Origin of the sequence: Tolumonas osonensis, assembly GCF_014202415.1 — a bacterium.
GTDB classification, from domain to species: Bacteria; Pseudomonadota; Gammaproteobacteria; order Enterobacterales; family Aeromonadaceae; genus Tolumonas; species Tolumonas osonensis.
On sequence record NZ_JACHGR010000005.1, the window covers coordinates 173,014 to 230,684 of the forward strand.

Here is a 57,671-nt window from a genome sequence, read left to right on the forward strand (position 1 = left end):
GAAATGACGACCAAACTGGTCTATTCCCCACATCACATTGAAATGCTTACATATCTCACTTAACGATTTCACCGCTTCCCGCTGATGAAATATGGCGTTTTCCGGAATCTCTATCGCAATACGACGGGAGAGCCCGTGGTTTTTTATAAAGAAATCATTCAGATAATTCAGAAAGGACAGAGAAGAAATACTGCCAATGGTCAGGTTGACCGACAAACTCATACCTGGATTTGCAGACAACACAAAAACCGCATGTTCGAGCACATAGCGATCCAGTTTTTCGCCCAGCTTAAACATTTCAACAGCCGCCATAAACTGAGCCGCACTGAAGCGTTGCCCCTGATGCCGGATTCCGGTAAATAATTCGGATGGCAGCGCTTTCTCTCCGGTCAGCATGGTGACCGGCTGAACACGAAAATCAAACTGATCATGTTCCAGCGCTTCAAGAATAATATCTTTCCAGGCCAACCGGCCAAGCGTATCCGCCTTTTCCGCATGCTCGATTGTCACCGCACCTAAACGTTCACTTCTGGCCCGACGTAATGCACTATCCGCTTTGGTCAGCAAAGCCGATAAATCCTCATCTTCATTTCTGACTGCAATACCAATGACTGAAAATGCCGAATCCGTCTCCAGCGGATTCACAATCAGTTCAGCGATAGCATCATTCAGAATATGCGCCGTTTCCAGTAAGTCTTCGCTGGTCAGGCCTGGTAACAGCACTGCATATTCTGTCGCGCTGATACGCGCAATAGCGGCACTGTCCAGATAAGCCAGTTTGGTTTGCAGGGCATTGGCTATCTGCCTGACCATCTGATCTCGTGCCCCATAACCTTCGATACGGTAAATCTCATCTAATGCATCGACAGCCACCAGCATGATGCCGCCAGTACCATGCTCTGCGATCCACGCATTAATCTGACCAATAAAATAGGCTCTGTTACCCAGACCGGAAACCGCATCTCTGAACGCCCGTTCTCTTAATAAATCTGCGGCAACCGCTTCTTCTTTAAATTGTTTGGCCAGTTTTACTGTCAGTGTATTAATTGACTGAACGACTTCCCTGAGCTCCAGCGTTTTCGGTAAGGGAATGGATTTATTAAAATGATGTTTCTCAATTTCAACCGCCTGTCTGCGGATGAGGTTTAAAGGCCGCAATAAGAAATGTAATGCCGTAACAACCAGAACGGAGACAACAATAAAACAGGCAATATATGACCAGAACAGGTTCGACATTGTCCGCCAGAATTGAAAATAGGCATCTCCCGGATGTCCTTTTACCTGTAACTTGCCGAGTTGCAACCACCCGGATGTCAGGATTGATTCATACGTTTCACTTTTGAAAAGATTAAGCTGAATAAACCAGCCAGGCACACCTTCAATTTCTTTCTTATTGGTTTTTTCGATTGTTTGTTTGGATGCCAGAAGATCAAGATGTATCTCCTGATAATAACCACCATCAAACGCGGCATTTATTATTGACTCTGCGCCGACCTTATCACCGGTTTCCAGATAAGGCGTTAATGCAATCCCGACAGAATTCGCAGTATTAATGACGGAAACCCGCTGCTGTTCGGCCAGGTAATCTCTGGTGGACTGAAACTGCACTGCATAAGCAATGATCAGCAAGCCGGCAAAAAGAAATATCACAAAAGCGAGAATCTGCTTATAGAGAGTCATGGTTAATTATCCAAATTTAAAATTGGCCGGTTAAAATTCTGAGCGCTGAGCCTTTTTTGTAATCCTGACCATAAACTTAACCGCCCAGATGATCCCGCCAGTTGCCCCTGACCTTTAGCCTTCATCAACCACAGATGACTACCATTAAAACTATAGACAGGAACCAGGTCTGTCCGCAAATTGGCAGGTTTAAGAACAGGATCAAGGTTATCCAATATCACTGGCATAGAAGATGGCGTCGCATAATTGGCTACAACCATATGGAATTGATTATAATTAATCGCTTTAACATAAATAAGCCGTAAACTTTCATCAGTAAATCCCATTTCACGTAATGTAAAATATTTGGCAATACTGAAATCCTCACAATCACCACCGCCAACTGCCAGAAATTCAGCGGGTGATGCCCAATAATCGTTCTGACCCCACAGCTTGATATCATCAATAAATATCTGGCGATTAAAAAAGCGGTTCGTTTCTTCCAGCGCCTGCTGTTTACTCCACTGTTCTGCATTGGCGCGCTGAATTAATAATCGCCAGTCAATCACCCTGCGCGCCGCTCTTGCACCATATTCAGCCTGTATTCGATCCGCCAGCTGACGCTCTTTTGTATCAAGCGCATCGGCCAGTAAAAACGACGAACTCCCGCTGAGAAACAGTACTCCCAGAAATAACAGAGCACTCCATCCCCAGCGGGAGCCAGACCCTGATATGGTCAGAAAAGTCATAATTACTTAATTATTTTCTTTCTGCCATTCAGCCGGTGCTTTAAAACTGACACTATCCAGCAATTTACCAGTGGCATTCAGTATTCGGTATTCCGCATACAGTGCATCATAATCTGTATTTACTGAACTCTGACGTGCTTCAAACAGCTCATTTTCTGTGTTCAGCACATCCAGTAAAGAACGGGTACCTAACAAGAACTGTTTCCGATATGCCATTACTGTGTCATAGCTGGCCAGCACATGCTGTTGCATGAACTCTTTTTGCTTCAGCAAAGCCTCTCTTGCATTCCAGGCCAGGCTCAAGCCTTCCTGCACCTGACGGGATGCATTCGTTTTCACATCTTTCGCTTCCGCCATCTGAGATGCGGTCGCGCGTTTCTGGGCAATATCGGCACCACCATTAAACAGGTTGTAACGCGCCATCAGCATCACCTTGCCGCTGTCGATACTTCCCTCACGACCATCGATATCCTCATAAAAGTTCTGATCTGCTTCCAGAGAAAGCTTAGGATAAAAGTTCGCTTTAGAGCCTTCATACTGATAACGGGTTGCTTCAATATCCTGATCTGCCGACAACAGTGTAGGATGCACTTTCTGTGCTGACGCCAGAGCATCAGGCAATGAGGCAGGTAAATTTCCGGCTGCTGGTACTGGTTGAGTCAGATCCATTGGTTCAGTATTGGTGACACGGAAATATTCCGCTTTAGCATCAAGCATGTTGTTTTCTGCAGCGGACAAATTCGCCTGAGCCCGGGCTACACGACCTTTGATCTGCATATAATCAGCGGTAGACCCAACGCCTGAATCTGTTCTTTTACCGATATCAGCCATGATTGCCTGATGAGTAGCCAGGTTTTCTTTTGAAAGCTGATATATTTCCTGCGTCCGCAGTACATTCAGATAAACTTCTGTGACACGCAAAGCCGTATTGTTTGCCTGCGCAAACAAGGCATGGTTTTGCGCCAGCGCTTCCGCTTTTGTTCTGTCGACATTGCTGCTGGTTGCAAAACCGTCAAACAACATCTGAGTCAGAGAAACACCCATTTGCTTGCGGGTTAATGTGTGTCCGTCATAATCCACATCATCATTGTCATATTTCTCTTTCCCGATACCGGCACTCAGATCAACCTTGGGGTAATAACCGGCTTCCGCCTGCCCGACCAGATGTGTTCTGGTCACATAGTTATCATATGCCTGTCTGACTTCCGGATTATCCATTAACGATTGGGCTATTGTTGCTTCCAACGATGCAGCGCCTGCGGTACTCGTGAACAAACTGATAAACACGGCCAGCGCAGATAATTTACATATTTTGTCCATAGTTATATCCCCTTCCTGTTTCATCGTTCTCGCAGTGCTGATTGTTTGGCACGCAGAATAGGTTTTAACAAATATTCAAGAACACTTTTTTTCCCTGTAACGATATCAACTGTTGCCATCATCCCGGGAATGATTGGCAACGGCGCCTTTTCATCACCCAGAAAACTACGCTCCGTCCGCACCCGGACCAGGTAAAACGAATTACCCTTATCATCCTGGATTGAATCTGCGCTTATATGTTCAAGTTTCCCGTCTAATCCTCCATAAATAGTGAAATCATAGGCAGTAAACTTCACCATTGCCTTCAACCCCGGACGTAAAAACGCAATATCCTTGGGTAATACTTTAGCCTCAATCAAAAGAGTGTCTTCCGTTGGAACAATTTCCACGATGTCCATACCTGGCTGAACAACACCGCCAACCGTATTCACCTTCAGTGTTTTTATCGTCCCTTTGACCGGGGACGTGACACTGGTTCTGGAAACCCGATCGCGTAATCCGACCTGACCCTCTTTTAACTGCGAAAGCCTGCTCTGTTTTTCTTCCATCTCCTTCTGTGCATCCACTCGGAACTTAAGAGCGACATCTTTCCGTTTAAGAATAGACTCTCTTAGCAAAGAATTCTGTTTGGGTAACAATAATCTTGCATTTTCTAACTCACCCTGCATGTCATTGAGCTGTCTTTGCATTTTCAGGAGATCAACCTGGGAAACGATACCTTCTTTCACCAAAGGACGATTGATGGCGACCTCTCTGCTGGCCAAACCGACGCTGCGGCCATATGTCCTGATTTTGTTATTGATCTCCAGAATCTCGTTTTCTTTCTGCTCAATCTGCTGCCCCATGATGACCAGCTGGTTATTGAGGTTATTAATATTGACCTGCAGAGCGCTCCGCTGCCGGGCTGCGTTTTCGGGAAAGGATTTTTCATAATCATCCGGGAAAACAATGGTCTGTTCTTTAAGTACAGCCTGCTCCCGCCAGGGCAGCGTGGAATCATTAGACACCGTAATACTCGCTATCTCTGCTTTCAGGCGGGCGACGTCGCCCTGCAGACTGATCAGTTCCTGCTGCCTTTCCCGGAAGTCTGAACTGAAACGGGTATCATCAATGCGCAGTAATTCCTGCCCCTGTTCAACCTGCTGTCCTTCCCGGGCAAATATTTCTTTTACAATGCCCCCTTCCAGATTCTGGATCACCTGCAACTGCTTCGAAGGAATAACCTTGCCTTCACCTCGGGTCACTTCGTCCAGTTCTGCCCAGGCAGCCCAGATAATGGCAACAATAAAAAACAGAAAACAGGCCCAGAGTAATGCTCTGGCGCCACGGGGGGTTGTCAGCAAGACGGCAGCAGAAGCATCATCAAGCAGATTTTGCTGCTTTTGACTAAGTCCGGAATTCGCCATTACAATGCCTCCTTCGCCCGAACTTTACCTTCTTTAAGTTGCTGTAATACCAAATCTTTCGGACCATCAGCAACGACCACTCCCTGCTCAAGCACAATGATCCTGTTTACGATATCCAGCATTGAGGTTCGGTGAGTAATCAAAATCATGGTTGTGTCAGCAGATAAACCGGCCAGCTCCCGTTTAACTATACCTTCAGAGCGGTTATCCATATTGGCGGTGGGTTCATCCAGAATGAGAATCGGCGGATCAAGCAATAATGCCCGGGCCAGCGCAATTGACTGTCGCTGACCACCGGATAAGTTTCTGCCACCTTCCCCGACCTGCCGATCCAGACCGTTAGGATCATGGTTGGTAAACTGGCTGACACCCGCCCGATGAGCCGCACGTAATATTTGCGCATCCGTGGCCTGAGGATGGCCAAGTTGAATGTTCTGACGGATTGTCCCGTAGAACAGTGCAAAATCCTGCGGAACACACCCGATATTATTTCGGATCGTGGAAGGGTGAAGCTGGGGCAGTTCAAATCCATCCAGACGAACAGCCCCTTCCAAAGGTTTGTAGAGACCAAGGATGAGCTTCTCGAGGGTAGTTTTTCCGGCGCCGATGCGACCTATCACCGCCACTTTTTCACCGGGCTGGATCTTGAGAGAAACATGCTTCAGCGCCGCCTGTTCAATACCCGGGTAGTTGAATGACACGTCGTCCAGTTCGATGCGCCCGGACAGACGATCATAATCAAGATAATTTCTGTCATCTTCTCTTTCTGACGGGCTTTGCATGATAGTTTCAAGCAACAGCAAGGCGGATTTAGCCTGGTTATAGCGGGTTGATAAGACAGATAACTGGATCAACGGACCAATTGCACGGCCGGAAAGCATCACCGCCGCAATCATGCCACCCATCGACAGATTGCCTTCGGATATTTCATATACCCCGAGAACCACAATCGCAACCATGGTCATTTGCTGAACATAGCTTGCCAGTCCCCCTACCATATTTGTGATCTTGCGGGTTTCGATGCCGACATTCGCCATATGGCTGACCGCCTGCTCCCAGCGATGCTGGAACTGACCTTCCGCATTATGGATCTTGACCGATTCCAATCCGGCCAGCGCTTCTATTACCGTGGCATATTTTTGTGATGCCAACCGGCTGCTTTCCTCGATGCTCTGCCGTAGCGGCGCCTGAATATAGAGGCTGTAGACAATCATAATGATGATGGCAACCAGGGGAACGACCGCCAGTACCCCGGCAAATATCCAGATAACCAGCAGAAACAGGAAGGCAAAAGGCAAATCCACCAGTGCCGAGACGGTGGCTGAAGTGAAAAACTCCCTGATGGATTCAAATTCCTGCAGATGACGGGCAAAAGCTCCCGTTGAGATAGGTCTTGACTCCATACGGATACCAAGAACCTTGGCAAAGATTTTTGCCGAAAGCAGTAAATCCGATTTTTTACCTGCTATATCAATGAAATAGCTTCTTAATTGCCGGATGATAAGGTCAAAGGCAAATATCAGTGAAACACCGATTGCCAGAACCCAGAGCGAATCGAATGCCAGATTAGGTACGATCTTGTCGTAAACATTCATGATAAAAATCGGACTGGCAATGACGAAGATATTGATCAGTAATGACGCCACCAGCACATCTTTATAGATAGGCACAGACTCAAGCAACGTACTCCAGAACCAGTGCCCGCTCCGGGGTTTCAGTACTTCCGGTGCCCGCGCATCAAATTGCAGACGACGTTTGATATAAAATCCGTTACCTGAAAATTCGCTTTCCAGAACAGAAAAAGAGACAGATTGCTGACCAACACTACCTACCGGATAAAATAGTACAGCCTGCGAAGTTTCTTTATCCAGAGATAACAAGACGGCTGCTCGCCCGTCTTTCATCAATAAAACACACGGTAGCAGCAAGACAGGAACAGATTCAAAAGAAGAAGCAAAATAATCAACAACAAAACCGGCTCTGTGCGCGGCACGGGGAAACAGTTCCGGCGTCAGCACACCATTTTCCAATGGCAAACCGGCGGTCAACGCCTCACTCGTGTTACTCATGCCATAGTGCCGGGACATGAACAGTAAACACTCCAATAACGCATCCTGTTGCCTGCTAGCCATTGCCATAGAGTCCTTTTTTATTCAGATAAACCTGAAAATCAGAGCTCAAGAATCCGGAAGAGCCCTTTTGAGTATCATTAATTCACCTATAACAGTACTACAAAATAAACTTTTTGCTTTATTAAAGAATAAGCTAGGCAATAAAAAAGCGCCTGCATTGCAGGCGCTTTTCTTTAAAACTCAGAGGAAACTCTGAAATTACAGTACGTCGATCGCGTTCAGTTCTTTGAATGCCTGTTCCAGACGGGCAATCATAGTTTCCTGAGCTTTACGCAGCCATACGCGTGGATCGTAGTATTTTTTGTTTGGTGCGTCTGGGCCTTCTGGGTTACCCAGCTGACCTTGCAGGTAAGCTTCTTTGTCTTTGTAGTAGTTCAGGATACCTTCCCAAGTAGCCCACTGGGTATCAGTATCGATGTTCATTTTAACTACGCCGTAGCCTACAGACTCTTCGATTTCCTGCTGAGTTGAACCTGAACCACCGTGGAATACGAAGTTCAGAGTGTTAGCTGGAACACCGAATTTTTCAGAAACGTATTTCTGAGAAGCATCCAGGATGCTTGGAGTCAGTTTAACGTTACCTGGTTTGTAAACACCGTGTACGTTACCGAAAGAAGCAGCGATGGTGAAACGTGGGCTGATTTTGCTCAGACGCTCGTAAGCGTAAGCAACGTCTTCTGGTTGGGTGTACAGAGCAGACTGATCCATGTGGCTGTTGTCTACGCCATCTTCTTCACCACCAGTGCAACCCAGTTCCAGCTCCAGGGTCATGCCCATTTTCGCCATACGTTCCAGGTATTTGCAGCAAATGTCGATGTTCTCTTCCAGAGATTCTTCAGACAGATCCAGCATGTGAGAAGAGAACAGTGGCTTGCCGGTTTCAGCGAAGTGTTTTTCACCCGCGTCTAACAGACCGTCGATCCATGGCAGCAGTTTTTTAGCAGCATGGTCAGTATGCAGAATTACAGGGATACCGTAAGCTTCAGCAACTGCGTGAACGTGTTTAGCACCAGAGATAGCACCGATGATAGCGGCTTTCTGACCTTCCAGTTTCATGCCTTTACCAGCGATGAATGCAGCACCGCCGTTAGAGAACTGAACGATTACTGGCGCTTTAACTTTAGCAGCAGCTTCCAGTACAGCGTTAACTGAATCAGTACCAACACAGTTAACAGCAGGCAGAGCGAATTTGTTCGCTTTAGCTACTTCAAACACTTTCTGTACGTCGTCACCGGTAATAACGCCTGGTTTAACGAAATCAAAGATCTTAGACATTTCAAAGGTCCTATCAGGTGTTTAGCTACGAACTGCGGAGCTAAACGAGTTGCTACAAAAAATTAATCACTGCCTGTTGGCAGAAGAACGGGAGGCTATTGGGCCTCCCGTCATATCATTACGCTTTAGCGCGCTCTTCCAGAATCGCAACTGCAGGCAGTTTTTTGCCTTCTACGAATTCCAGGAATGCACCACCGCCGGTAGAGATGTAAGACACTTTGTCAGCGATACCGAACTTGTCGATAGCAGCCAGAGTGTCACCACCGCCAGCGATAGAGAATGCTGGTGATTCAGCGATCGCTTTAGCGATGATTTCAGTACCTTTAGCGAACTGGTCGAATTCGAATACGCCTACAGGACCGTTCCACAGAATGGTTTTCGCGTTCATGATGATGTCAGCCAGTGCTTTCGCAGAATCAGGGCCGATATCGAAGATCATGTCGTCGTCAGCAACTTCAGATACAGACTTGATAGTAGCTGGAGTTGATTCAGAGAATTCTTTACCAACAACAACGTCAGTAGTTGCAGGAATAGAAGTTTCAGCAGCCAGTTTCTTGGCAGTGTCAATCAGGTCGTGTTCGCACAGAGACTTACCAACATTGTGGCCAGCAGCCGCGATGAAGGTGTTAGCGATACCACCACCAACTACCAGCTGGTCAGCGATTTTAGACAGAGATTCCAGAACGGTCAGTTTGGTAGAAACTTTAGAACCACCAACGATAGCCACCATTGGGCGAGCTGGTTTGTCCATTGCTTTACCCAGAGCTTCCAGTTCACCAGCCAGCAGAGGACCAGCACAAGCAACAGGAGCAAACTGAGCAACACCGTAGGTAGAACCTTCAGCGCGGTGAGCAGTACCGAAAGCGTCCATTACGAATACGTCACACAGTGCAGCGTATTTCTTGGCCAGCTCTTCAGTATTTTTCTTTTCGCCTTTGTTGAAGCGGCAGTTTTCCAGAACAACCAGTTCACCCGCTGCAACTTCAACGCCGTCCAGGTAATCTTTAGCCAGACGTACTGGGCAGGACAGTTTGTCTTTCAGGTAGTTAACTACTGGCAGCAGAGAGAACTCTTCGTTGTACTCGCCTTCAGTCGGACGACCCAGGTGAGAAGTGATCATCAGCTTGGCGCCTTTTTCCAGGGCCAGTTTGATGGTTGGCAGAGTTGCAACGATACGTGCGTCAGAAGTTACTTTACCATCTTTCACTGGTACGTTCAGGTCAGCACGAACCAGTACGCGCTTACCAGCCAGATCCAGATCAGTCATTTTGATAACAGACATGTTAGTCCCCTATATTTTTCAGACATATAACGAAGTCAGTGCCGTGGCCTTATTAATCTTCCTGATAAGGCACAATGAATAAAGTTAGCAGGTCAACCGGAAATAGCGGAATAAACTTCAGTGGTGTGTGTTGTTTTTTTCCTGACGCAGAGTCAGACACTGAAGCAAACTCAAAACGGTTATATGTGACTTGCTAAGCGTTTCATTCAAACGCAAAGAGTTTACTGTGCTTATGCATCAAACGCGATACTTGACACAGATTTTCTGCGAAAAAAACGGGAGCCGAAGCTCCCGTTTAACATTGCATTTACGCTTGGAACAAACTTTCAACAGTTTGCACTACATTTTCTACAGTAAAGCCGAACTCTTTAAACAACAATTCAGCCGGCGCTGATTCGCCGAATGTACGCATACCAATGATTTTGCCGTTCAGACCGGCGTATTTGTACCAGTAATCCGCGATACCTGCTTCTACAGCGACACGTTTGGTCACCGCTGATGGCAGTACGGATTCTTTATACTCGGCAGACTGCGCATCAAACGCGTCGGTACATGGCATGGAAACCACGCGAACCTTACGGCCTTTTCCGGTCAGTTCTTCTGCCGCCAGCATCGCCAGTTCAACTTCAGAACCAGTCGCAATCAGGATCGCTTCCGGTGTACCAACACAGTCACGCAGCACATAGCCACCCTTGGCAACGTCAGCCAGCTGAGCTGGAGTACGATCCATCTGTGTCAGGTTCTGACGGGAGAAAATCAGCGCGCTCGGGCCATCTTTACGTTCTACCGCATATTTCCATGCAATAGCTGACTCAACCTGGTCACATGGACGCCATGTGCTCATGTTCGGGGTCAGACGCAGAGAAGCCATCTGTTCTACCGGCTGGTGAGTCGGGCCATCTTCACCCAGACCAATTGAGTCATGGGTATAGACAAAGATAGAACGCTGTTTCATCAGCGCAGCCATACGCACCGCGTTGCGGGCATATTCCATGAACATCAGGAAAGTTGCGCCGTAAGGAATGAAACCACCGTGCAGTGCAATACCGTTCATCATCGCTGACATGGCAAATTCACGCACACCGTAGTGCACATAGTTGCCGGACGCGTCATCCGCAGTCAGAGAAACAGAACCGGACCACATGGTCAGGTTAGATGGTGCCAGGTCAGCGGAACCGCCCAGGAACTCAGGCAGCAGCTTACCAAATGCTTCAATCGCATTCTGGCTGGCTTTACGGGAAGCAATCTTGGCTGGGTTAGCCTGCAGGTCTTCAACAAACGCTTGTGATGCTTCAGCCCAGTTAGCCGGCAGTTCACCATTCACACGACGTTTGTATTCGTCGGCCAGTTCAGGATGCGCTTCAGCGTAGGCAGCAAATTTTTCGTTCCAGACGGCTTCTTTGGTCGCACCGGCGTCTTTTGCATTCCATTCTGCAGCGATATCGGCAGGGATCACGAATGCTTCATGGTTCCAGCCCAAGAATTCGCGAGCCGCAGCGATTTCAGCAGCGCCCAGCGGTGCGCCGTGGCAATCGTGAGAACCGGCTTTGTTCGGCGAACCGAAACCAATCACGGTTTTGCAGCAGATCAGGGTTGGTTTGGTCGTTTCTGCTTTGGCTGCTTCGATAGCGGCCTTGATGGCGTCCGCGTCATGACCATCAACCGCGCGGATCACATGCCAGCCGTAAGCTTCAAAACGCGCCGGGGTATCATCGGTAAACCAGCCTTCAACATGACCGTCGATAGAAATACCGTTGTCATCCCAGAATGCGATCAGTTTGCCCAGTTTCAGAGTACCGGCCAGAGAACAGGCTTCGTGAGAAATACCTTCCATCATGCAACCGTCACCCATGAACACGTAGGTGTGGTGATCAACGATGTCAAAGCCAGGACGGTTAAACTGAGCAGCCAGCACTTTTTCGGCCAGCGCCATACCAACACCGTTGGTGATACCCTGACCCAGCGGACCAGTGGTGGTTTCAACACCCGGTGCATAGCCATATTCAGGATGGCCCGGGGTACGGGAATGCAGTTGACGGAAGTTTTTCAGATCGTCGATGGACAGATCGTAACCACTCAGATGCAACAGGGAGTACAGCAGCATAGAGCCGTGGCCATTGGAAAGAACAAAACGGTCACGCTCGCTCCATTGTGGGTTAGCTGGGTTGTGGTTCAAAAAGTCACGCCACAGCACTTCGGCAATATCAGCCATGCCCATCGGGGCGCCCGGGTGTCCGGAATTGGCTTTCTGAACTGCATCCATGCTCAATGCCCGGATGGCATTGGCTAACTCTTTACGAGAGGGCATTTGTCACTCCTGCTTTCAATTGGGTCTGTACAATTAAGTAAGGTGCGTATTGTCCCAAACTGATCACCGGTTGCGCAAATGTTATCTCGGTTATTTTATCGCATGGATGCTATATGTACTGATCGCTTGCTTAATTAGTACCGTACATTGACGATATCCGCATTGACTGCGACAATAGTCACATAGATAGACGTCCAGATGTGGATACTGCTATTTGTAATCGGGTTATTACCCGCGTTGCAATCGCCTTCAACTTTATTTACACAGAGAATTAAAATGGCAAAACTGTTTACCTCCGAATCCGTTGCAGAAGGACATCCAGATAAAATCGCGGATCAGATTTCCGACGCGGTATTGGATGCCATTCTGGAACAGGATCCCAAAGCCCGTGTTGCTTGTGAAACATTCGTAAAAACAGGGATGGTGCTGGTTGGTGGTGAAATCACTACTTCTGCATGGGTTGATATTGAAGAGCTGGTGCGTAAAACCGTTTGTGATATCGGCTATACCCATTCTGATATGGGCTTCGATGCTCATTCCTGTGCCGTACTGAATGCAATTGGTAAACAGTCACCGGATATTAACCAGGGCGTTGATCGTGAAGATCCAAGAGAACAGGGTGCTGGCGACCAGGGCCTGATGTTCGGTTATGCTTCTAATGAAACAGAAGTGTTAATGCCTGCGCCTATTACCTATGCACATCGTCTGGTGAAGCGTCAGTCTGAAGTGCGTAAAAATGGCACCCTGCCATGGCTGCGTCCGGATGCAAAAAGCCAGATCACCTTTATTTATGACAAACAAGGCAAGATCGAAGGGATTGATACCGTTGTTCTGTCTACACAGCACGCGCCGGACATCAGCCAGTCTGATCTGATCGAAGCGGTACAGGAAGTGATCATCAAACCGGTTCTGCCGGCAGAATGGGTCAGCAAAAATACCAAGTATTTCATTAACCCGACCGGCCGTTTCGTAATCGGTGGCCCAATGGGCGACTGTGGCCTGACCGGTCGTAAAATTATCGTAGATACATACGGTGGTATGGCACGTCACGGTGGTGGTGCGTTCTCCGGTAAAGATCCGTCTAAAGTTGACCGTTCAGCGGCTTATGCTGCCCGTTATGTCGCGAAGAACATCGTGGCTGCTGGTCTGGCTGATCGCTGTGAAATCCAGGTTTCCTACGCCATCGGTGTTGCGGAACCGACTTCTATCAGTGTTGAAACATTCGGCACCGGTAAAGTGGATGAAGAACTTCTGACTCAGCTGGTGCGTGATCAGTTCGATCTGCGTCCATATGGTCTGATTGAAATGCTGGATCTGGTTCGCCCAATCTACAAAGCAACTGCGGCTTATGGCCACTTCGGCCGTGAAGAGTTCCCGTGGGAAAAAACCGACAAGGCCGAAATGCTGCGTGACCTCGCCGGTCTGAAATAATTACTGCGTTAAAAGGGGCTGCGGCCCCTTTCTTTTATCTGTATTATCCCTGCCAGATCGTTCGTTGTTTGCCCCCGCGCTTTTATGCTGAATACTACCCGTGCTACCAACCTGATCCAGATAGAGGTCGTCGCCAGTCATTATTTGTCTCTGGCGAGCCGCCATTTCCGGCGTGAATTTAATCACCCGAGAATTACGCTGGATCAACGGGGACAATGTGCCGGCACGGCCCGCCTACGCGACTGGCATATCCGTCTTAATCCGGTTTTGCTGCAGGATAATCAGAGCGAATTTGAGCGGGAGGTCATCCCGCATGAGATTGCACATCTGGTCGTGCATGCCATCTGGGGACGGGTAAAACCACACGGGGAAGAGTGGAAGATGGTAATGCGGGACGTCTTCGGTGTTTCGCCCCGCACCACCCACAAGATGGATATCAGTAAAGTTCAGGGAACGCTGTATACCTATCAGTGCAACTGTCAGCAGCATCAGCTCACGGTTCGCCGTCACCGCGCCATAGTCCGCGGTGACCGGCAGTACTGTTGCCGTCGCTGCGGGGCTAATCTGCAACCACTTGCTGGCGCAGCAGACTCATCCCCTCGCCCGTAAATTCACCGGTAACCGCCATGTTCCGGATCTGTTCCGGCGTGTGGCAACGAGCGTCATACACCACCACAATACTTTCATCACCCGGTTGCAGAAAATTCTGTTCGCCGAATGGTGTATAACGGGTTGCGCCGATACTGATAACCGCCTGCTGCGGATAGTGCGCCGCTTTCAGCAAGGCAGCGATGTCTTCGGCCGGACCTTCATCCTGCTGATGGTTCATCTTGTCGATCACCCAGTTCAGCAAGGTTTCGTGGAAATAGCTGTATTCGGTTGCCGGACTGTCCAGCCCGTACGCATGGCATTCACCGTTGCGGCGCAGGAAACTGGCAATATGGTAACGATCCAGTTCGCCACCTGAAGAAAACTTGTCCAGTGCAATCCGCTGCAAGGACATGCCTTTACTGGCGGATCCCCAGTTTTTCTTTTCGCTGATCTTGCGGGCACCCGGACGACGAATCGAACAGTCATTGAATGCGGCAAACGCCCGTGGCATCAGGGCTTTTACCTGGTTGTTCTCATATTCGATGTCACAGATCAGGCACACTTCCGGTTCAATCTGTAAATTGTCCGCTCCTTCAGGAAACTGGATATGATCATGCGAGACCGGAAATACATTCAGGAAGCTGTTTTCAATATGCGGAACATAAAACGGGAAAATGGCCTTCGGCTGAATGGCGTCCTTCACTTTTACATTGACGAAATCGCTGGCTTCGCCGGCCTGTTCCAGATGTCCGGCAAAATTGCCCGCCACGCCAAAACCAATCAGTCTGGTTAAATCCATCTGCTTATGCTCCTTACCGAATGCACACGCATTCTCAACAAGATTACTGTTAAAAATCGCAGGCATGTTATCCTTGCAACATGTCATTTACACCATAGATATGCAGTTATGGTAAAAAATATTTTTTTAGCGTCTGTTTTTGCCGCTTGTAGCTTGTTTATCGGTTCGGCGCTGGCCGATCAAACGTTTGTTCAGGCAAAAAAAATGGCGGCCGAGTTGTATAAGCAGCATCCCGTCACCTTCTACTGCGAGTGTCCGATTATTTACCGGGGTAAAAAACTGACCCCGGATCTGGAGGCCTGTGGTTATCAGGTCCGTAAACAGGAAAGCCGGGCGAATCGTATCGAGTGGGAACATATTGTTCCGGCCTGGGAATTTGGCCACCAGCGTCAGTGCTGGCAAAAAGGCGGACGCAAAAACTGCGTGGATAATGATCCGGTATTTGCCCAGATGGAAGGCGATATGCACAATCTGGTTCCGTCTGTCGGCGAAGTGAATGGCGATCGGGCGAACTACCGTTATTCCGAATGGAACGCCAAACCGGATCAGTACGGCAAGTGTGAAATGGTGGTCGATTTTAAAGCCAGGAGAGCACAGCCGCCATCTCATAGCCGTGGCGCCATTGCCCGTACCTATTTCTATATGCAGGAGCGCTATCAATTGACGATAGCCGAACAGCAACGGAAATTATTTGAAGTCTGGAATAAAAAGTATCCGGTTACCCCCTGGGAATGTCAGCGCGACGACGCGATTGCCAAACTACAGGGTAACCATAACCGGTTTGTGAAGGAGCAATGTCGTTAAATGCGTGTTCCACGAATTTATCAAAACTCGCCGCTCAGTGTCGGCGCCACGATTGCGTTAGACGATGACGCAGCTAATCATGTCGGTCGCGTATTACGTATGCTGCCCGATCAGGAGATCTGTCTGTTTAACGGGCAAGGCGGTCAGTATCAGGCTGTTATCACCGAAAGTGGTAAAAAGCATGTCACCGTGACGATCACTGATTTCTCGGATCATTCTGTTGAATCACCGCTGTCTATTCATCTGGGACAGGTGATCAGCCGTGGTGACAAGATGGAGTTCACCATTCAAAAGTCGGTCGAACTCGGCGTTAATGTGATCACGCCGCTCTGGTCTTCCCGCTGTGGTGTGAAACTGCAGGGCGATCGGCTGGACAAGAAACTGGAGCAGTGGCAGAAAATCGCGATCAGCGCCTGTGAACAATGTGGCCGGAATACGGTGCCACTGGTGCGCCCGGTTATGTCGCTGGAACACTGGCTGGCTGAACCGACGGAAGAACTGAAGCTGACGCTGCATCCGCGTGCCCAATATTCCGCAGGAACCTTGCCGGTTCCGACTCATGGCGTACGTCTGGTCATTGGTCCGGAAGGCGGTCTGTCAGATGACGAGATCGCGCTGACAGAACAATATCATTTTCAGGAAATGCTGCTTGGCCCACGTGTATTACGCACTGAAACCGCCGCTTTGACCGCCATTACCGCGCTGCAATGTCGTTTCGGCGATCTGTCTTAGGAGAGCAAATGAGCATTAAATTAGGCATCGTGATGGACCCTATCAGTTCCATCAATATCAAGAAGGATACCAGCTTCGCCATGCTGGAAGAAGCACAGCGCCGTGGTTACGAACTCTATTATATGGAGATGAGCGACCTCTATCTGGAACAGGGTATTTCTTTCGCAACCATGCGTCCGCTAAGCGTTCGCCGGGATCCTGCTGACTGGTTTACCCTGGGCGATGTGATTGATCAGCCGTTGCATGAGCTGGACGTGGTCCTGATGCGTAAAGACCCGCCGTTCGACACCGAATTTATCTATGCAACTTATCTGCTGGAACGGGCAGAAGAACAGGGAACCCTGATCGTCAACAAACCGCAGAGTCTGCGGGATGCCAACGAGAAGCTGTTCACCGCCTGGTTTGCCGAACATACGCCGGATACGCTGGTCACCCGTTCTGCTGCTAAATTGCGTTTATTCCACCAGAAACATAAGGATGTGATCCTGAAACCGCTGGATGGGATGGGCGGCGCGTCTATCTTCCGGATGAAACAGGATGATCCTAACGTTGGTGTCATTATCGAGACCCTGACCGAGCATGGCGCCCGCTATTGCATGGCGCAGACCTATCTGCCGGCGATCAAAGATGGCGACAAGCGCGTACTGGTTGTTGATGGTGAACCTATTCCTTATTGCCTGGCCCGAATTCCTTCTCAGGGTGAAACTCGCGGTAATCTTGCCGCCGGTGGTCGTGGTGAACCTCGCGAACTGACCGAAGCTGACTGGCGAATCGCCCGGGCGGTTGGTCCGACCCTGAAGGAAAAAGGGCTGATTTTTGTGGGCCTGGATATTATCGGTGATCGTCTCACCGAGATTAACGTGACCAGCCCAACCTGCGTCCGGGAAATCGAGGCCGTATTTGATATCAATATCTGTGGTTTGCTGATGGATGCGATTGAGCGCCGTCTGGCCAAGACCCACTGAGGAACTGTCTTTAATAATGATGCAGTCATTACAGAATTATTTTCTGGTTGCAATGCCGACGCTCAACGACTCGGTGTTTGAGCGTTCGCTGATTTATATCTGTGAACACAACGAAAAAGGGGCAATGGGCATTATGCTGAATGTCCCGCTTGATCTGGATGTTTGTCAGTTACTGACGCAGATGAAGCTGGAAAATACCTCTTTTTCACTGAGCGGAAAACCGGTGTTGTCCGGCGGCCCGGTCAGCACGGATCGGGGGTTCGTCCTTCATACCCCCATGGATGGCTTTCATGCCTCAATGGCCCTGACTGACGAGCTCATGCTGACCACATCGCTGGATATTCTGTCTACGCTGGGTACCTCTGCCGAACCCAAGCAGTATCTGATTGCGCTGGGTTACGCCGGCTGGGAGAAAGGGCAACTGGAGCAGGAGTTACTCGACAACACCTGGCTGACGATCCCCGCCTCTTCCGGGATTATTTTCAATACGCCGGTGGAAGATCGCTGGCTTGCTGCCAGTCAATCGGTGGGCATTGATATCTGGCAGGTTGCACCAGTGGCGGGACATGCATGAAAGAACCGGGTAATCGTTCATTAATGGGTTTCGATTTCGGAACCCGTAGTATTGGTGTTGCCACCGGTCAGGAAATAACCGGTACCGCCTCGCCGCTGACTTCGCTGAAAGCCAATGATGGCATTCCGGACTGGGCTCAAATCGAGAAGATCCTGAAAGAGTGGCAACCCGATCTGCTCATTGTCGGCTTGCCGCTGAATATGGATGGCACCGAGCAGGAGATGACGCAGCGCGCACGCAAATTCGGTCAACGTCTGCATGGTCGTTTCGGTTTTCAAGTGGAATTCAAAGACGAACGTCTGACCACAACGGATGCCAAAGCCCGCTTGTTTGAACACGGCGGCTACCGGGCTTTAGGAAAAAGCAGGGTGGACGCGGTGTCGGCTCAGCTGATTCTGGAAAGCTGGATGGAATCGCACTACGGTTGATGCTCAACGTGATTTATAAATCCGGGCTAGTGTTGCTGCAGATGAACTCTGTTACAATTCAGCCCTCTCAAACCAGCCTATCTCCTCAGAAGGGAACTCTATGAGTCTTGCAGATAAAGTTCTTGCGGTAAACGATAACCTCCCGATCCGCACTGATAAACCTGTACATTCCGGTAAAGTCCGCAGTGTGTACTGGCTGACAGCCGAAGACAGCGCGCGTCTGATCCGTGAAAAAGGTTATGACGTTCCTGCTGATACACCACTGGCTATCATGGTGATTAGTGACCGCATCTCTGCTTTCGATTGCATATGGCACGGCGAAGATGGTCTGAACGGTGTACCGGGTAAAGGTGCCGCGCTGAACGCCATTTCCAGCCATTGGTTCAAGTTGTTTAAAGAAAAAGGTCTGGCTGACAGCCACATTCTGGATATTCCGCATCCGTTTGTCTGGATCGTGCAGAAAGCCCGTCCGGTCATGGTTGAAGCGATTGCCCGCCAGTACATTACCGGTTCTATGTGGCGTTCTTACAGCAAGGGTGAACGCGAATTCTGCGGTATTACCCTGCCGGAAGGTCTGAAAAAAGAACAAAAACTGCCGGAAATTCTGATCACTCCATCGACCAAAGGCATTATGCGTGGTCTGGATGGCGTACCGGAAGCCGATGACGTCAACGTATCGCGTGCGGATCTGGAACGTCACTACAAAGCGTTCAACTTCCTGAGCCTGTCTGACATCGATCAGTATGAAAAACTGCTGAAAGAAGGCTTCAACGTGATCAGTGACGCGCTGGCTGAACTGGATGAAATCTTTGTTGATACCAAATTCGAGTTTGGTTACGTCAAGGATGCCGCCGGTAATGACAAGATGATCTACATGGATGAAGTTGGCACACCAGACAGTTCCCGTATCTGGGAAGGTGCGGCTTACCGTGAAGGCAAAATCATCGAGCAGTCCAAAGAAGGTTTCCGTCAGTGGTTGCTGAACAACTTCCCTGATCCGGACATTCTGCTGAACAAAGATCGTATGCCGGAACGTGCTGCGTTGGCGCGTGACAATGCGCTGCCGGTAGAAGTGATGATGGATATCTCCCGTACCTACGTAGGTATTGCCGAGAAGATCGTGGGTCACAAGCTGGACTTAAGTGCGAATCCGAAACAGGAAATCATCGATATCCTGCGTGAACAATATCAGCTGATTGCTGACTAAGCCAAAAGACAGGGAGCTGATGCTCCCTGTTTTATTTGTACCCTGCCCTTCGCCATCCTCTTCCGGTCGTATCTGACCATCCGATAAAAAACCGCTATATTCATAGATACTAATAAATAGTTTCTCTGCCCGGCAGTTGACCGTCCGGAACCCACGCACGGGAGAATAGCGATGATTCTGATTAAGGCGGACCGACTTTCCAAAAGCTACCGCACCGGCGAAGTCGAAAGCATAGCATTGAAAAATATCTCTTTTTCCGTTCAGTCCGGAGCTTTTGCCGCGATTGTCGGTCCTTCTGGCAGCGGTAAATCCACGTTGCTGAATCTTATCGGTTGTCTGGATCATCCTGACCAAGGCTCTTTGCTGGTGTGTGACACCAACGTCACATCGCTTTCACGCACAGAAGCCGCTGATTTCAGGGGTAAAAATATCGGCTTTATCTTTCAGGATTTTAATCTCATCCCGGTGCTGACAGTGTTTGAGAATGTCGAATATCCCTTGCTGATGGTACGCAACTGGCCTGCGGCAAAACGACGGGAACGGGTGCTGCAGATGCTGGAAGCGGTCGGTATGCGGGAACAGGCGGATAAAAAACCGGACCAGATATCAGGGGGCCAGAAACAGCGGGTCGCGGTGGCCCGGGCATTGGTCGGTGAACCAAGGCTGGTGCTGGCGGATGAACCGACGGCTAACCTGGACCATGACACAGCCTACCGTATCCTCACGCTGATGAAACAGATGCGGGATAACTTCGGCACGACCTTTCTCTTTTCCACGCACGATCCCAAGATCATGCAGGAAGCAGAACAGACCTTCATGCTGGAAGATGGGCATCTGACGACAACCGGAGGTGCTCAATGATCGCACTACTGAAACTCGCAGCCCGTAATCTGCTGCGTTACCGCCGGCGGACACTGCTGACAGCCATTCTGATTGCCGTCGGTGTGGTTGCTTTGCTGCTGTTTGTCGCCACCGCCGGTTCATTCAAGCAGGTCATGGTCGGCGGGATTACCGACAGCATGCTCGGACATCTGCAGATCCATCACAAGGGATATACCGCTTCTATCGACAATCTGCCGCTGAATCTCGATTTAAAACCAACCGCTATCAGGAAGGTCGAAACGCTGCTGCAATCGGAACCTGCCATTGCCAGCTATTCTGAGCGGGTGAAACTGGGGGCCATGTTCAGTAATTTTAACGAAAGCACCAGTATCCGTCTGAATGGTATCGATCCTGTTGCCGAGGATAAAACGGTACCCGCGTTACGCCAGCGCATCAGCGAAGGCGATCCGAAAGGCTTACTGGTTGAACCGGGTCAGATCCTGATCCCTGATCTGCTGGCCAAAGGCATGAAAGTGAAAACCGGCGATTCGGTGGTTCTGGTCGCAACCAATGCATCCGGTTCGGTGAACGGTAAAACGTTCATTGTCCGTGGTGTGCTGGAAGCGGTTACCGGCCCCGGTGGTCGTGATGGTTACATTCATATCAGCGATGCGCGGGAACTGCTGCGACTGGAGCAGCCGGATATCATGGAGATCGCGCTCCGTTTGCACAACCTGGACCAATTACCTTCTGTCATGACGAAACTGAGTGTTCAGCTGGATGAGATCCGCAATAAGGATAATAAACCGGTCACCGAACTACATAGCTGGAAGGAGCTGTCGCCGTTTGCCAACATCGTGAAAATGATCGACATGATGACGCTGTTTATCCGCATCATGCTGATTGCCATTGTACTTGTCAGCGTACTGAACGTCATGCTGATGGCGGTTTATGAGCGTATTCGCGAGATCGGCACACTGGCCGCCATCGGCACACAGCCGAATACCATCATGGGGATGTTTATCTGTGAAGGCTTACTGTTAGGTCTGGTTGGCGCTCTAGCTGGGATCCTGCTCAGTCTCGCCTGTCTGGCACTGCTGCAGGCCATGCCGCCGACGTTTGCTTTCGGGCGGGAAATCATCACTCTGCATCCAACGGTTTCCCTGGCTGATCTGGGCTGGGTATTACTGGCTTCGGTTCTGGTTTCCGTTCTGGCCAGTTTCCAGCCTGCGTGGCGTGCTTCACGCATGGACCCTATCAAAGCGCTGCATCACGTCTGAACAGGAGATTCATATGCGTTTACTGCATTACATACTGACCGGATGTTTATTCTTGCTGCCATCCGCTGCCATGGCGCTGGACGGCAAGACGATCCTGCAAAAGGTCGACCGGAATCTGGAACCCGAATCTTACGAGTCATACCGCAAACTGATTAATATCGAACCGGATGCCAGCCGCAAAGAGTTTGTGATCTACTCGGTTAAAAGCGGTCGCGACAAGATTGTGACACTGTTTCTTTCCCCTGCCAGTGATAAAGGCCGCACCACATTACGTCAGGGAGAAAATATGTGGCTGTATATCCCGAATGTCGGCAAACCGATCCGCATCACCAGCCTGCAATCCGTCACTGGCGGTGTCTTCAACAATGCCGATATCATGCGGGTAGACTATACCGAAGAGTACGATGTCACCACGATCAGCGAACAGGGCGACACGTATCTGTTAACCCTGAAAGCGAAAAATACCAGTGTCGCTTATGACCAGTTGAAAATGACGGTCGATAAGACATTACTGCTGCCGCGGGAAATCGAAGCCTACGCCAGCAGCGGTATGCTGATTAAAACGCTGCATTTCAGGGATCTGAAAGACTTCGGTGACGGTATCAAACGGCCAGCGACCATTGAAACAGATAGTCCGTTATATAAAGGTTACCGCTCCGTCATGCTCTATTCCGGGCTGAAAAAACGTGAAGTGCCGGCAGAAGTCTTTACGCTGGGATATATGCCACGCATTGAGGAATTGCGTCAATGAAAGCGGTGATTGCCGCACTCCCCGTGCTGCTGGCGATGTTCCCTTCGGATGTACCGGCCGAAGATTTTTCTTTCGATGCCAGTGAGTACGAGAAGAAAACATTTGAGTTCAGTGGGTATGCAGAGGCCAAACAGGAAGCGCTGGATCTGCAGCCGGAACGGGCGGCTTATACGCTGAACTATCCGGATGAACCGCCGCGCGACTGGTTGTATCGCAGTACGGGTACGCTGGATCTGGCCGGCACACTCAATCTGACCAACACTATAGTCAATCTTCATGGTCAGGCCTTCTATGCGCAGGATGCTTTCGCCAGCAGCCATGACTACGACAAGATCATGGATGGCGGCATCCGCTGGAGCCCCGCTTCTGATTTCTCTATGGATATGGGAAAACGGGTACAACGCTGGGGTAAAGGCTATGCGTGGAATCCGGTGGGCTTTATCGAGCGGCCGAAAGATCCGTCCGATCCGCAAACGGTGCGTGAAGGCTTCAATATGCTCAGTCTGGACTGGACGAAAACAGGAGAAGGTGTCATCCGCACGATGACATTCACTCCCGTGATCGTCCCGACCTATGACGAACTTAACCCGGATTTTGGCAGTGAGGAATATCTCAATCCGGCGGCAAAACTCTATCTGCTGGCCTGGGATACGGATATTGACCTGATGTGGCTTGGCGAAGGCGCCCGTCCGCAAAGTATCGGATTCGACTTTTCACGCAATATCACCACCAATCTGGAAGTACACGGTGAATGGGCGCATCAGTATGGTGTGACGCAGAATTATCTGCAGCCCTCCGGCGGCATGATGTCGCAGAACAGAAATACCGACAGCTACTTGCTGGGAATCCGCTATCTGACCGAACGCGAGGTTACCTGGATTGCCGAGTATTATCACAACGGCCGGGGATACACCGCATCTGAACTTGATACCTATTACCGCTTGCTGGATACCGCTACGGCGCCTGATGCCACACCAGCACAGTCAGCGAAAGCCCGGCAATTGCAGCAATCCGGCTATGGCAAGGCCAATACCGGCGAGAACTATCTCTACTTGCGAGCCAGTATCAGTGAACCGTTCAATTGGCTGTATACCACGCCGGCAGTGACCCTGATCAGCCATCTGGATGACAACAGTTTTCAGATAACACCGGAAATCAGCTATACCGGTTTGCCGGATACGGAAATACGGGCCCGGGCAATGATTTTCACCCGGGAACAGCGTACCGAGTTTGGCGAGAAACTTTCCCGTTTCCGGTTCGAGATTTATGCCCGGTATTACTTCTGATGACGTATCAGGCAGCCGGAGAAAGAGATCGCCGTTGTTCCTTGAGCCAGTCAGTAAACGCCTTTAAACGGGGCCGTTGCGCATTTTCTTCCGGATAAAAAAGCTCATAATTCCGACCGGCAGGAACCACCGGACCACACGGGCTGACCAGCTGACCCGATTCCAGCAGCTGTTTGATTAAAACATGCCGTCCCATCAGGACTCCCATCCCGTTGAGTGCTGCCTGCAAAGCCAGAGCGTAATTGTTAAAGCCATAATACCGTCCTTCCAAAGGCAGGTTTGTGTTGCTGGCGTCACACCATATCCGCCATTCCGCGAACAGGTTCTGCACATCGGTAGATTCCGAGGCATGTAAAAAACAGGCTTCGGATAACCGCACCGGATTTTCTGCCAGACCGAGCTGTGCGGCATAGGCCGGCGTACACACGGGTAATAATTGTTCTTCGAACAAGAGCTCGCGGTATAAACCCGGATAATGCGTGGCACCATAATAGATCGCCAGATCGATCTGTTCCTCGTCAAAATTTACGAGACCCGCCCTGACCCGTAGCATCACATTCAGACTCGGCCAGCGTTGCTGAAAATCCGGCAGCCGTGGCATGAGCCATAACTGGCCTAATATCGGCGCAATACCCAGCGTCAGCGTACCGCGAAGGTCGTTGTCGCGGATGTCTTCGATCTCATCATCAATCCGGCGCAATGATTTGGCGAGTGTGCGCAACAACCGGCTGCCATCCTCCGTCAAAACCAGTTTTCGCGTCATTCGCAGAAAAAGCCGGAAGCCCAGCTGCTTTTCCAGTTGCTGGATCCGGTGACTGATGGCACTTGGCGTGAGACAAAGTTCATCGGCGGCCAGCTTAAAGCTGAGATGCCGGGCTGCCACCTCGAAAGTACTGAGCAGGGTCAATTTGTTTTGCAGCATCAACTGAACATCCCATCACTTATAGGTGAAAATGATTCATCTATATCACTATATATTTCGTTTGTTGGCCTGTAAAACCGACGTTTAAAATATCCCACATACGCCATAGCGTAGTCACTCAATACCGACTGGGTTCATACAACACGCAACATGAAGGATTGTAACTATGTCTTATAAATTACCGGATCATTTCCTGTGGGGTGGCGCGGTTGCCGCGCATCAGGTGGAAGGCGGCTATAATCTGGGCGGCAAAGGACTCAGTATTTGTGACGTACTCTCTGGCGGTTCGGTTGATCGGGATCGCGTCATCACCGATGGTATCGACCAGAACCAGTATTATCCTAATCACGAAGCTACTGATTTTTATCATCATTTTAAAGAAGACATCGCCCTCTTCGCTGAAATGGGTTTTAAATGTTTCCGTACCTCGATTGCCTGGACGCGCATCTTCCCGAATGGTGATGAACAGACGCCGAATGAAGAAGGGTTAAAGTTTTACGATGACCTCTTCGACGAGCTTTTGAAATATAACATTGAGCCTGTCATTACCCTTTCTCATTTCGAGATGCCTTATCATCTGGTCAAGGAATATGGCGGCTGGGCCGATCGCAGAGTCATTGATTTCTTTGTTCATTATTCTGAAATCGTCATGCAGCGGTATAAAAGCAAAGTGAAATACTGGATGACCTTTAATGAAATCAATAACCAGGCAAAATATGCTTACCCGCTATTTGGTTATTGCTGTTCAGGTGTCGTATTCAATGATTATGAACGTCCTGAAGAAATGATGTATCAGGTGGTGCATCATCAGCTGGTTGCCAGTGCCAAAGTCGTGAAACTGGGTCATGCCATTAACCCTGATTTTAAAATCGGTTGCATGATTGGCTTCATCCCCTACTACCCGTTCTCCTGCCATCCGGACGATATGATGTACGCCGTCGAGAAGATGCATAAGCATTTTGTCTTCAGCGATGTGCATATGCGCGGGGAATACCCGTCCTATGCGCTGAAAGAGTGGGAACGCAAAGGTTACAACATCAAAATGGAGCCGGAAGATGCGCGTATCCTGAAGGAAGGCTGCACGGATTATCTGGGTTTCAGTTATTACATGACCAACACCGTCAAGGCTGACGATCAGGGCACCAATACCGGTCTGACATCAGGCAGTGTCACCAACCCACATATCAAAGCATCGGACTGGGGCTGGCCCATTGATCCGGTCGGATTGCGTTACGCGCTGAACGTGCTTTATGAACGTTATCAGAAACCTTTGTTTATCGTTGAAAATGGCTTTGGCGCTTACGATAACGTTGAAGCCAACGGTGAGATCAATGACGACTACCGTATTGGTTACCTGCAAGCTCATATTGAACAGATGGCCAAAGCCGTGGCAGTCGATGGCGTCGATCTGATCGGCTATACCCCGTGGGGCTGTCTGGACTGTGTGTCGTTTACCACCGGTGAATACCGCAAGCGTTATGGCTTTATCTATGTCGATAAGCATGACGATGGTACGGGCACCATGGCACGAAGCCGGAAGAAAAGTTTCTATTGGTATCAGCAAGTCATCCGGAATAATGGCGGCGTTTGATAATTCGCTAACTTATTGATATATTTGCCGCACGTCCTCATAGCTCAGCAGGATAGAGCATGCGCCTCCTAAGCGTAAGATCCAGGTTCGAGTCCTGGTGGGGACGCCAGAACAAAGCTCGCCAGATGGCGAGCTTTTGTTTATCCGGGATCAGAGCGCGGTATATCCTCCATCCACTGTCACCGCAGCACCGGTGACAAAACTGGCTTCATCCGATGCAAGAAACAGCATGGTGTAGGCCACTTCATCCGGTTGTCCGACCCGGCCCATCGGGTGTTTAGCGGACATCATTTCCAGATAACCTTCGTGCTGATCCATGATCGCTTTTACCAACGGGGTCAGAATCGTGCCGGGGTGCACCGAGTTAACCCGGATATTATCGGGCGCGTAGGTCACCGCATCCTGCCGGGTCATCAGCGTTACGGCTCCTTTCGCCGCATGATATGGGCTCAAATCGCCCTTGGAACCAATCAAGCCATAAATGGATGACACGTTAACGATGCTGCCCTTGCCGAGTGTTCTCATGTAAGGAATGACATGTTTGGTACAGAAGAACACGCCTTTGACGTCTACGGCAAACACGGCATCCCACTCGGCTTCTGTTGCTTCATGGGTCGACTTGTCGGCCCCGGTAATACCAGCGTTGTTGATAAGAATATCGATTTTGCCAAAGGTCCTGGCCACATCCGCAAAGGTGGCCTCTACCTCGACTTCTTTTGATACGTTTAGCGGCCAGAATTTAGCCTTTCCTCCCACCGCTTCAATCTGACGGATGGTTTCCAGAGCATCGGCTTCTTTTGTATCAATCACAGCGACTGCCGCGCCCTCTTTGGCGAACAGAATGGCCGTAGCCTGACCGATGCCGTTTCCAGCGCCTGTCACAATGGCAACTTTGTTTTCCAAACGATTCATGACGTTCTCCTTACAAAGCGAAATACACCCAAAACAAGCCATACCAGCATTGCGGCAAAGCTTATTGCGATACCTGCACGTTCCTCCGGTAATGGCTGCAATGTCAGTGTTACTTCATGCTGACCGGCAGGAACCGGAAATTGAATTAATCCCGTCTCTGATGGTTTTATCCATAACGGCGTAGCCGGACTATCCATAAACCCTGACCAGCCCGGGTAATAAAAATGGTGCAACGTCAGCTGGCTATCAGCCACCGCATTCACGGTTAAAACCAGTGCGCGCGGCTGCCATGTTTTAATCTGCCAGCTGGTTTCAGCCTGATCACTTTTCACTTGTGGTGTGCCGGCGGCAAAAGCTTCAATTTTATTCAGAGAGAATCGGTTTGCCGGCACCCAGGATGGACGATATTCCAGTGGACTCCGGCTGATTGCCAAATATTTTGTGACGTCTTCAGCCCGCATGCGGTTTATAAATATCGGTCTGAACCCATATACCAGTTCACTGCCCAGTAACACGCCCAACAGCAAAAGCCATATCACGATGGGTTTCCGGCCATGCAGGAGAAACTGAATGTCCCGGTGTTCAGACACTGCCAGCGCAAACACCGTGACCGCCCCCAGCGTCAGTACGGTATTAAACCGCCAGGGAAACTGAACTTTCTGCAAGATCGGGATCACCTCCCAGACAAACCGACTGACAGGCATCGTCATTAAAAAGGATAAAAACACGATAACCAGCCAGTAGTTGAGTTCGCGGCGGATAGCAAGATGTGTTTGCATACGGCTGAATAGCCATGCGCCATAGGCTAATGAGCTTAGCAGGATCGTAATAAAAGTCAGATAACGCCAGAGAATTGTACTGTGGCCATACCCCGGTCCGGTCAGCAGAAAATTATTGGTATAGTGATACATCCCGGCAAACATATTTTTCATGTTGACGTATTCCTGCGTGGTTATCGCAGGCAGCCAGTAAATGGCAGACAGGCCAAAAGCCAGCACAATGGCGACAAGATGATGCGCAAATACAATCTTCCGCTGTGTTTTATCCGGGATAAATAGAAAATGTCCGACAAAGACAGGCATAAAGATAATTAACGTCGGCAGATGCGTTAATATCAACAAAGATAAACTGAGCGCAAGCCATAATATCGACGATATTTTTCCGTCATTAATTCTTAAACTCAGCAACAGAATTAATGGCATCCAGACAAATGCCCATAATTCCGCGAAAGCAAAACGTATATAAAAATCCACCACCAGATGATAAGGCAATGCCATATAGACAATGGCAAGAATCAGTGCAAATTTAGCGCTGGTGAATTCTTTCAGCCAGAAATAAGCCGTTATTCCGGAGGCGATTAACGCCAGCGTGGCAGAAAATATCAAAGCTAAAGAATCAGGACTCTCTCCCGGCAATAACAGCGAAAACACACTTGTAATGTAATACGGCAAGGGCGCGTAAAAGAAAAATATCGGACTGCCAAAACCGGCATTCATCTGCGGCATCCAGCGGGGGTAGATTTCCCCCTGCCAAAGTTGCTCTGAGAAATGATGACTGAACATGACGTGGAAGAAAAAATCGTGTCCGGCCAACGCACTGTTAACAAAGGCCGGGATCGCAAACAATAAACCAGCGACAGCTATCAGCAGGAAATGAAACCTGTACGGTGATTTTTCCTGAATCATAGGCATTTCTGAATACCTCTCCGAACAGATTCAATTTTGGTTATATCACATGCATCCCTATCTAGTTTAGTTGTTCCGGAAAGAAATTCCGTATTAATTATTCGTGACACACTTCACATTCACTTCTGTATAACATGCTGAATTGATTATTTTTTTGTGATTTTCATCTTTAAATTCAGGGCTGATATAGATGATTTCTATATCTCTGCGATAAAAAAGCATTTCAGCATTAATTTGATGATCATTAGCATGCAGGAGATCCCGTCAATAACAAGAGGAACCCTCATGGATGCAAAAACAGTAGCGCAGAATATTTTTGAAGCGTTAGGTGGTAATGACAACATTATTTCGCTGGTCTACTGTGCCACACGTTTGCGATTTGTACTCAGTGATGATTCTATTGTCGATGAGCATAAACTTGCTCAAATCAGCGAAGTCACCGGCACCTTCCGCACGGGTGGTCAGTATCAGATTATTCTGGGAATGGGAACAGTAAAAGCAGTGCATGATGAACTGCTACCATTACTGGAACAATCTCAGGAAAATACCGGATCTGACACTCTTAATCCCGTCCAGCGGGCAGTAAAAGCACTGTCTGGTCTGGTTGGTAAAGACTAATAAAGCAGCCGGGAATACTTTATATTCCCGGCCATTTCAGAAAAGAATATTAAAAAATCAGATGCCGGTTCTTTTCCAGGCTCTGATGAATAAGTTCCAGCACATCCTGAATATGCGGATCGTCCTGCCGTTCCCTGATCAGATAGATACCAATAGTGCCTCTCGTGTATTCTTCCGTCAGCGTCAGACTCACCAGATTATATTGTTTAAAATAACCTTCCATTGAGCCGGGAAACGGTAGCAACCCGTTGGAAGAGCAAGCCATATCAATACAGGTTGTAATGGAGTTACTCCGGTACAGGATCTTGTCGGTCAGATGGAGTTGTGTCCGCTCCAGTTTTTTCGGCTGAAGATCTTCCACCACATGTGCGTGACGCACTTCGTCCGGCGTAATTTCAATCGTCGGATAGTCCAGCAGGTCCTGCTTATTGCATGCCCGGATTGTCAGCGGATGCCCTTCCCGGACAAAGACCTTGTCTCTGGAAATAAACAGCGGAAGAAATAATACCCCTGCCCGCTTGTTCAGCCCCGGGATTTCATGACCAATAAACAGATCAATATCACCACTCAGCAACAAGTCCATCTGCCGCAGGTGATTTCCGATATCGATATGAATATTGGCGGCAGGATGGATCTGACGGTATATCGTGATCATATCGCGCAGAAACAGATACCACCACGCATGTCCGGAGCCGATTTTCAATTCCCGTTCATGCCGCTCTTTCAGCATTTCCATTTTGGTCAGCGTGTTGTCATAGATACGCTGCATGATACGGGTCTGGTCACGCAAAACTTCCCCGAATTCGGTCAGCTTCATTCCGTTCGATGTGCGGATAAACAGCTGAACATCCAGTGATTCTTCCAGCTTCTTCATGTTGTGCGTCAAGGTGGGCTGGCTAAGACACAGCTTTTTCGCTGCATGACTCACATTTTGTAAAGTAGCGACTTCGAGGAATTGCTGCAAAATCTTATCCATGATCACTCTCTGGCTTACTGATATAGATAAATTCTATATCACGGCAAAAATAAAGCATTTCTTTTTCATCTCGTCCCTCTCTAACATCGCTCTCGTTCAAGCATCATAACGTTTGGCTGGCTATGCTTTATGGATGATTTCCCGGCCAAACTAACTAATAAAGATGACGAGAGGTTACTATGAAAAAACACACCCTGGGTCTTATCGCTACGTTGGTCGCCGGCGCACTGAATACCGCGCATGCCGATACGCTGAAAATGGAATGCGCCAGCACCAGTACCGGTAAATCCTATTGTGATTACATCAAAGCCCGCTTTGAAAAAGAAACTCCGCATAAACTGGAATTCGTGCAGTTACCTCCGGCATCTGATGAAAAACTGGGTTTGTTCCAGCAAATCTTCGCAGCAAAAGACAGTAAAGCGGTTGATGTGTTCCAGGCAGATACAGTGTGGCTGGGTGTGCTGGATAAACACCTGCTGGACCTGACCGATCATGTCAAAGATCTGCAGCCGCAATTCTTCCAGTCAGCCTGGAACAACGACGTCGTCAACGGCAAGGTGAAAGCGCTCCCAGCATTCCTGGATGCGGGCGCCATGTACTACCGTAAGGATCTGCTGGAAAAATACGGTGAACAGCCACCGAAAACCTGGGAAGAGCTGACTCGTATCGCAGATAAAATCCAGAAAGGCGAACGTGAAGCCGGCAACAAAAACTTCTGGGGTTTTGTGTTCCAGGGTAAAGCGTATGAAGGCATGACCTGTGATGCGCTGGAATGGGTTGCGTCCTATAACGGCGGCACTTTCGTTGATAAAGACGGCAAGATCACCGTCAACAATCCGCAAGCGGCCAAGGCGCTGGATACCGCAGCAGGCTGGATCGGCACGATTTCACCGAAAGGCGTACTGGGCTACATGGAAGAGGAATCCCGCGCTGTATTCCAGAACGGTGATGCCGCGTTCATGCGTAACTGGCCTTACGCATATGTGCTGGCACAGGATCCAACCAGTCCGGTGAAAGACAAGATTGGCGTTATCCCGGTACCGAAAGGTGGCGAAGATGGCCAGCATGCGGCGACTTTGGGCGGCTGGCAATGGGCCGTCAGTGCCTATAGTGAAAACCCTGAAGCGGCGGTTCAGCTGATCCGTATCCTGACCGATGCCGAATCTCAGAAAATGCAGTTCAAAACCGTGGGTGTCGCACCATCCCGTCTGGATGTCTATGAAGATCCGGAAGTGAAAGCTGCGGCGCCTTATCTGGCCGAATTCAAGGAAGTATTCGCCACGGCAGTTCCCCGCCCTGCAGTTGAAACCAAATCGCAGTTCCCGAAAGTCTCTAAAGCAGTCTTCAACGCAGCCTATGACGTCCTGAGTGGCCGCTCTACAGGTGAAAAAGCGGTTGCCGATCTGGAAGCCAAACTCAAACGCATCAAAGGTAAAGAGTGGAAGTAAGCATGATGGTGCTGCCCTGACACGGGGCAGCGCCGCTGTTCAGCTATCTTGCCACAAGGAGTAAACGTTGATGAACCACCATTCTGAGTCATTGCCTTCCAAAGAAAGTTCTTCGAAGGCAAATCTACAAAACGAAGTCATTTCCCGGAAAAACAAACGTAGCCTGCAACAACGCCGCAGCCGCGCCGCCTGGATCCTGGTTGCACCGGCGCTGATCCTGCTGGCCTCGGTTGCCGGATGGCCATTATTACGCACCCTGTTTTACAGCTTCACCGATGCCGCGTTGGATACACCGGAAGAGTACAACCTGGTGGGATTTGATAACTATCTGTCCTGGGCTGACGGTGAAAGTTTCGGGGTTCTGGCCGATCCGCTGTGGTGGAAAGCGGTCATGAACACCCTCTGGTTTACCGGGGTTTCGGTCTCTTTTGAATTGTTCTTCGGCATGCTGCTGGCATTACTGATGAACCAGAAATTTCGGGGGCAGGGTCTGGTGCGGGCCGCCATTCTGGTGCCTTGGGCCATTCCGACCATTGTGACCGCGAAAATGTGGGGCTGGATGTTCCATGACCAATACGGTGTCATCAATGATCTGCTGTCCCGCCTCGGTCTCATCAATGAACCACTGGCCTGGATCGCAGAACCGACGCTATCCATGTGGGCCGTCGTGTTCGCCGATGTCTGGAAAACCGTTCCGTTCATGGCACTGATGTTACTGGCTGCCTTGCAGATGATCTCGGCCGATCTCTATGAAGCCGCCCGTGTCGATGGCGCCACTGCCTGGCAGCGTTTCACCCGCATCACCCTGCCGCTCATCATGCCAGCCATGATTGTGGCGCTGATTTTCCGAATCATGGATGCGCTGCGTGTGTTTGACCTGATTTATGTGCTCACATCGAACAGTGAAGCCACGATCTCCATTTCCGGTTATGCCCGCGAACAGATGGTTTCCTATCAGGAAATGGGTTCCGGTTCTGCCGCCTCGGTACTGGTATTCATGATGGTTGCCGGTATTGCCGCCTGCTTCCTCTACATCGGTCGTATGAATGATGACGGCAAGGAGAATAAATAATGAAGTTAACTCGTCGCCAACGCCACATTACTCACCAGACGCTGATTTACGCAGCAGCTGCCCTGGTCAGTGTGATCTGTGTGTTCCCGTTCTATAACGCGATTCTGACATCGCTGCGCACCGGCCAGGAGCTGTTCCTGACCAACTATCTGCCGACTTCGTTCCACTGGGAGAACTATATCAATGCGCTGATGGTCAACGGGGTCGCCCGCAGTCTGTTTAACTCGTTCATCGTGGCCACCGTGACCGTTGGTATCTGCCTGCTGGTTTCCATCACTGCCGCCTTTGCGCTGGCTCGTATCAAGTTCAGAGGCCGCAAATACATTCTGTTCACCATCCTGTGCGTTTCCATGTTCCCGCAGGTGGCTGTACTGTCTGGCATGTTTGAACTGGTTCGTTTCCTCGGTCTGTATGACTCGCTGGGCGCGCTGATCCTGTCCTACACCACCTTCTCGCTGCCATTCACCGTCTGGGTACTGACGACCTTCATGAAGTCGCTGCCGGTGGAACTGGAAGAAGCCGCCATCGTGGACGGTGCCAGCCTGTGGGTCATCATCAGCCGGATCTTCGCGCCAATCATGGGGCCATCGCTGGTCACTACCGGTCTGCTGGCGTTCATCGGTGCCTGGAACGAGTTCATGTTCGCCCTGACATTCATCATCTCCAACGAGCAACGTACCGTGCCGGTCGCTATCGGCATGCTGCAGGGTGCCTCTCAGTTTGAACTGCCGTGGGGCAACATCATGGCCGCCTCGGTTGTGGTCACGCTGCCAATCATTGTGATGGTACTGATATTCCAGAAACGCATCGTCAGCGGTCTGACCAGCGGTGCGGTGAAAGGTTAATTAACAACGTTAGTGATTCGATTCCGGCGTTCCCTGTGCGGGGACGCCCACAGAACAGGATGTACAGCTATGTCTCAGTTAAGATTAGAGAAATTAAACAAACGGTACAGCGAACACGCCCAGGTGATCAAATCCCTGGATCTGCAGGTCAACAGCGGCGAGTTCATCGTGATCGTTGGCCCGTCAGGCTGCGGTAAATCGACCCTGCTGCGCATGATTGCCGGCCTGGAAGATATCTCCGCCGGCAGCATGTACATCGATGGTACTTATGTGAACGACGATACCCCTTCTGAACGCGGTATCGGTATGGTATTCCAGTCTTATGCGCTTTATCCGCACATGAGCGTGTATCAGAACATGGCGTTCGGTCTGGAACTGGCCGGCAAATCCAAAGAAGAGATCGACGCCAAGGTCCAGAACAGCGCCCGTATTCTGCAACTGGAACCGCTGCTGCAGCGTCGTCCGAAAGATCTGTCCGGTGGTCAGCGTCAGCGTGTGGCGATTGGCCGTGCGATTGCCCGCGAACCCAAACTGTTCCTGTTCGATGAGCCCCTGTCCAACCTGGATGCGGCGCTGCGCGTACAGATGCGCATGGAGATCGCCAACCTGCATAAACGTCTGGGTTCCACCATCATCTACGTGACCCACGATCAGGTGGAAGCGATGACGCTGGCTGACCGCATTGTGGTGCTGAACAAAGGCAACATCGAGCAGGTCGGCACGCCGTTAGAGCTGTATGACCATCCGGCCAATGAATTCGTCGCGCAGTTTATCGGTTCCCCAAAAATGAACCTGATCCCGGCCAGCCTGATCAAGGCCGGCGCCACAGAAAGCGTGGTGCGTCTGGATAACGGCAAACAACTGGTTCTGCCGATCTGTACCCCAAGCAATGCCGAAGGTCAGAGCGTCAACCTGGGCATCCGTCCGGAACATATCCTGTGGGGCGATGTTGGCGAATCACAATACCAGGCTAACGTCATGTTCGTTGAACACATGGGCAACGAAACTTACCTCTACCTCGACAACGGCAACGCCAGTGAGCCATGGGTCGTGCGTAATGCGGAACGTTCTCCGATCTCTGCAGGTCAGACTGTCGGCGTGCAGTTACCGGCCGAACATTGCTACCTGTTTGACGGTGACGGCAATGCCTTCCAGCGTCTTATCCGGAAACAAAACACGCATTAACCGATTGTACTGACGGCTACAGAGATAGCCGTCAGATCTGGTTTCCATAACAAATCTGAAAGGCCAAGTACGATGGAAAGTAACGTATTAACTAAAAAATGGTGGCATGACGCGGTGGTCTATCAGATCTACCCGCGCAGCTTCTGTGATGCCAACAACGACGGTATGGGTGATATCGCCGGTATCATCAGCAAACTCGACTATCTGCAACAGCTGGGTATCAACATCATCTGGTTATCGCCGGTGTATAAGTCCCCGATGGACGATAACGGCTATGACATCTCCGATTATCAGGATATCGCCGCTGAATTCGGCACCCTGGCAGAGATGGAAAATCTGATTGCTGAAGCCAAAAAACGCGACATCCGGATCGTGATGGATCTGGTGGTAAACCATACCTCTGATGAACATCCGTGGTTTATCGAAGCGAAGAAATCCAAGGATAATCCTTACCGCGACTATTACATCTGGCGCCAGCCACAGGCAGATGGTTCAGTGCCTAACGACTTCCACTCCTACTTCGGTGGCAGCGGCTGGGAATTTGATGCGGCGACCGGCGAATACTACTTCCACCAGTTTTCCAAACGTCAGCCTGATCTGAACTGGGAAAATCCGAAAGTGCAGGAAGAAGTGCACAAGATGATGAACTGGTGGCTGGATAAAGGCATCGGCGGCTTCCGCATGGACGTGATCGATCTGATCGGTAAAGAGGTCGATAAAAAAGTCATGGCCAACGGCGCCAATCTGCATCCGTTATTGCAGGCCATGAACAAGGCGACGTTCGGTGATCGTGACGTGCTGACCGTCGGTGAAGCCTGGAGCGCCACCCCGGAGATTGCCAAGCTGTATTCCAATCCGGCCCGGGACGAACTGTCGATGGTATTCCAGTTTGAACATATCACCATCGGCTGGCATCCGCAGAATGGCAAATGGGAACCGCAACCTTTTGATCTGATCAAGCTGAAAAAGGTCTTCACCAAATGGCAGACCGAACTCTCCGACAGTGGCTGGAACTCGCTGTTCTGGGATAACCACGATCTGCCGCGTGCTGTCTCCAAATATGGCGATCCGGGCAAATACCGGGTGGAATCGGCCAAGATGCTGGCCACCGCTCTCCACTTCCTGAAAGGCACGCCTTATATCTATCAGGGGGAAGAGATCGGCATGACCAACGTACGGTTCGATTCCATCGATGACTATCAGGATATCGAATCGCTGAATCTGTATTACGAACGTACAGCAGCCGGTGTTCCGCATGAACAGATGATGGAAGGTATCTATGAAAACGGCCGGGATAACGCCCGCACACCGATGCAGTGGAACAGCGACGTTAATGCCGGTTTCAGCACTGCCAGACCATGGCTTAAAGTGAATCCGAATTACACCGGGATCAATGTACAGGCCGCTCTCAACGATCCGGATTCGGTATTCTTCCACTATCAGAAACTGATCAAGCTGCGTAAAGAATTGCCGATCATGACCTATGGCCAATACATTCCGCTGCTGGACGATCATCCGGATGTCTTTGCCTATCTGCGAGCTCAGGATGACCAGCGCATACTGGTTATCAATAACTTCAGCGCGAAAAAAATAGCATTGCCATTACCGGCTGAAATTCAGGGCATCCAAGGGAAATGCCTGATCAGTAACTACCAGCCACATCAGGATCTGGCAGAAACAATCACCCTGCAACCTTATGAGTCGTTTGCTATTGCCTATACGCAACCAGCAGCATAAACCAAGCAGTAAAGGATTAAGTTATGAGCAAGAAAGTCACTCAGCGCTGGTGGAAAGAAGCGGTCGCGTATCAGATTTATCCGCGCAGCTTTATGGATTCTGACGGCGATGGTATCGGTGATCTGAACGGGATCACCGCCAAGCTGGATTACCTGAAAAACCTGGGTATTGATGTCATCTGGATTTGTCCGATGTACAAATCGCCGAACGACGATAACGGCTACGACATCAGCGATTATCAGGACATCATGGATGAATTCGGCACGATGGCAGACTTCGATCGCCTGCTGAAAGAAGTGCATGATCGCGGTATGCGCCTGATCCTGGATTTGGTGGTCAACCATACCAGTGACGAACATCCGTGGTTCCTGGAATCCCGCGCATCAAAAGACAATCCGAAACGCGACTGGTATATCTGGCGCGACGGTAAAAATGGCAAAGAGCCGAATAACTGGGAAAGTATCTTCAAAGGCTCGGCCTGGAAAAAGGACGAGGCCACCGAGCAATACTTTCTGCACCTGTTTTCCAGCCGTCAGCCGGATCTGAACTGGGATAACATGGATGTCCGCAAAGCGGTTTACGACATGATCCACTGGTGGCTGGACAAGGGTATCGACGGCTTCCGTATTGATGCCATCAGCCATATGAAAAAAGAAGATGGTCTGGCCGATATGCCCAATCCGGATGGTCTGGAATATGTCCCCTCTTTCGACAAGCACCTGAATGCAGACGGTGTGCTGGATTATCTGGACGACATGTGCCGCAACACGTTCGCTCATTACGACATCATGACGGTGGGCGAAGCTAACGGCGTGTCAGCACTGCAGGCGGATGAGTGGGTGGCGGAACGCAATAACCGTCTCAACATGATCTTCCAGTTCGAACACGTCAAACTCTGGGAAGGCGATCCGACCAGCCCGCTGGATCTGTGCGCACTGAAGAAAATCTTCACCCGCTGGCAACAGACCCTGCACGGGGTTGGCTGGAATGCGCTGTATGTGGAAAACCACGACATCCCGCGTGTTATCTCGAAATGGGGTAATACCGATCGCTACTGGCGCGAAAGTGCCACCGCGATCGCAGCGATGTATTTCCTGATGCAGGGCACGCCATTCATCTATCAGGGCCAGGAAATCGGCATGACCAACACCCGATTCACCTCGATTGATGATTTCGATGATGTCTGGTCAAAAAACCGCTATTACAGCATGAAGAAAGACGGCATGACCGAAGAGGCGATCCTCGGCTGGTTATCGCTGACATCGCGTGATAACGCCCGCACGCCAATGCAATGGAACGCAACGGCCAATGCTGGTTTCACGAGCGGCAAGCCATGGCTGAAAGTGAATCCGAACTACACCAGCATTAACGTGCAGCAACAGCAGGAACAGCCGGACTCCGTGCTGAACTTTTACCGTCAGATGATTCGCCTGCGCAAAGCGGAACCGGTGCTGGTGTATGGCAACTATGCACAGCTGATGGAAGAAGATCCGCAGATCTACGCCTATACCCGGACTCTGGACGATCAGAAGGTGGTCATCATCTGCAATATGAGCGATCACGATGCGCTGTATCATCAGGATGAGATCACGCTCCATCATGATCACCTGTGGCTGAATAACTATCCGGTATTGCCGCATTCCGTGACGAATCGCGTATTGCTGCAACCTTACGAAATCCGCGTTTACCGGATCAGTTAAATCCCGAAAAACAAAAAGCCGCTCAGTTGAGCGGCTTTTTTATGTCATCACAATGATCAGTGCTGCAGGATCTGGCTCAGGAACAGACGGCCACGCTCCGATTGCGGATTATTGAAGAACTCTTCCGGCGTCCCCTCTTCCACGATCTGACCTTTGTCCATGAAAATCACCCGGTCGGCCACTTTACGCGCAAAACCCATTTCATGCGTTACACACAGCATGGTCATGCCTTCTTTTGCCAGCTCAATCATGACATCCAGCACTTCACTGACCATTTCAGGATCCAGCGCTGATGTTGGCTCATCGAACAGCATGATTTCCGGGTTCATGCACAGACTGCGGGCAATCGCCACTCGCTGCTGCTGACCACCGGAGAGCTGTCCCGGATATTTCAGCGCCTGATCCGGAATATGTACACGTTCCAGATATTTCATGGCGATGGCTTCCGCTTCCTTACGCGGGATCTTGCGTACCCACATCGGCGCCAGACAGCAGTTTTCCAGCACGGTCAGGTGCGGGAACAGGTTGAAATGCTGGAACACCATGCCGACATCACGACGCACATGCTCAATATTTTTCAGATCATTGGTCAGCGGCGTACCCTTAACAATGATGTCGCCCTGCTGATGTTCTTCCAGCCGGTTGATGCAGCGGATCATGGTGGATTTGCCAGAGCCTGACGGACCACAAACTACAATCTTTTCGCCTTTTTTAACACGCAGACAAACGTTTTTGAGAACATGGAACTCGCCGTACCATTTATTCACATCATTCATTTCAACTACGATTTCATTTTTGTCGATGCTCATCAACATGTCCTCAGCGCTTATGACCTGTATGCAGCAGTTTCTCTAGATACATAGAGTAACGAGACATACCAAAACAGAAAACCCAGAATACCAAAGCAACAAACGTATACGCTTCAGTAGAAAAACCTAACCATGCCGGATCTGACAAACCGGCTTTTGCCACTGCAAGCAGATCGAAGAGGCCAATGATAGTCACCAGACTGGTATCTTTAAACAGTTCGATAAAAGTATTTACCAGCGAAGGAATCGTCAGTTTTAATGCCTGCGGCATAATAATCAGACTCATCGACTTCCAGTAATTCAGACCCAGCGCATTAGCGGCCTCATACTGACCTTTCGGGATCGCCTGCAAGCCACCGCGAATTACTTCCGCAACATACGCTGACTCAAACAGAATGATGCCGATCATAGCACGCAGCAGTTTATCCATGGTCACTTCACCGGATAAAAAGAGCGGTAACATCACTGACGCCATGAAAAGGACGGTGATCAGCGGCACCGCACGCCAGAATTCGATAAATACGATACTCAGCGAGCGGATAATCGGCATTTCTGAACGACGGCCCAGCGCCAGCAGAATACCGATTGGCAGTGCAGCAACTGTTCCCACAATCCCCAGCAACAGCGTCAGCATCAGGCCGCCCCATTTGTGGGTTTCAACCAGCTCAAGACCGAATGCGCCGCCATGAAGAAGGTAGAACACAACAAACGGATAAATCACAAAGAAGACGCCCGTCAAAACCGATTTATAAGGCGTTTTCGGATAAAGCAGTGCCGCAACCTGAATCGCCGTCAGCGCATAAACCAGATTCACCCGCCAGTATTCGCTTTCCGGATAAAAACCATAGATAAACAGGTTCAGACGATTCGTCACAAACACCCAGCAGGCCCCGCCTGAAACACATTGATCCCGGCTATCCCCTATCCAGTCTGATTTGATGAGGGCCCATTCAAGCAGACTCCATAGCTGAGGAACCAGTACATACAGCAGCGCCAGCGTAATGATGCTGTTGATCCAGTTGGAAAACAGATTTTTATGCAACCACCCGGCAATGCTGGTCTGACTCGCCGGCGCAGGCATGACGGGCTGTTCGCGATATACAACCATATTAACGCTCCACTAACGCTTTCTTGGCGTTATAAATATTCATCAGTACAGAGGTGATCAGGCTGATGGTCAGATATACCGCCATGGTCATGGCAATAATTTCCACCGCCTGGCCGGTCTGGTTCAGCGTACTGCCCATGAAGACAGACACCAGATCCGGATAACCCACCGCTGTCGCCAGTGAAGAGTTCTTAACCAGGTTCAGATACTGGCTGGTTAATGGTGGAATGATGACGCGCATGGCCTGCGGAATAATGACAAAGCGTAATGTCAGACCATTTTTCAGACCCAGCGCACTCGCCGCCTCAACCTGACCTTTTGATACAGCCATGATCCCGGACCGGACAATTTCCGCGATCGAGGCTGCGGTAAAAATCGTCAATGCCACCACCATGGAGAACAGCTCCGGAATAATGGTTAATCCGCCACGGAAGTTGAATCCTTTCAGCGCCGGCAGTTCCCAGTGCAGCGGCATCCCCGCAATCAGAAAGACAATCAGTGGCAAGCCCAGCAACAGCCCCAGACTGCTGAAGAAGACAGGAAATGTCTGCCCGGTCAGTTCCTGACGCTTTTTGGCCCATTTTTTCAGGATGACAACACCAGCCAGACCCATCACAAATGCAGTAGTAACCAGAAAGAAACCGTCTTCAGTGACCGGTGCCGGGACAAACAGACCACGCACGTTAAGGAAAAAAGCGTCCGCAAAACCGAGACTTTGCCGGGGGGGTGGCAACGCCCGCAATACACAGAAATACCAGAAGAATACCTGTAACAGCAGCGGAATATTACGGAATGTTTCGATATAAACCGCCGCCGCACGGCTAAGCAGCCAGTTGTTGGATAAGCGGGCAATACCGATAAGGAAACCCAGCAGTGTGGCAAAAATGATACCGATCCCGGAAACCAGCAGGGTATTCAGTAACCCGATGATAAAGGCCCGTCCGTAGGTATCATCTTCGGAATAAGAAATCAGTGTCTGAACAATACCGAAACTGGCTCTGTTATCAAGAAAGCCAAAACCGGTGGCAATGCCGCGTGTTTCCATATTGTGCAAAGCATTGCTGACAAAATAGAACAGCATCCATGCTACACATGCAACAGCAATCGCCTGAAACAGAATTCCGCGTACTTTAGGATCATAAATCCAGCGGGTAGCTGCCGCGTGGTTGCGATTATTCGAGTTTTCAGCAGGCATGCTAAATTAAACTCCAGTAAAGCTCTTAACTTAAAAGGGCGGGAAAATCCCGCCCTGTCCTGATGCGATTAACGTACTGGCGGAGCGTACAGGAAGCCGCCTTTGCTCCACAGATTGTTTTCAGTACGAACGATTTTCAGTGGTGAGTCTTTACCTACGTTACGATCGAAAACTTCTGCGTAGTTACCTACCTGTTTCACGATCTGATAGCCCCAGTCTTTGACCGCACCCAGCGCTGTTCCGTCCGGTGCGTCATAGCCCAGCATACGTTTAACATCCGGGCTACCGGATTTCGCCATTTCATCCACGTTCTTGCTGTTGATACCCAGCTCTTCCGCGTTGATCATGGCAAATACGGTCCATTTAACCAGCAGTTCCCATTGTTCATCGCCCTGACGAACCATCGGACCTAAAGGCTCTTTGGAAATGATTTCCGGCAACACCTCGACATCGTCCGGTTTCGCCAGCTTGATACGTACCGCAAACAGTTGTGATTTATCCGATGTCAGCACATCACAACGACCGGATTCAAAACCTTTCACGGTCTGATCCGAGTTATCGAACACAACCGGTGTGTATTTCATTTTGTTGGCGTGGAAATAGTCCGCCATGTTCATTTCGGTGGTCGTACCGCCTTCGGTACAAACCGTGGCACCATCCAGTTCTTTCGCGCTCTTCACACCCAGCGCTTTGTTAACCATAAAACCCTGGCCATCATAATAAGTGGTCGCGGTTGATTTCAGACCCAGCGTGGCATCACGGGTCATCGTCCAGGTGGTATTACGGGACAGAACATCCACTTCGCCTGACTGCAGTGCGGTGAAACGTTCTTTACCACCCAGCGGGATATACTTCACTTTGCTGGCATCAGAAAAAACGGCGGCGGCAACAGCGCGGCAGACATCAACATCCATACCTTCCCATACGCCTTTCGCATTCGGGCTGGAGAAACCAGGCAAACCGTCATTCACACCACATTGCACATAACCTTTTTTCTTCACGTTCGCTAATGTGTCACCTGATGCCGCCTGAGCATTGCCGGCAACCAATAAAGCAACCGCGGACGCAACGCCTGTTAGATATTTTAGTTTTGACATATTTCTTCCCTGCCAGGTTGAGTGAATAACATTATTAGATTAATGCTGACTATATTCCGCAGCACTTGTCATCAATAAAGCAACTATCAGGCCAGAATGCAGATCAATGAAATTCCGCAAAATACCGTGAATTAAAGTATACACGGCACTGGCAGCACCATCTGAAGGCACCAAAACGGTGCTACCAGCCGAAAATAAGGACTTTGACACCATTCATGGTTTTTGTTCTGAGCGGATTCCTCAAACCCGGAAGTAATATATGAAAGATCCCGGCTTTTCAGAATATAAGACTAAAAGGACAGTAAAAGAATTCACCTTGATAAAATAAGATAGCAGAGGAAATGCCATTTAAGAGATAAAATCCTGCAAATTGAGGTTCTCGTCTATTTTTTCACCCCATTCATGCGGTGCTTCTACACGATATTCTGTGCCGGCATAGCTGAAATGCAGCCGCCAGGCGTGCAAATATGTTCGATCTGCTACAGAACCACCGTAGCGTTCATCCCCCAGGATAGGCGCACCGATACTTTTCAATGCAACACGGATCTGATGTGTTTTCCCGGTATGCGGAGAAACGATATAGACACGATGACGAGGCAAAGCCAGCGCGACGCTCCGGAACCAGGTAACAGCCGGGTTTTCACAGGAATGCTGCAATCGCCAGCTACCATTCCTTCCTTTCACCATATCGCCTTTGATCCAGCCCTGTTTCTTTTTCGGGGCGCGATCACTAATAGCGAGATAAATCTTTTTCACCTCCCGATCAGCAAAAGACTGGCTGAGCAGACGGGTCGCCTCTTTATTCTTTGCCAGTAAAACCAGACCGGAAGTCACCTTATCCAGACGATGCACCGGATACACATCCTGTCCCAGAAAAGCAGACACCCGGGAAACCAGGCCGGGAACACCGGCATCATCATGCATATCAATACCGGCCTCTTTATTGACGACAAGGAAATCAGGCTGTTCCAGGATCATCGTAAATCCAGTGCGCGTTTCAGACATAGTGACGACTCTTATTAGTTACGGGCAAAAAAAAGCAAGAAAGAAACAATTATTACAGGTTGCTCTCGGTGGGGCCATATATTAGATATCGATCACATTGTTTATGACATCAGTACCTACATAACACAACATATTGCACAGTTTTGGTGCCATTGAAGTGCAAAAATAAATATTCAGTATTGTTTTCAACCAGTTGAGGTTAACTGATGAAATACTCTTCTTCGCACCAATTTTTGCAATATGTCGCCGATCGCAATCCTGGTCAGCCTGAATTCCTGCAAGCCGTCACCGAGGTAATAGAAAGTCTCTGGCCCTTCATTGAAAGACATCCAAAATATGCGGAGCATGGTCTGCTCGATCGCCTGGTGGAACCGGAACGTGTGGTTATGTTTCGTGTTTCCTGGGTTGATGATCACGGTCAGGTTCAGGTCAATCGTGGCTATCGCATTCAGCACAGTATGGCCATTGGGCCCTACAAAGGCGGTATTCGCTTTCATCCATCCGTTAACCTGTCTGTACTGAAATTTCTGGCTTTCGAACAAACATTTAAAAACGCATTGACCACCCTGCCCATGGGCGGCGGTAAAGGCGGTTCAGATTTTGATCCCAAGGGGAAAAGTCCGGCTGAAATCATGCGCTTTTGTCAGGCCTTCGTCAGTGAACTATTCCGTCATGTCGGATCCGATACCGACGTACCCGCCGGTGATATAGGCGTTGGCGGCAGGGAAGTCGGTTATATGGCCGGCATGATGAAAAAACTCAGTAACAGAGCAGACTGCGTATTCACCGGCAAGGGACTGAGTTTTGGCGGTTCGCTGATTCGTCCGGAAGCCACAGGCTATGGCACTGTTTATTTTGCCAATGAGATGCTGAAGACCAAAGGACGCTCTTTTAATGGCTTGCGCGTCAGTGTGTCAGGTTCCGGTAACGTAGCGCAGTATGCGGTAGAAAAGGCGATGTCTCTGGGTGCCAGAGTCATTACGGTATCCGATTCCAGCGGAACGGTAATAGATGAGCATGGTTTCACGCCTGAAAAACTCGCTATTCTGATGGAAGTGAAAAACCATAACTACGGCCGTGTCAGCGATTATGCTCAACGTGTCGGAGCCCGCTTCGAACCCGGTGTACGTCCGTGGCACGTACCCGTGGATGTAGCCCTGCCCTGCGCAACGCAGAATGAACTGGATGTAAATGATGCGGCAGCCCTGATCAAAAACGGTGTCATATGTGTAGCAGAAGGTGCCAATATGCCCGCGACTATCGAAGCGGCCAAAGCGTTTGAGGCTGCCGGGGTACTGTATGCACCAGGCAAAGCCAGCAATGCGGGCGGCGTTGCCACCTCGGGTCTTGAAATGAGCCAGAATGCGATGCGGATATCCTGGTCACGCGAGGAAGTAGATGCTCGTCTGCTACAAATCATGCAAGGCATCCATGCCGCCTGCCTGCATTATGGCAAACGATCCAATGGCAGCGTAAGTTATGTGGACGGAGCAAATATCGCCGGATTTGTCAAAGTGGCTGATGCCATGCTGACTCAAGGGGTGATTTAAACAGCAGAAATACCGGCATACCATTCCCCTGGCGCATGACGCGCCCGGGGAATGTCCGGCGATAATTTGCAGTTCTGACGGGCACGTATAGACTCAAAGTATTACGATTTATTTTCTTCTGCCCTGAAGAATAAGGATTGTCTTATGCCTCGCTCATATCAACGCATCCCTTTTCTTATTGCGCTTTTTCTTTCCGGATGCGCCTCCGGCCCGTCGGATAAGACAGCACAGCCGGATCAGATGAAGATCGATCCCATCACGGCTTCCCAGAAGTGCGTTTCTCTGGATACCGCCGGTAACTACGACGGTGCTTTCCCGTACTGCAAGGCATCTGCTGAAAATGGTAATACGTATGCTCAGACACTGACAGGCTCAATGTATTTCCGGGGAAAAGGTACACCACAGAATTTCGAACAAGCCGCCTACTGGTTTCAGAAAGTCGCCAAACACGGTGATGTGAATGCGCAGGCTCTTGTCGGCTCGTTATATTATGAAGGCAAGGGTGTTCCGCAAAGTTATGATCAGGCCAATTACTGGTTTCAGCAGGTCGCAAGACAGATAGAACTCAATGCGATGGTGCTCGTGGGCGCCATGTATTATGAAGGACAATGGGTTTACCAGGACTACCAGCAAGCGGCAATCTGGTATCAACGCGCCGCCGAACAGGGTGATGACAACGCTCAGTTCCGCCTCGGCACGATGTATTACGACGGGCAACTCCCGCAGGATTTCGCACAGGCCGCCTACTGGTACCAGAAATCGGCCGAACAGGGCAACTTTAACGCTCAGGCATTTTTAGGCGGCATGTATTACGAAGGGAAAGGTGTAGAGAAAGACAACAGGAAAGCTTATGCCTGGCTGTCTGTCGCTGCCGCTCATAATCAGGAAGCCATTGCCGCCCGCGACTCTGTGGCCGCGCAGCTTTCCCCTGATGAACTGATTGAGGCACAGGTTCTTTCTGCCGAATACTTTCAGAAATATTCCGTTAAATAGCAAACCCGCCGTCAACAGGAGCCGCTTTTCATAAAGAAAGCGGCTTCCGGCTGGATTTTCAGCAGTAACATGATAAATTGCGCGGCAAATCCGTTCGCTCAGCCGTATCTCTGTCGTATCGATTCAACGCCATGCAAATCCGATCACACAATAACTCCGTTCAGAAAGAGCTTAACTCGCATAAACCTGAATCGCTCAACCTGCAGTCAGCCCCGCCGCATCTTAAGCCCTGCACCTTTGTACTGCCGCACGGCCACTGGCCAACGGTTCTGGATTGTCTGTGTGACAGCTTCCCTGCCATCCATCGTCAGCACTGGCTTAGCCGGTTTGAACGGGAACTCGTGCTGGATAATCATCGGCAGCCAATCCGGCATGATCGACCACACCAGACCGGCCTGCGGATTTACTATTTTCGCGAAATTGCCAACGAAAAAGAGATCCCCTTTTACGAATCCATCCTCTATATGGATGAGCATCTGCTGGTGGCGGATAAACCGCATTTTCTGCCGGTCACCCCGAGCGGTGATTATGTGTCGCAAACACTGCTGTCACGGCTGATAGCTCGCTTCCAAAATCCCGAACTGCAGCCATTGCACCGGATTGATCGCCATACCGCAGGGCTCGTGCTGTTTTCCGTGCAAAAGAAAACACGTGGCCTCTATCAGGCCCTGTTCCGTGATCAAAAAATAGATAAGTGTTATGAGGCGATCGCACCGGCCTTACCCCAGCTCAGCTTCCCGCACACCCGCGCAACGAGGATTGTTCGCGGCGATCCGTTTTTTCTGTCTCAGGAAGTTGACGGAGAGGTCAATGCGCAGACCATCATTGATGTCATCGAACAGCGCGGTGATTTATGCCGGTATGCCCTGCAGCCGGTTTCCGGCAAAAAACATCAGCTACGCCTGCATATGGCAGCGCTTGGCGCACCAATTTGCAATGACGCGCTTTATCCGGTTGTGAATGATGCTATTGCGGATGATTATGAAAAGCCGCTGCAACTGCTTGCCAGCGACGTCACTTTTGTCGATCCGCTCAGCGGGACGCCGCGGTATTTCAAAAGTGAGCTGAGATTAGACTGGTGAAAACTGTCGGCCAGTACAGCCACCGTCAAAAGAATTAAACTCAATCCTGATGACGATGACCGGAGATAAATGAATATTTATTACTCACCCGGTGTGACATCAATTGTTTTTAACATTTGCTTGAGTTCGGCAACCCCCTCTTCACCGGGAAGAGTAACTGCCACATTGAGGATATTGTCTGCAAACGATTCTTCTAACCATGGACATGACGCGGTCACAACTCTGATTGGATAACCATGAAAATGAGGTAATACAAGGTTGTGATGAATGAAATGCTCTTTTTGTAATTTTTCGACATTAATCACGACGACTCTCCGCTAGCTTGGTGAGTCTTTGTTATAACAGACCTGATCCCCGCTTAATCAAACCTGCATCACCAAAATTGACTTTGGCTGAACAACAATACAATCAGGATGTTATCTACGTCGCAATAATCCTTAATCAGTACTAAAGACCAAAAATCATGGGCAGGCGAAAAGGTGACCATCCCCCTCCGCGCTGCCCAGTGGGTCAGAATTTCATCTGACCTTCCAGTACATAGGTCCTTCCTGGCATTGGCAGGCGGCCAACAGGACTAACGTCCGAACCGCGGAAGTAAGCGTCGTCATCCAGCAAATTGTTTATCCCCCCACTCAGATTCAGCTCCAGACCATTCCCTAAAGAAAAATCACGCCCCAGATGCGCGTTAACAAGAGTATAACCAGGTAACTCTCCCGCATCGCCATTAGCAGTTTCAGTGATGGTGTTGGCGGCATCGCTGAAACTTCTTGATGCATACAGAGCACTGGCGCTTGCAGTCCACGGTCCCGTTTTATAAACGGATTCGGCGCTGACATGATGACGAGGCGCATTAGGCAGTGCTTTACCGGCGTTTTTACCGCTTAACTGTTCTGTATCAAGCCAGGTATAACCAAGCCCTAGGGCCAGTTTCTCGGTTGCCTGCCAGCGGTTTTCCAGTTCGATCCCCTGCTGACGGGTTTCACCCAAGTTCTCATAGATATTCTGAGCTTTGTTAAACTGAATCTGATCCTTGTAGTCGATGCGGAATAACGTCGCGGACAGCTCAACCTCATCCAGTGGCTGCCAACGCGTCCCCACTTCATAGTTCCAGGCGATTTCATTAGCCACCTGACCTTCATAGATGACTTGCGCAGTCTGTACCGGTACCAGAGAACGCTGGGCATTGGCAAAGAGGAAGACGTCATCGCTGGCCTGCAGCCCCAGCGTCAGACCGGGCAGCCAGGCCGTAGCCCGGTTATCACTGGTGGCGCCGCTACGCTGATCCACATAATCGGTACGCACATCCTCATAACGGACGCCCGGCGTGACAGTGAAACGATCATCCATGAAATGCATGGTGTCACTGACATAGTAGGCCATCGCATCAGTATCGAATTGCCAGCGCCGGACCGCCGAGTAGGAATAATCGGCCAGCTTAGTCCGGTAATACCTGAACCAGTTTCCCTTCCCGAATCACTGAATTTGCAGAGAAAGAGGGTAAGCGGGCGATTCCGAGTCCGAATGGCCTATGCCGATATTGAAGCTCTGACAGGGAAAGCATTATGAACACTTTGGATTATTCCTGATATTACTCGCTGGCGGCCGCCATACCCGCAACGTACAATTCTCTACTTGTGGGGTGCCGGCCCTGGTTCGAAGCAGACATGAAATAGCATAACCTGATTAATTGGAGTGACCGTTTACTATGCATCCGTTTGACATTCTCACGTTAGACAACGGCGCAAAGCTGATTTTTACACCTTGTCCGGGAACAAAGGGCATTTCGTTATCCGATTCGCTGACTGCGTTGAAAAACGCTGGAGCACAAGCCGTCATTACCATGATGACAACAGCCGAATTAATTGAAAATCAGGCTGATTCGATCCCGTCTCTTTGTGCTGATTTGGGTATGGACTGGTATCACTTGCCGGTTGAAGATGGTTGTGCACCGCAAACGCCATTTGCTGAGGCGTTTGCTGCACAGAAACCCATTTTGCTGGATTTGGTCACATCAGGCGCGACGCTGGTGATCCACTGTCACGGTGGTACGGGTCGCACTGGTCTGATGGCCGCTATTCTGATGCTGGAATTGGGCTATGAGTCTGCCGAGGTTAAAGCCCGGATCCAACATATCCGTCCAAAATCGCTGACTTCAGCCGTTCAGGTTGGCTATCTGGTTGAGCATTATTCGTATACATAACATGATGGAGCATCAGGGCGAAACGGGTGTGACGCGGAACTCAACCCGTTTTTTAGAAATCAGCTCATTGCATGTATTACAGAAAAAATCGACAGAACAGCATTTAAATTTTTGTAGTTCCGCATGACAGGTTGGACAGAACCCCACAATATTGAATTCTTTTTTGCAATGGATACAGGCGACAGGACTATATCGCGGATCCAGCCCCTCCTTCTGGCAAGCCGGGCACTTGATAAAGTAAGTCATAAACCCCTCCTCTGCGGCACTGTATCGATCAGTGACCACACTAATTCAACTCTCCTTTAAGTTTAGTTTTCTCAATAGTGAAAAGGCTTTGGTCTCAGGAAATATATTTTTCTGGTTTTATCCATCTTCAATTCGGTCATGATTGGCTGAATCATTTATGCCCCATTCCGAGTTTAGTTAGCTCACATCTGTCCTAATGTGTGAGAGAAACTATGACATGTCGCTATCGCGTCATGTACCCATATCAGTTTGACAAAAATCAGTAAAAGCTAAGATACATGCAACTTTTAATTGTCCTTAATCAGTCTCATCCGGCATCATAAAATCCTATGGAAACACGGAATTATTCCGTATTTTGGCTGAGCTACCGCTTTGGCGATAGCTATGGAAAGACTGCACCCTGTAATAGAAGGGGCTGATAAATCCAGGTATCCGAACGCTAATAGCGGCACCAACAACTGCATCATCTAAAGTGGGAAATATGAATGCAAAAATTCTGGCAAGAGACTAAATGAGCATCGCAGGAATACTCTCCAACCGTGGCGATATTTATCAGACCCTTGTTGCCTTCGATTGGGCATTAACCGTCCTATCCGATCCCGAATTTCAATGGCTTGAGATAGATTCTACGACCTATCTGGTAGATGATGTTGTAATTGGAAAATCCGACGGTTCCCTAATTTGTTGCCAGTGCAAAAAGAACCAAACCGATTTCAGGGCATGGTCGATAACTGATCTTGCGGATGAACTGGACAAGGCGACTCTAGCACTGACTGGAAATAAACAAGCCCAAGTCCGCTTCTATTCGCGTAGCGAGTTTGGCTCACTCGCCAAACTACGTGAATTCAGCACCCTCCATGGCAATGAGGCCGATTATCTTGCGAAATTGACCAAAGAGCATAATAAAACAAATAGCGACTTGGCTGCTCGCATTGCCGATAAGGTGACCAATCTTTCGACGTATGAATTCCTACACCGTACCTCCTTCGAGATCACCCCAGACTTTGATCGCATGGAGATTTTACTACGTGAACGTTTGCGCCAAATGGCAAGTAACTCAGATGCTGCCTTCAACGCTCTTTGTATACGCCTCGATAAACTTGGTGGTCGTATAGAGGACGGCAACCTATCCGCCTCAACCCAGCATCGACTGACCAAAGACGACATCAAAGATATTCTTCATCGCTCTGGCGCAATGCTCGTTCCTAGCATGGACATTTCAGAGGTACGAAAATCGTTTGCCAGCACTTCGGTCATTGGCAGGCATTGGCATCGGGACATTGCCGGGCAGCGCATTTCTAGCCCAGTTGTGGGGGAACTCCTAGCAGCTATCGATGCCAAGAAACGTTCCGTCTTGCTTACGGGTCTGCCTGGTTCTGGCAAAACCTGTGTGATGCTGAGCCTGCAAGAAGCACTAGAACAACGTATGCAAGCCCGAGGTGACCTAGTGCCGCTCTTTATACAGTCACGAGAATTCGCCGACCTAGCGACGGCGCTGGAACGCCAGGCACAGGGCCTGCCAGTACAATGGGTAGAACAGGCCGCCCGTTTAGCTGAAGACGCACATGTTGTCGTAGTTATTGACTCACTGGATGTCTTGTCCATCGCTCGCGAACACAGCATATTGACGTACTTTCTGGCACAAATTGACCAGTTGCTACTGATTCCCAATGTTACCGTTATCACAGCTTGCCGCGACTTCGACCGTAAATACGACCGACGCATTGCTGCACGGCAATGGGACTGCGAATTGCAGTGCCTGCCGTTGGACTGGGAGAATGAAATTGTACCGCTTCTTGACAAGCTTGGAATCGATTCGACGACTATTGATTCCGTCACCCGTGAACTGATCTGTAATCCTCGCGAACTTGCCCTGTTTGTCGAACTGGCGCAACGTGAAGGCTGCTTCAACGTAGTGACCAGTCAAGCACTGGCGCAACGCTACCTCGATACCATCGTAAAGGCCGATCCAACGCTGGGGGATGCAGCCATGCAAGCGATTGAAGCCATCGCCGACGCAATGCTGAAGTCACGCAGCCTGTCTATTTCTAATCAACGCTTCAATGCTTCAGAGGACATCCTGCGACGACTCCACAGTCTCAATGTTCTGCTCGATACCCATGATGGTAAATTGACGTTTGGCCATCAAACTCTACTAGATGTACTGGTGATTAGTAGCGCTGTGCGCCGGGTCGTCTCGCTCAATAAATTCATCCAAGACTTGCCTCCTGTGCCCTTCGTACGTCCGAGTATACGTAGCTTTGTTGCACAGTTGGCGACTGGAGATCGCCGCGAATTTAGGAAGCAACTGCGGACAGTACTGACAGGCAACGCCGCCTTCCATATCCGCCGCCTGATTGCCGAATCATTTTCCCAGCAGATGCCTCTGGATGATGACTGGCCGCTTATACGAGATTTGCACGCCCATCATCGCGAGGTGTTTCAGGTGATTTACAACCAAGCATCGTTGGTTGAGTGGCATCACTTTTGGCTTTCTCATCTGGTTCCCGCATTGAAGGAAACGCTCGATGCCGATGGACTGACAGCCCATATTCATCGGGTAGCGCAGTGGGCAAATGATGATGCTACTGGCGTATTGGCATTCTGGATGGATGCAATTGCTTTAGATTGGCTAGATGGCAACAGAATCTCAGAGCAATTAGTTTTTTCTCTATCCGACTTTCGGACAGAAAATTTACCACTTGTTGCCCCCTTACTAAAGCGACTACTCAGTATGCCGAAACCAGACCATAGTTTATTGGGGCGTACTGTTGCACGTAGTGTCACTGCTGGCGCTATTGATGATAAAGACTTATGGCGCTATATCACTGGTGAGATCAATGATGATGATGTATTGAAATTTCATTTTGATAATAAACTGCATTGCCAAGCCCATGAGTTTGGCGACAAGGATGAAGATTTCCTGAAACAGAGGATGGTGGAATCCACTGCTTTACTTGATTTAGCACTGGAAACAATAGAACAATGGAGCCAACTTCGATCAACGCGTTATGGTGATACCCGAATAGGCTATCGCAGTGGATTCCTGAGTGGCACATCTTATAGCGATAATCACACGCAGAACGATCATACATACATAAATAGTGAACGAGTTCTGCTAGATGCAATTGAAGCAGCCATTCTCAATCACGCCCAAAATCACTCCAACTGGTGGGAAAATAACCGCGAACGCTTATGCTTTAACCACGAAGGGGCATTATGTTACTTCGCCATCCTCGCTTTCATCAGTAACCCAGAGGCAAATATAGACTTGATCGGTCGCCTGTTATGCGACAGCAATTTACTCGAATTCGAACTCTCCTATGAATTAGGCACATTGATTCAGACTGCATTTATTTACCTAGATAGCCATACACAAGATTCAGTCATGGCAACAATACAGACCTTGTGGGAGGATGAACCAGCAACGGATGAGGAAACACGTTTATGGGTTCTGAAGAAACGAGCAGAATATATATCCACGATCCCATGCCATATGCGTTCATCAGAAATGCAGGCGATACTAGATAGATTCGAAAAGTTATATGGGACATTTTGTCGACAGCCATATATCGGCATGAGAGGAGGCACTGTCGCCGCGCCATTTTCATATGAGGTGTTCCTCAATGCCAGTGATGGTGGGATACTTCATTTGCTCGCACACTACACTGGACATAACCGAGATTTCGATGACTTTTTAGTCGGTGGTGAACGAGAGGTCGGTTGGCAGCTACGCGAGGCTTCATCTCGCCACCCATCGCGATTCTTGGGAATACTGAAATCCCATTGGGCAGATATTTCATCAGGATTTTGCAATGATATCATGGACGGTATTGCCAACTACCTGGCACATCGCTATGGCAACTTGCAACCTAACGCTACTTGGATACCGATCGATGAGCCTGATGCACCTGCCTTGGCGAACCAAATCCTTGATGAACTGGAAAGACATCCCGCTCACTGGCAACTTAATCGCTCCGCTGCTAAGGCTTTGGAAGCCTGTGCGCATGTCCTCCAGGACACACAAACTGCTATGCGGCTGGTGTTCTTATCGATAGGCTTTGGAAAACTTAAGGAAGAAAGCTCCATTCATGGGGATTCAGGCGATTTGCTTACCACTGGTATCAATATGATTACCGGGAATATCGCCGAAGCCTTGATGATCTTGGTCAACAATTTTCAAGAGCAGAAAATTGCATTACCCGAATTGTTACCACCAACACTACGTCGATTTGCCAGCAAGAAACACCCTGCCATTCGCGCTCTAATTTTGAGACGTTTGCCGTACCTCCAAAGCCGGTATCCTGAGTTGGGTTGGGATTTATTTGACCATGCCATGCTGGATTCCGTGGGTCTTTGGAAATCCGCAGAACGTTGTCTGTATTGCGCCTATCACGATCTCTTCGAGAAGGTTGCTCCCTTGCTTGAGCGCCTCCGTTACGAGGGCAGCAAGGAAGATATGGAAACTTGGGGACGCATTTCAGCACTGTCTGCCCTAACGGGTCATATCAATTTTGCTGACTTGCTTAGAGAATTGAACACATTGGACATTACTGAAGCTTGGCAGGGAGCGGCAAGTGTTTGGACTAATCCTAACAATATCAAACAGCATCGCGAGCAATGTCTTACAGGTATCGAGACGGGACTAAGAACAGACAGTCGTCATGCAGCGATAGTTGCTCGACAGACCGAGAAAATCTTTCGGGACAAAACGCCACCTATCTCCATCCCGGTTGAATTGATTCAACTGTGCTTCAATGTGTTCGAGATTGATAGTGAAAACAAACATCACCGGCTGTTTGGGTTTGACGAATGGCTCAACGCCATTTCACAGCGCGATCCAGATCTCGCCTTGACTACAACAGAAATTTACCTAGCCTATGTTGGTCGTGCCAAGACTTATTTTTACGACCATAACAATCAGCTTGTCCAGCTAGTGACCCGGCTTTTTGCAGAAGCTGAGGAACGGGAAGAATCCGATCGAGGTACGATGCTTAAACGTGTGGTATCTGTGCAAGATTTGCTATTGTCACTGGGAGTTAATTCCGTTAATGATTGGCTAAAGATAGCTGAGAGGCAATAACTAATCCCTCATGAAAAGAGGTCCGCTCTTTAGCCGACCTTATCAAGACTTGTTCACAATGAGACGAATGCCCCTAACTAAGCGACACATAGATAACACGCTTTTGTCCATTTGCGTGGCACTGCCATATATCAAGACATCACTTTTTGACTGCTATACTGAAAAAATAGTAGCCTTTGCTGATATTCGACAGAACGTATGAATACCACTCGATCCTTTGTGAAGCTGACATGCGGAACGGTTGGAATGCTACTTGCGCTAACCGCCCTTGCCTGGCAAACGCCAATTCTAGTCTACCACCGGTTTGCGCAGACCGCCGAGGACAGCATGACGGTTCGTGCCGCCGTTTTTCAGCAACAGCTCGATCAGATCGATAGAGATGGCTATCAGGTAATCCCGCTCAAGCGCCTCGTCGATCATCTCCTTGGCCTAGCGCCGCCTCCACCCGTCAAGTCGATTGTCATCACTGCCGATGACGGCCACGAGTCGGTTTACCGGGCGATGGCGCCGATCACCATGCGTGCGCGTATTCCGGTGACGGTATTCATCTACCCTTCGGCAATCTCCAATGCGAGCTATGCGATGACCTGGCATGAAATCGACGAACTCAAGCGGAGCGGTTATTTCGACATCGGATCCCACTCGTACTGGCACCCGAATTTCTTCCGCGAGCGGCAAAGGCTCGATCCTGCCGCCTACGCGCGCTTCGTCGATGACCAGCTGGTCCGCTCGAAGGCGGTCTTGGAACGGAAAGCGGGGGCTCAGGTCGATCTGCTCGCTTGGCCCTTCGGCCTGGTGGACCACGAGCTCGAAGCGCATGCCCGGAGGGCCGGCTATGTCGCGGCTTTTACGCTGGAGCGTCGGCCAGTGCGCGAGGGCGACGACCCCATGGCCCTGCCGCGTTACCTGATCACCGACGCCGTCGGGGCGAAGGCATTTGCCGTCATCCTTCATGAAGCGGACGCGAAATGAATACGGCTAGCCGCTTTGTTCTGATCTTCCTCGCCTTGTTCCGGGTTTCGGCCCTAGAGGCGTCGATCGAGATCGTCTCCGTGGTGAATGCAGTAGATGGGCGACCCATCGCGGGCGCGCTGGTGACCGCAGAAGGTCGCGTCGAGGCCGCCGATGGGCAGGGCAGGCTGACATTGCCGGCACCGGCAACGTGGGTCGCGGCGCGGGCGCCGGGTTATTTGCGGACGCATGTGCAGGACGCCAGCCCCATTGCGCGAAATGAGACCATCCGGCTGACGCCTTTTCGACCGAAGGCGCTATACCTGTCGTTCTACGGTATCGGCGACAAGGCTCTGCGTGAATCCGCGCTCAAACTCATTGCCACGACCGAACTGAACGCTCTGGTGATCGATGTTAAGGGGGACCGCGGCCGCATTCCCTATCGCAGTGCCGTGGCGCTGGCGGCGGACAGCGGCGCTCAGAAGGTGATAACCGTGCGCGACATGCCCACCCTGATTGCCCAGTTGCACGCAGGCGGCGTCTACCTGATAGCTCGCGTGGTCGCCTTCAAGGACGACCCCCTGGCGCGTACCCATCCGGAATGGGCGGTGCGAGACAGGAACGGTCAGATCTATGTCGATCGGGAGGGACTGGCGTGGATCGACCCATTTCGCGGCGAGGTGCGGGACTACGTTCTCGACGTGGCCGAGGAGGCCGCGCGCCTCGGCTTCGACGAGATCCAGTTCGACTATCTGCGTTTTCCCGATGCACCCGGCCTCGTATTCGCAGAGCTGCCCACCCAGACCAACCGTGTCGCCACCATCAGCGGTTTCCTGTCCGAAGCGCGCCGTCGCCTGGCACCCTATAATGTCTTTGTGGCAGCCGACATTTTTGGCTATGTGCTCTGGAATCGGGATGACACGGCTATCGGACAGCGCTTGGAAGATTTGGTCAAATATCTGGATTACGTTTCACCCATGCTCTACCCATCCAACTTTCAGTTCGGCATCCCTGGGTACCGCAATCCGGTCGCCGTGCCAGGGGAAATTGTCAGATTGTCGCTGCGCAATGCCGTCAAGCGCACCGGTTTGCCACCCATACGCTTCCGTCCGTGGCTTCAGGCGTTCCGCGATTATGCGTTTGACCGGCGTCTGTTCGGGGCGGACATGATCCGTGCCCAGATCGAAGCCGCGGAGGCTTTCGGATCGGATGGCTGGATGCTATGGAACCCTCGCAACGCCTATGGCGAGGCCGGATTGCGGGCGAAGACGCAGCAATGAAACGCTGGTTCCTGCTGCTGGCTTGCTTTACTGAACATTAACCTTCACCAGGCTACTCTTAAATTTGCTCAAATTTTACCAACAAGTTGTTTTTGGATACGCAAAATAGAGACTTAAAGACTCACGATTCGTAACATGAATAATTTTCATCACGAAGGGAGCACCTGGAATACTGCTATGACTGAAAAAGGTATGGGCTGATGTATGGAGCGAACGAATACACAAACAAAAAAGCCCGCTTATTCAGCGGGCTTTTCCGTGGTATCTGGCGGAGAGATAGGGATTCGAACCCTAGAAGGGCTACAAACCCTTGCCGGTTTTCAAGACCGGTGCATTTAACCACTCTGCCATCTCTCCGTGGTTGCGGCGCATATTACTAAAGCTTGTAAATGTTGTAAATACGAAAGGCTGCTTGCACAACCTGACTGAACAGTTATTAAGCTGATTCACCAGAGATTCTCATATAAAACTGTTGTTTTGTGCCCGCTTCTGTTTTGATTATTATAAATAACATACTTGTTTAATGGTCTTTAGCCAGCATGCTTGCGTTTACCCGACTTTTACAGCGTTTTATCACCGA

At 50.0% G+C, this 57,671-nt stretch carries 48 protein-coding genes, 2 tRNA genes and 1 pseudogene (2 of these 51 only partly in view); 29 read left to right on the forward strand and 22 right to left on the reverse strand.

The window, feature by feature from the left end; translation table 11 throughout:
- The 8 genes from HNR75_RS08460 to tkt all read right to left on the reverse strand — a co-directional run.
- Positions 1 to 1,680, reverse strand: the 5' portion of a protein-coding gene (locus tag HNR75_RS08460) for a bifunctional diguanylate cyclase/phosphodiesterase (RefSeq protein WP_188026541.1). The gene continues 243 nt to the left of window position 1, outside the view; only the first 1,680 of its 1,923 coding nucleotides appear in the window; its start codon is at positions 1,678 to 1,680; its stop codon lies beyond the left edge, outside the window.
- Positions 1,681 to 1,682: 2 nt separating this feature from the next.
- Positions 1,683 to 2,408, reverse strand: coding sequence for a transglutaminase-like cysteine peptidase (locus HNR75_RS08465; protein ID WP_246358822.1), 726 nt, complete (start codon positions 2,406 to 2,408; stop codon positions 1,683 to 1,685).
- A 6-nt stretch (positions 2,409 to 2,414) separates the two neighbouring features.
- Positions 2,415 to 3,728, reverse strand: a complete 1,314-nt coding sequence (locus HNR75_RS08470) for a TolC family outer membrane protein (protein ID WP_188026542.1) — start codon at positions 3,726 to 3,728, stop codon at positions 2,415 to 2,417.
- Positions 3,729 to 3,748: 20 nt separating this feature from the next.
- Positions 3,749 to 5,134 carry an HlyD family type I secretion periplasmic adaptor subunit gene (locus tag HNR75_RS08475; RefSeq protein WP_188026543.1) on the reverse strand — a complete coding sequence of 462 codons (1,386 nt, stop codon included), beginning with the start codon at positions 5,132 to 5,134 and terminating at the stop codon, positions 3,749 to 3,751.
- A complete protein-coding gene (locus HNR75_RS08480; RefSeq protein WP_188026544.1) occupies positions 5,134 to 7,272 on the reverse strand; it encodes a type I secretion system permease/ATPase in 2,139 nt (712 codons plus the stop codon). Before HNR75_RS08480 ends, HNR75_RS08475 begins: the two co-directional genes overlap by 1 nt.
- Positions 7,273 to 7,464: 192 nt before the next feature.
- Entirely contained in the window at positions 7,465 to 8,541 is a 1,077-nt protein-coding gene (gene fbaA, locus HNR75_RS08485; RefSeq protein ID WP_188026545.1) for a class II fructose-bisphosphate aldolase, read from the reverse strand.
- Between the two features lie 118 nt (positions 8,542 to 8,659).
- Positions 8,660 to 9,823, reverse strand: coding sequence for a phosphoglycerate kinase (locus tag HNR75_RS08490; RefSeq protein ID WP_188026546.1), 1,164 nt, complete (start codon positions 9,821 to 9,823; stop codon positions 8,660 to 8,662).
- A gap of 307 nt (positions 9,824 to 10,130) precedes the next feature.
- On the reverse strand, positions 10,131 to 12,131 hold the full coding sequence (gene tkt, locus HNR75_RS08495) for a transketolase (protein ID WP_188026547.1): 2,001 nt from the start codon (positions 12,129 to 12,131) through the stop codon (positions 10,131 to 10,133).
- A 276-nt stretch (positions 12,132 to 12,407) separates the two neighbouring features.
- On the opposite strand from tkt, the gene metK reads away from it, so the two are divergent.
- Together metK and HNR75_RS08505 are read left to right on the forward strand one after the other, a co-directional pair.
- On the forward strand, positions 12,408 to 13,562 hold the full coding sequence (gene metK, locus HNR75_RS08500; RefSeq protein WP_188026548.1) for a methionine adenosyltransferase: 1,155 nt from the start codon (positions 12,408 to 12,410) through the stop codon (positions 13,560 to 13,562).
- 84 nt (positions 13,563 to 13,646) lie between these two features.
- Complete coding sequence (locus HNR75_RS08505) at positions 13,647 to 14,171, forward strand: SprT family zinc-dependent metalloprotease (RefSeq protein ID WP_188026549.1); 525 nt, start codon at positions 13,647 to 13,649, stop codon at positions 14,169 to 14,171.
- Here HNR75_RS08505 and HNR75_RS08510 read toward each other — a convergent pair.
- On the reverse strand, positions 14,122 to 14,952 hold the full coding sequence (locus HNR75_RS08510; RefSeq protein ID WP_188026550.1) for a DUF5718 family protein: 831 nt from the start codon (positions 14,950 to 14,952) through the stop codon (positions 14,122 to 14,124). The genes HNR75_RS08505 and HNR75_RS08510 overlap by 50 nt on opposite strands.
- A 108-nt stretch (positions 14,953 to 15,060) precedes the next feature.
- Here HNR75_RS08510 and HNR75_RS08515 point away from each other — a divergent pair, with 108 nt between their 5' ends.
- The 10 genes from HNR75_RS08515 (at position 15,061) to HNR75_RS08560 (ending at position 23,801) form a co-directional block, all read left to right on the forward strand.
- Positions 15,061 to 15,756, forward strand: coding sequence for an endonuclease (locus tag HNR75_RS08515; RefSeq protein WP_188026551.1), 696 nt, complete (start codon positions 15,061 to 15,063; stop codon positions 15,754 to 15,756).
- The gene (gene rsmE, locus HNR75_RS08520; RefSeq protein WP_188026552.1) at positions 15,757 to 16,488 is read left to right on the forward strand and encodes a 16S rRNA (uracil(1498)-N(3))-methyltransferase; all 732 of its coding nucleotides are present in this window, start codon (positions 15,757 to 15,759) and stop codon (positions 16,486 to 16,488) included. It begins immediately after the preceding gene.
- 8 nt (positions 16,489 to 16,496) lie between these two features.
- A complete protein-coding gene (gshB, locus tag HNR75_RS08525; protein WP_188026553.1) occupies positions 16,497 to 17,453 on the forward strand; it encodes a glutathione synthase in 957 nt (318 codons plus the stop codon).
- Between the two features lie 19 nt (positions 17,454 to 17,472).
- Positions 17,473 to 18,027, forward strand: a complete 555-nt coding sequence (locus HNR75_RS08530; RefSeq protein WP_188026668.1) for a YqgE/AlgH family protein — start codon at positions 17,473 to 17,475, stop codon at positions 18,025 to 18,027.
- Positions 18,024 to 18,455 carry a Holliday junction resolvase RuvX gene (gene ruvX, locus HNR75_RS08535; RefSeq protein ID WP_188026554.1) on the forward strand — a complete coding sequence of 144 codons (432 nt, stop codon included), beginning with the start codon at positions 18,024 to 18,026 and terminating at the stop codon, positions 18,453 to 18,455. Before HNR75_RS08530 ends, ruvX begins: the two co-directional genes overlap by 4 nt.
- 100 nt (positions 18,456 to 18,555) lie before the next feature.
- Complete coding sequence (locus HNR75_RS08540) at positions 18,556 to 19,662, forward strand: phosphoribosylaminoimidazolesuccinocarboxamide synthase (RefSeq protein WP_188026555.1); 1,107 nt, start codon at positions 18,556 to 18,558, stop codon at positions 19,660 to 19,662.
- Between the two features lie 171 nt (positions 19,663 to 19,833).
- A complete protein-coding gene (locus tag HNR75_RS08545; protein ID WP_188026556.1) occupies positions 19,834 to 20,523 on the forward strand; it encodes an ABC transporter ATP-binding protein in 690 nt (229 codons plus the stop codon).
- On the forward strand, positions 20,520 to 21,764 hold the full coding sequence (locus HNR75_RS08550; protein WP_188026557.1) for an ABC transporter permease: 1,245 nt from the start codon (positions 20,520 to 20,522) through the stop codon (positions 21,762 to 21,764). The genes HNR75_RS08545 and HNR75_RS08550 overlap by 4 nt, the downstream gene beginning before the upstream one ends.
- Before the next feature lie 13 nt (positions 21,765 to 21,777).
- Entirely contained in the window at positions 21,778 to 22,515 is a 738-nt protein-coding gene (locus tag HNR75_RS08555) for an outer membrane lipoprotein-sorting protein (protein ID WP_188026558.1), read from the forward strand.
- Positions 22,512 to 23,801: a hypothetical protein gene (locus tag HNR75_RS08560; RefSeq protein WP_188026559.1), complete on the forward strand. Its 1,290-nt coding sequence runs from the start codon at positions 22,512 to 22,514 to the stop codon at positions 23,799 to 23,801. The genes HNR75_RS08555 and HNR75_RS08560 overlap by 4 nt, the downstream gene beginning before the upstream one ends.
- A 7-nt stretch (positions 23,802 to 23,808) precedes the next feature.
- On the opposite strand, the gene HNR75_RS08565 is transcribed toward HNR75_RS08560, so the two are convergent.
- Positions 23,809 to 24,723, reverse strand: coding sequence for a LysR substrate-binding domain-containing protein (locus tag HNR75_RS08565; RefSeq protein WP_188026560.1), 915 nt, complete (start codon positions 24,721 to 24,723; stop codon positions 23,809 to 23,811).
- 166 nt (positions 24,724 to 24,889) lie between these two features.
- On the opposite strand from HNR75_RS08565, the gene HNR75_RS08570 reads away from it, so the two are divergent.
- Positions 24,890 to 26,314 carry a 6-phospho-beta-glucosidase gene (locus tag HNR75_RS08570; RefSeq protein WP_188026561.1) on the forward strand — a complete coding sequence of 475 codons (1,425 nt, stop codon included), beginning with the start codon at positions 24,890 to 24,892 and terminating at the stop codon, positions 26,312 to 26,314.
- A gap of 33 nt (positions 26,315 to 26,347) precedes the next feature.
- Positions 26,348 to 26,423, forward strand: a tRNA-Arg gene (locus HNR75_RS08575).
- Positions 26,424 to 26,464: 41 nt separating this feature from the next.
- Here HNR75_RS08575 and HNR75_RS08580 read toward each other — a convergent pair.
- Both HNR75_RS08580 and HNR75_RS08585 read right to left on the reverse strand, forming a co-directional pair.
- Entirely contained in the window at positions 26,465 to 27,226 is a 762-nt protein-coding gene (locus HNR75_RS08580; RefSeq protein WP_188026562.1) for an SDR family NAD(P)-dependent oxidoreductase, read from the reverse strand.
- Entirely contained in the window at positions 27,223 to 28,917 is a 1,695-nt protein-coding gene (locus HNR75_RS08585; protein WP_188026563.1) for a 6-pyruvoyl-tetrahydropterin synthase-related protein, read from the reverse strand. The genes HNR75_RS08580 and HNR75_RS08585 overlap by 4 nt, the downstream gene beginning before the upstream one ends.
- Before the next feature lie 279 nt (positions 28,918 to 29,196).
- Between HNR75_RS08585 and HNR75_RS08590 the strand changes: the two genes are divergently transcribed.
- Positions 29,197 to 29,529: a glucose PTS transporter subunit EIIB gene (locus HNR75_RS08590; RefSeq protein WP_188026564.1), complete on the forward strand. Its 333-nt coding sequence runs from the start codon at positions 29,197 to 29,199 to the stop codon at positions 29,527 to 29,529.
- Positions 29,530 to 29,578: 49 nt separating this feature from the next.
- Here HNR75_RS08590 and HNR75_RS08595 read toward each other — a convergent pair whose 3' ends face one another.
- Complete coding sequence (locus HNR75_RS08595; protein WP_188026565.1) at positions 29,579 to 30,505, reverse strand: LysR family transcriptional regulator; 927 nt, start codon at positions 30,503 to 30,505, stop codon at positions 29,579 to 29,581.
- A gap of 179 nt (positions 30,506 to 30,684) precedes the next feature.
- On the opposite strand from HNR75_RS08595, the gene HNR75_RS08600 reads away from it, so the two are divergent.
- The 6 genes from HNR75_RS08600 (at position 30,685) to HNR75_RS08625 (ending at position 38,492) form a co-directional block, all read left to right on the forward strand.
- On the forward strand, positions 30,685 to 31,953 hold the full coding sequence (locus tag HNR75_RS08600; protein WP_188026566.1) for an ABC transporter substrate-binding protein: 1,269 nt from the start codon (positions 30,685 to 30,687) through the stop codon (positions 31,951 to 31,953).
- A gap of 70 nt (positions 31,954 to 32,023) precedes the next feature.
- Positions 32,024 to 33,025, forward strand: coding sequence for a carbohydrate ABC transporter permease (locus HNR75_RS08605; RefSeq protein WP_188026567.1), 1,002 nt, complete (start codon positions 32,024 to 32,026; stop codon positions 33,023 to 33,025).
- Positions 33,025 to 33,870, forward strand: a complete 846-nt coding sequence (locus HNR75_RS08610) for a carbohydrate ABC transporter permease (protein WP_188026568.1) — start codon at positions 33,025 to 33,027, stop codon at positions 33,868 to 33,870. Before HNR75_RS08605 ends, HNR75_RS08610 begins: the two co-directional genes overlap by 1 nt.
- 69 nt (positions 33,871 to 33,939) lie before the next feature.
- Positions 33,940 to 35,055 carry an ABC transporter ATP-binding protein gene (locus tag HNR75_RS08615; RefSeq protein WP_188026569.1) on the forward strand — a complete coding sequence of 372 codons (1,116 nt, stop codon included), beginning with the start codon at positions 33,940 to 33,942 and terminating at the stop codon, positions 35,053 to 35,055.
- 72 nt (positions 35,056 to 35,127) lie between these two features.
- Positions 35,128 to 36,792: a glycoside hydrolase family 13 protein gene (locus HNR75_RS08620; protein WP_188026570.1), complete on the forward strand. Its 1,665-nt coding sequence runs from the start codon at positions 35,128 to 35,130 to the stop codon at positions 36,790 to 36,792.
- 23 nt (positions 36,793 to 36,815) lie between these two features.
- Positions 36,816 to 38,492 (forward strand): glycoside hydrolase family 13 protein, encoded by a 1,677-nt coding sequence (locus tag HNR75_RS08625; protein ID WP_188026571.1) that lies wholly within the window; start codon positions 36,816 to 36,818, stop codon positions 38,490 to 38,492.
- A gap of 56 nt (positions 38,493 to 38,548) precedes the next feature.
- On the opposite strand, the gene HNR75_RS08630 is transcribed toward HNR75_RS08625, so the two are convergent.
- The 5 genes from HNR75_RS08630 to HNR75_RS08650 all read right to left on the reverse strand — a co-directional run bounded on the left by HNR75_RS08630 (position 38,549) and on the right by HNR75_RS08650 (position 43,706).
- A complete protein-coding gene (locus HNR75_RS08630; protein WP_188026572.1) occupies positions 38,549 to 39,301 on the reverse strand; it encodes an amino acid ABC transporter ATP-binding protein in 753 nt (250 codons plus the stop codon).
- A 10-nt stretch (positions 39,302 to 39,311) separates the two neighbouring features.
- The gene (locus HNR75_RS08635; protein ID WP_188026573.1) at positions 39,312 to 40,409 is read right to left on the reverse strand and encodes an amino acid ABC transporter permease; all 1,098 of its coding nucleotides are present in this window, start codon (positions 40,407 to 40,409) and stop codon (positions 39,312 to 39,314) included.
- A gap of 1 nt (position 40,410) precedes the next feature.
- Complete coding sequence (locus tag HNR75_RS08640) at positions 40,411 to 41,604, reverse strand: amino acid ABC transporter permease (protein ID WP_188026574.1); 1,194 nt, start codon at positions 41,602 to 41,604, stop codon at positions 40,411 to 40,413.
- Between the two features lie 68 nt (positions 41,605 to 41,672).
- Positions 41,673 to 42,701, reverse strand: a complete 1,029-nt coding sequence (locus HNR75_RS08645; protein ID WP_188026575.1) for an amino acid ABC transporter substrate-binding protein — start codon at positions 42,699 to 42,701, stop codon at positions 41,673 to 41,675.
- A gap of 348 nt (positions 42,702 to 43,049) precedes the next feature.
- On the reverse strand, positions 43,050 to 43,706 hold the full coding sequence (locus HNR75_RS08650; protein WP_188026576.1) for a TIGR01621 family pseudouridine synthase: 657 nt from the start codon (positions 43,704 to 43,706) through the stop codon (positions 43,050 to 43,052).
- 206 nt (positions 43,707 to 43,912) lie between these two features.
- Here HNR75_RS08650 and gdhA point away from each other — a divergent pair, with 206 nt between their 5' ends.
- From gdhA to HNR75_RS08665, 3 genes are all read left to right on the forward strand, one after another.
- The gene (gene gdhA, locus HNR75_RS08655) at positions 43,913 to 45,256 is read left to right on the forward strand and encodes an NADP-specific glutamate dehydrogenase (protein ID WP_188026577.1); all 1,344 of its coding nucleotides are present in this window, start codon (positions 43,913 to 43,915) and stop codon (positions 45,254 to 45,256) included.
- 144 nt (positions 45,257 to 45,400) lie between these two features.
- Complete coding sequence (locus tag HNR75_RS08660; RefSeq protein WP_188026578.1) at positions 45,401 to 46,249, forward strand: tetratricopeptide repeat protein; 849 nt, start codon at positions 45,401 to 45,403, stop codon at positions 46,247 to 46,249.
- 131 nt (positions 46,250 to 46,380) lie between these two features.
- The gene (locus HNR75_RS08665; RefSeq protein WP_188026579.1) at positions 46,381 to 47,331 is read left to right on the forward strand and encodes a pseudouridine synthase; all 951 of its coding nucleotides are present in this window, start codon (positions 46,381 to 46,383) and stop codon (positions 47,329 to 47,331) included.
- Positions 47,332 to 47,411: 80 nt separating this feature from the next.
- Here HNR75_RS08665 and HNR75_RS08670 read toward each other — a convergent pair whose 3' ends face one another.
- Together HNR75_RS08670 and HNR75_RS08675 are read right to left on the reverse strand one after the other, a co-directional pair.
- Positions 47,412 to 47,636: a hypothetical protein gene (locus tag HNR75_RS08670; protein WP_188026580.1), complete on the reverse strand. Its 225-nt coding sequence runs from the start codon at positions 47,634 to 47,636 to the stop codon at positions 47,412 to 47,414.
- A 205-nt stretch (positions 47,637 to 47,841) separates the two neighbouring features.
- Positions 47,842 to 48,780: pseudogene (locus HNR75_RS08675) on the reverse strand (TonB-dependent receptor domain-containing protein); the annotation flags it as partial.
- Positions 48,781 to 49,036: 256 nt separating this feature from the next.
- Between HNR75_RS08675 and HNR75_RS08680 the strand changes: the two are divergent.
- Entirely contained in the window at positions 49,037 to 49,531 is a 495-nt protein-coding gene (locus HNR75_RS08680) for a phosphatase domain-containing putative toxin (protein WP_188026581.1), read from the forward strand.
- Between the two features lie 12 nt (positions 49,532 to 49,543).
- On the opposite strand, the gene HNR75_RS08685 is transcribed toward HNR75_RS08680, so the two are convergent.
- Positions 49,544 to 49,777 (reverse strand): zinc ribbon domain-containing protein, encoded by a 234-nt coding sequence (locus tag HNR75_RS08685; RefSeq protein ID WP_188026582.1) that lies wholly within the window; start codon positions 49,775 to 49,777, stop codon positions 49,544 to 49,546.
- A 511-nt stretch (positions 49,778 to 50,288) separates the two neighbouring features.
- On the opposite strand from HNR75_RS08685, the gene HNR75_RS08690 reads away from it, so the two are divergent.
- The 3 genes from HNR75_RS08690 to HNR75_RS08700 all read left to right on the forward strand — a co-directional run bounded on the left by HNR75_RS08690 (position 50,289) and on the right by HNR75_RS08700 (position 57,091).
- Positions 50,289 to 54,860, forward strand: coding sequence for an AAA family ATPase (locus tag HNR75_RS08690; protein WP_188026583.1), 4,572 nt, complete (start codon positions 50,289 to 50,291; stop codon positions 54,858 to 54,860).
- A gap of 246 nt (positions 54,861 to 55,106) precedes the next feature.
- Complete coding sequence (locus HNR75_RS08695; RefSeq protein WP_223157833.1) at positions 55,107 to 55,832, forward strand: polysaccharide deacetylase family protein; 726 nt, start codon at positions 55,107 to 55,109, stop codon at positions 55,830 to 55,832.
- Positions 55,829 to 57,091: a putative glycoside hydrolase gene (locus HNR75_RS08700; protein ID WP_188026585.1), complete on the forward strand. Its 1,263-nt coding sequence runs from the start codon at positions 55,829 to 55,831 to the stop codon at positions 57,089 to 57,091. The genes HNR75_RS08695 and HNR75_RS08700 overlap by 4 nt, the downstream gene beginning before the upstream one ends.
- A gap of 266 nt (positions 57,092 to 57,357) precedes the next feature.
- Here HNR75_RS08700 and HNR75_RS08705 read toward each other — a convergent pair.
- Positions 57,358 to 57,448 (reverse strand) — tRNA-Ser (locus HNR75_RS08705).
- Positions 57,449 to 57,630: 182 nt separating this feature from the next.
- Between HNR75_RS08705 and yccS the strand changes: the two genes are divergently transcribed.
- Positions 57,631 to 57,671, forward strand: the start of a protein-coding gene (gene yccS, locus HNR75_RS08710; RefSeq protein ID WP_188026586.1) for a YccS family putative transporter. The gene runs 2,134 nt beyond the window's last position; the window shows 41 of its 2,175 coding nt (coding positions 1–41); the start codon lies at positions 57,631 to 57,633; its stop codon lies beyond the right edge, outside the window.

Bases quoted from the DNA above. Each gene is read 5' to 3' on its own strand.
- HNR75_RS08565 (WP_188026560.1), bottom strand. From the start codon at position 24,723: ATGCTGCAAAACAAATTGACCCTGCTCAGTACTTTCGAGGTGGCAGCC.
- HNR75_RS08610 (WP_188026568.1), top strand. From the start codon at position 33,025: ATGAAGTTAACTCGTCGCCAACGCCACATTACTCACCAGACGCTGATT.
- HNR75_RS08605 (WP_188026567.1), top strand. From the start codon at position 32,024: ATGAACCACCATTCTGAGTCATTGCCTTCCAAAGAAAGTTCTTCGAAG.
- HNR75_RS08590 (WP_188026564.1), top strand. From the start codon at position 29,197: ATGGATGCAAAAACAGTAGCGCAGAATATTTTTGAAGCGTTAGGTGGT.
- HNR75_RS08580 (WP_188026562.1), bottom strand. From the start codon at position 27,226: ATGAATCGTTTGGAAAACAAAGTTGCCATTGTGACAGGCGCTGGAAAC.
- HNR75_RS08680 (WP_188026581.1), top strand. From the start codon at position 49,037: ATGCATCCGTTTGACATTCTCACGTTAGACAACGGCGCAAAGCTGATT.
- HNR75_RS08695 (WP_223157833.1), top strand. From the start codon at position 55,107: ATGCTACTTGCGCTAACCGCCCTTGCCTGGCAAACGCCAATTCTAGTC.
- rsmE (WP_188026552.1), top strand. From the start codon at position 15,757: ATGCGTGTTCCACGAATTTATCAAAACTCGCCGCTCAGTGTCGGCGCC.
- HNR75_RS08555 (WP_188026558.1), top strand. From the start codon at position 21,778: ATGCGTTTACTGCATTACATACTGACCGGATGTTTATTCTTGCTGCCA.
- HNR75_RS08645 (WP_188026575.1), bottom strand. From the start codon at position 42,701: ATGTCAAAACTAAAATATCTAACAGGCGTTGCGTCCGCGGTTGCTTTA.
- HNR75_RS08560 (WP_188026559.1), top strand. From the start codon at position 22,512: ATGAAAGCGGTGATTGCCGCACTCCCCGTGCTGCTGGCGATGTTCCCT.
- HNR75_RS08690 (WP_188026583.1), top strand. From the start codon at position 50,289: ATGAGCATCGCAGGAATACTCTCCAACCGTGGCGATATTTATCAGACC.
- HNR75_RS08480 (WP_188026544.1), bottom strand. From the start codon at position 7,272: ATGGCAATGGCTAGCAGGCAACAGGATGCGTTATTGGAGTGTTTACTG.
- HNR75_RS08475 (WP_188026543.1), bottom strand. From the start codon at position 5,134: ATGGCGAATTCCGGACTTAGTCAAAAGCAGCAAAATCTGCTTGATGAT.
- HNR75_RS08585 (WP_188026563.1), bottom strand. From the start codon at position 28,917: ATGCCTATGATTCAGGAAAAATCACCGTACAGGTTTCATTTCCTGCTG.
- HNR75_RS08545 (WP_188026556.1), top strand. From the start codon at position 19,834: ATGATTCTGATTAAGGCGGACCGACTTTCCAAAAGCTACCGCACCGGC.
- metK (WP_188026548.1), top strand. From the start codon at position 12,408: ATGGCAAAACTGTTTACCTCCGAATCCGTTGCAGAAGGACATCCAGAT.
- HNR75_RS08510 (WP_188026550.1), bottom strand. From the start codon at position 14,952: ATGGATTTAACCAGACTGATTGGTTTTGGCGTGGCGGGCAATTTTGCC.
- HNR75_RS08595 (WP_188026565.1), bottom strand. From the start codon at position 30,505: ATGGATAAGATTTTGCAGCAATTCCTCGAAGTCGCTACTTTACAAAAT.
- HNR75_RS08505 (WP_188026549.1), top strand. From the start codon at position 13,647: ATGCTGAATACTACCCGTGCTACCAACCTGATCCAGATAGAGGTCGTC.
- HNR75_RS08465 (WP_246358822.1), bottom strand. From the start codon at position 2,408: ATGACTTTTCTGACCATATCAGGGTCTGGCTCCCGCTGGGGATGGAGT.
- HNR75_RS08470 (WP_188026542.1), bottom strand. From the start codon at position 3,728: ATGGACAAAATATGTAAATTATCTGCGCTGGCCGTGTTTATCAGTTTG.
- HNR75_RS08540 (WP_188026555.1), top strand. From the start codon at position 18,556: ATGAGTCTTGCAGATAAAGTTCTTGCGGTAAACGATAACCTCCCGATC.
- HNR75_RS08635 (WP_188026573.1), bottom strand. From the start codon at position 40,409: ATGGTTGTATATCGCGAACAGCCCGTCATGCCTGCGCCGGCGAGTCAG.
- HNR75_RS08620 (WP_188026570.1), top strand. From the start codon at position 35,128: ATGGAAAGTAACGTATTAACTAAAAAATGGTGGCATGACGCGGTGGTC.
- HNR75_RS08490 (WP_188026546.1), bottom strand. From the start codon at position 9,823: ATGTCTGTTATCAAAATGACTGATCTGGATCTGGCTGGTAAGCGCGTA.
- HNR75_RS08600 (WP_188026566.1), top strand. From the start codon at position 30,685: ATGAAAAAACACACCCTGGGTCTTATCGCTACGTTGGTCGCCGGCGCA.
- tkt (WP_188026547.1), bottom strand. From the start codon at position 12,131: ATGCCCTCTCGTAAAGAGTTAGCCAATGCCATCCGGGCATTGAGCATG.
- gdhA (WP_188026577.1), top strand. From the start codon at position 43,913: ATGAAATACTCTTCTTCGCACCAATTTTTGCAATATGTCGCCGATCGC.
- HNR75_RS08630 (WP_188026572.1), bottom strand. From the start codon at position 39,301: ATGAGCATCGACAAAAATGAAATCGTAGTTGAAATGAATGATGTGAAT.
- fbaA (WP_188026545.1), bottom strand. From the start codon at position 8,541: ATGTCTAAGATCTTTGATTTCGTTAAACCAGGCGTTATTACCGGTGAC.
- ruvX (WP_188026554.1), top strand. From the start codon at position 18,024: ATGAAAGAACCGGGTAATCGTTCATTAATGGGTTTCGATTTCGGAACC.
- HNR75_RS08515 (WP_188026551.1), top strand. From the start codon at position 15,061: ATGGTAAAAAATATTTTTTTAGCGTCTGTTTTTGCCGCTTGTAGCTTG.
- HNR75_RS08625 (WP_188026571.1), top strand. From the start codon at position 36,816: ATGAGCAAGAAAGTCACTCAGCGCTGGTGGAAAGAAGCGGTCGCGTAT.
- HNR75_RS08650 (WP_188026576.1), bottom strand. From the start codon at position 43,706: ATGTCTGAAACGCGCACTGGATTTACGATGATCCTGGAACAGCCTGAT.
- HNR75_RS08665 (WP_188026579.1), top strand. From the start codon at position 46,381: ATGCAAATCCGATCACACAATAACTCCGTTCAGAAAGAGCTTAACTCG.
- HNR75_RS08640 (WP_188026574.1), bottom strand. From the start codon at position 41,604: ATGCCTGCTGAAAACTCGAATAATCGCAACCACGCGGCAGCTACCCGC.
- HNR75_RS08685 (WP_188026582.1), bottom strand. From the start codon at position 49,777: ATGACTTACTTTATCAAGTGCCCGGCTTGCCAGAAGGAGGGGCTGGAT.
- HNR75_RS08660 (WP_188026578.1), top strand. From the start codon at position 45,401: ATGCCTCGCTCATATCAACGCATCCCTTTTCTTATTGCGCTTTTTCTT.
- HNR75_RS08700 (WP_188026585.1), top strand. From the start codon at position 55,829: ATGAATACGGCTAGCCGCTTTGTTCTGATCTTCCTCGCCTTGTTCCGG.
- HNR75_RS08615 (WP_188026569.1), top strand. From the start codon at position 33,940: ATGTCTCAGTTAAGATTAGAGAAATTAAACAAACGGTACAGCGAACAC.
- HNR75_RS08550 (WP_188026557.1), top strand. From the start codon at position 20,520: ATGATCGCACTACTGAAACTCGCAGCCCGTAATCTGCTGCGTTACCGC.
- gshB (WP_188026553.1), top strand. From the start codon at position 16,497: ATGAGCATTAAATTAGGCATCGTGATGGACCCTATCAGTTCCATCAAT.
- HNR75_RS08570 (WP_188026561.1), top strand. From the start codon at position 24,890: ATGTCTTATAAATTACCGGATCATTTCCTGTGGGGTGGCGCGGTTGCC.
- HNR75_RS08530 (WP_188026668.1), top strand. From the start codon at position 17,473: ATGCAGTCATTACAGAATTATTTTCTGGTTGCAATGCCGACGCTCAAC.